This window comes from Kitasatospora sp. NPDC051705, from assembly GCF_044453265.1.
Lineage (GTDB): Bacteria > Actinomycetota > Actinomycetes > Streptomycetales > Streptomycetaceae > Kitasatospora.
The window spans coordinates 281399-336537 of record NZ_JBITCO010000004.1; the positions used below are offsets into that span (position 1 = coordinate 281399).

Annotated in this window: 57 protein-coding genes and 1 pseudogene (2 of these 58 running past the window's edge); 21 read left to right on the forward strand and 37 right to left on the reverse strand. The window is 73.2% G+C overall.

The annotated features are described in order from the left end of the window. On the forward strand, positions 1 to 574 hold the 3' portion of the coding sequence (locus tag ACIA8Q_RS07845) for a TerD family protein (protein ID WP_360215083.1). The gene continues 2 nt to the left of window position 1, outside the view; the window shows 574 of its 576 coding nt (coding positions 3–576); its start codon straddles the left edge of the window (only 1 of its three bases is visible, at position 1); it ends in the stop codon at positions 572 to 574. Between the two features lie 101 nt (positions 575 to 675). On the opposite strand, the gene ACIA8Q_RS07850 is transcribed toward ACIA8Q_RS07845, so the two are convergent. From ACIA8Q_RS07850 to ACIA8Q_RS07880, 7 genes are all read right to left on the reverse strand, one after another. Then, complete coding sequence (locus ACIA8Q_RS07850) at positions 676 to 1917, reverse strand: hypothetical protein (protein WP_396316899.1); 1242 nt, start codon at positions 1915 to 1917, stop codon at positions 676 to 678. A gap of 177 nt (positions 1918 to 2094) precedes the next feature. Beyond that, a complete protein-coding gene (locus ACIA8Q_RS07855) occupies positions 2095 to 2583 on the reverse strand; it encodes a DUF3180 domain-containing protein (protein ID WP_360215077.1) in 489 nt (162 codons plus the stop codon). Between the two features lie 174 nt (positions 2584 to 2757). Continuing rightward, on the reverse strand, positions 2758 to 3357 hold the full coding sequence (folK, locus tag ACIA8Q_RS07860) for a 2-amino-4-hydroxy-6-hydroxymethyldihydropteridine diphosphokinase (protein WP_360215074.1): 600 nt from the start codon (positions 3355 to 3357) through the stop codon (positions 2758 to 2760). Between the two features lie 58 nt (positions 3358 to 3415). Then, positions 3416 to 3775, reverse strand: a complete 360-nt coding sequence (gene folB / locus ACIA8Q_RS07865) for a dihydroneopterin aldolase (protein ID WP_360215118.1) — start codon at positions 3773 to 3775, stop codon at positions 3416 to 3418. 247 nt (positions 3776 to 4022) lie between these two features. Then, positions 4023 to 4520, reverse strand: coding sequence for a nuclear transport factor 2 family protein (locus ACIA8Q_RS07870; protein WP_280685470.1), 498 nt, complete (start codon positions 4518 to 4520; stop codon positions 4023 to 4025). Next, positions 4517 to 5404, reverse strand: coding sequence for a dihydropteroate synthase (gene folP, locus ACIA8Q_RS07875; RefSeq protein WP_387907474.1), 888 nt, complete (start codon positions 5402 to 5404; stop codon positions 4517 to 4519). Before folP ends, ACIA8Q_RS07870 begins: the two co-directional genes overlap by 4 nt. A gap of 78 nt (positions 5405 to 5482) precedes the next feature. Beyond that, positions 5483 to 7321, reverse strand: coding sequence for a phosphatidylglycerol lysyltransferase domain-containing protein (locus ACIA8Q_RS07880; RefSeq protein WP_360215068.1), 1839 nt, complete (start codon positions 7319 to 7321; stop codon positions 5483 to 5485). A 378-nt stretch (positions 7322 to 7699) separates the two neighbouring features. On the opposite strand from ACIA8Q_RS07880, the gene ACIA8Q_RS07885 reads away from it, so the two are divergent. Together ACIA8Q_RS07885 and ACIA8Q_RS07890 are read left to right on the forward strand one after the other, a co-directional pair. Beyond that, the gene (locus tag ACIA8Q_RS07885) at positions 7700 to 8854 is read left to right on the forward strand and encodes an alpha/beta hydrolase-fold protein (protein WP_360215065.1); all 1155 of its coding nucleotides are present in this window, start codon (positions 7700 to 7702) and stop codon (positions 8852 to 8854) included. Between the two features lie 115 nt (positions 8855 to 8969). Beyond that, positions 8970 to 9758 carry a ferritin-like domain-containing protein gene (locus tag ACIA8Q_RS07890; RefSeq protein WP_360215062.1) on the forward strand — a complete coding sequence of 263 codons (789 nt, stop codon included), beginning with the start codon at positions 8970 to 8972 and terminating at the stop codon, positions 9756 to 9758. A gap of 35 nt (positions 9759 to 9793) precedes the next feature. On the opposite strand, the gene folE is transcribed toward ACIA8Q_RS07890, so the two are convergent. The 6 genes from folE to dacB all read right to left on the reverse strand — a co-directional run bounded on the left by folE (position 9794) and on the right by dacB (position 17746). Continuing rightward, entirely contained in the window at positions 9794 to 10399 is a 606-nt protein-coding gene (folE, locus tag ACIA8Q_RS07895; RefSeq protein WP_360215059.1) for a GTP cyclohydrolase I FolE, read from the reverse strand. A gap of 108 nt (positions 10400 to 10507) precedes the next feature. Further along, the gene (gene ftsH / locus ACIA8Q_RS07900; protein ID WP_360215056.1) at positions 10508 to 12562 is read right to left on the reverse strand and encodes an ATP-dependent zinc metalloprotease FtsH; all 2055 of its coding nucleotides are present in this window, start codon (positions 12560 to 12562) and stop codon (positions 10508 to 10510) included. 226 nt (positions 12563 to 12788) lie between these two features. Continuing rightward, positions 12789 to 13343, reverse strand: a complete 555-nt coding sequence (hpt, locus tag ACIA8Q_RS07905; RefSeq protein ID WP_030059589.1) for a hypoxanthine phosphoribosyltransferase — start codon at positions 13341 to 13343, stop codon at positions 12789 to 12791. A 70-nt stretch (positions 13344 to 13413) separates the two neighbouring features. Beyond that, entirely contained in the window at positions 13414 to 14541 is a 1128-nt protein-coding gene (gene tilS / locus ACIA8Q_RS07910; RefSeq protein WP_396316900.1) for a tRNA lysidine(34) synthetase TilS, read from the reverse strand. A 300-nt stretch (positions 14542 to 14841) separates the two neighbouring features. Next, entirely contained in the window at positions 14842 to 16020 is a 1179-nt protein-coding gene (locus ACIA8Q_RS07915) for a zinc-dependent metalloprotease (RefSeq protein ID WP_387907468.1), read from the reverse strand. 70 nt (positions 16021 to 16090) lie between these two features. Next, positions 16091 to 17746, reverse strand: coding sequence for a D-alanyl-D-alanine carboxypeptidase/D-alanyl-D-alanine-endopeptidase (gene dacB / locus ACIA8Q_RS07920; RefSeq protein WP_396316901.1), 1656 nt, complete (start codon positions 17744 to 17746; stop codon positions 16091 to 16093). Between the two features lie 97 nt (positions 17747 to 17843). Between dacB and ACIA8Q_RS07925 the strand changes: the two genes are divergently transcribed. Together ACIA8Q_RS07925 and ACIA8Q_RS07930 are read left to right on the forward strand one after the other, a co-directional pair. Then, positions 17844 to 18335, forward strand: a complete 492-nt coding sequence (locus ACIA8Q_RS07925) for an inorganic diphosphatase (protein WP_030244505.1) — start codon at positions 17844 to 17846, stop codon at positions 18333 to 18335. A 202-nt stretch (positions 18336 to 18537) separates the two neighbouring features. Continuing rightward, complete coding sequence (locus ACIA8Q_RS07930; protein WP_387907463.1) at positions 18538 to 19206, forward strand: heme oxygenase (biliverdin-producing); 669 nt, start codon at positions 18538 to 18540, stop codon at positions 19204 to 19206. 87 nt (positions 19207 to 19293) lie between these two features. Here ACIA8Q_RS07930 and ACIA8Q_RS07935 read toward each other — a convergent pair whose 3' ends face one another. Further along, on the reverse strand, positions 19294 to 19461 hold the full coding sequence (locus ACIA8Q_RS07935) for a hypothetical protein (RefSeq protein ID WP_396316902.1): 168 nt from the start codon (positions 19459 to 19461) through the stop codon (positions 19294 to 19296). Here ACIA8Q_RS07935 and ACIA8Q_RS07940 point away from each other — a divergent pair. The 3 genes and pseudogenes from ACIA8Q_RS07940 to ACIA8Q_RS07950 all read left to right on the forward strand — a co-directional run. Next, a pseudogene (locus ACIA8Q_RS07940) lies at positions 19462 to 19845 on the forward strand (ABC transporter substrate-binding protein); the annotation flags it as partial. It lies immediately after the preceding gene. 56 nt (positions 19846 to 19901) lie between these two features. Continuing rightward, positions 19902 to 20912 carry a FecCD family ABC transporter permease gene (locus tag ACIA8Q_RS07945; protein ID WP_387907492.1) on the forward strand — a complete coding sequence of 337 codons (1011 nt, stop codon included), beginning with the start codon at positions 19902 to 19904 and terminating at the stop codon, positions 20910 to 20912. Next, entirely contained in the window at positions 20909 to 21724 is an 816-nt protein-coding gene (locus ACIA8Q_RS07950; protein ID WP_396316903.1) for a heme ABC transporter ATP-binding protein, read from the forward strand. Before ACIA8Q_RS07945 ends, ACIA8Q_RS07950 begins: the two co-directional genes overlap by 4 nt. 6 nt (positions 21725 to 21730) lie before the next feature. On the opposite strand, the gene ACIA8Q_RS07955 is transcribed toward ACIA8Q_RS07950, so the two are convergent. From ACIA8Q_RS07955 to ACIA8Q_RS07965, 3 genes are all read right to left on the reverse strand, one after another. Beyond that, entirely contained in the window at positions 21731 to 21940 is a 210-nt protein-coding gene (locus ACIA8Q_RS07955; RefSeq protein WP_360215035.1) for a dodecin, read from the reverse strand. A 209-nt stretch (positions 21941 to 22149) separates the two neighbouring features. Further along, positions 22150 to 23109 carry an asparaginase gene (locus ACIA8Q_RS07960; RefSeq protein ID WP_396316904.1) on the reverse strand — a complete coding sequence of 320 codons (960 nt, stop codon included), beginning with the start codon at positions 23107 to 23109 and terminating at the stop codon, positions 22150 to 22152. Between the two features lie 71 nt (positions 23110 to 23180). After that, entirely contained in the window at positions 23181 to 23807 is a 627-nt protein-coding gene (locus ACIA8Q_RS07965; RefSeq protein WP_360215029.1) for an ABC transporter substrate-binding protein, read from the reverse strand. Between the two features lie 519 nt (positions 23808 to 24326). On the opposite strand from ACIA8Q_RS07965, the gene dtd reads away from it, so the two are divergent. After that, positions 24327 to 24767 (forward strand): D-aminoacyl-tRNA deacylase, encoded by a 441-nt coding sequence (gene dtd / locus ACIA8Q_RS07970; RefSeq protein WP_360215026.1) that lies wholly within the window; start codon positions 24327 to 24329, stop codon positions 24765 to 24767. 41 nt (positions 24768 to 24808) lie between these two features. Here dtd and ACIA8Q_RS07975 read toward each other — a convergent pair whose 3' ends face one another. From ACIA8Q_RS07975 to ACIA8Q_RS07985, 3 genes are all read right to left on the reverse strand, one after another. After that, positions 24809 to 25771 (reverse strand): folate-binding protein, encoded by a 963-nt coding sequence (locus tag ACIA8Q_RS07975; RefSeq protein ID WP_360215023.1) that lies wholly within the window; start codon positions 25769 to 25771, stop codon positions 24809 to 24811. Between the two features lie 72 nt (positions 25772 to 25843). Then, positions 25844 to 26320: a Fur family transcriptional regulator gene (locus tag ACIA8Q_RS07980; protein ID WP_360215020.1), complete on the reverse strand. Its 477-nt coding sequence runs from the start codon at positions 26318 to 26320 to the stop codon at positions 25844 to 25846. 120 nt (positions 26321 to 26440) lie between these two features. Continuing rightward, positions 26441 to 27025: an FABP family protein gene (locus tag ACIA8Q_RS07985; RefSeq protein WP_360215017.1), complete on the reverse strand. Its 585-nt coding sequence runs from the start codon at positions 27023 to 27025 to the stop codon at positions 26441 to 26443. 350 nt (positions 27026 to 27375) lie between these two features. Here ACIA8Q_RS07985 and ACIA8Q_RS07990 point away from each other — a divergent pair, with 350 nt between their 5' ends. Further along, positions 27376 to 27738: a DsrE family protein gene (locus ACIA8Q_RS07990; RefSeq protein WP_360215014.1), complete on the forward strand. Its 363-nt coding sequence runs from the start codon at positions 27376 to 27378 to the stop codon at positions 27736 to 27738. A 27-nt stretch (positions 27739 to 27765) separates the two neighbouring features. Here ACIA8Q_RS07990 and ACIA8Q_RS07995 read toward each other — a convergent pair whose 3' ends face one another. From ACIA8Q_RS07995 to ACIA8Q_RS08025, 7 genes are all read right to left on the reverse strand, one after another. Next, positions 27766 to 28002, reverse strand: a complete 237-nt coding sequence (locus ACIA8Q_RS07995; protein ID WP_360215112.1) for a hypothetical protein — start codon at positions 28000 to 28002, stop codon at positions 27766 to 27768. 98 nt (positions 28003 to 28100) lie between these two features. After that, positions 28101 to 28391, reverse strand: a complete 291-nt coding sequence (locus ACIA8Q_RS08000; RefSeq protein ID WP_030059605.1) for a DUF1416 domain-containing protein — start codon at positions 28389 to 28391, stop codon at positions 28101 to 28103. Between the two features lie 38 nt (positions 28392 to 28429). Continuing rightward, on the reverse strand, positions 28430 to 29266 hold the full coding sequence (locus ACIA8Q_RS08005; protein WP_360215011.1) for a sulfurtransferase: 837 nt from the start codon (positions 29264 to 29266) through the stop codon (positions 28430 to 28432). Between the two features lie 231 nt (positions 29267 to 29497). Beyond that, positions 29498 to 29578: an Ms5788A family Cys-rich leader peptide gene (locus tag ACIA8Q_RS08010; protein ID WP_350517234.1), complete on the reverse strand. Its 81-nt coding sequence runs from the start codon at positions 29576 to 29578 to the stop codon at positions 29498 to 29500. Between the two features lie 303 nt (positions 29579 to 29881). Continuing rightward, entirely contained in the window at positions 29882 to 30604 is a 723-nt protein-coding gene (locus ACIA8Q_RS08015) for a DUF2993 domain-containing protein (protein ID WP_360215008.1), read from the reverse strand. 235 nt (positions 30605 to 30839) lie between these two features. Further along, positions 30840 to 32393: a hypothetical protein gene (locus ACIA8Q_RS08020; RefSeq protein ID WP_396316905.1), complete on the reverse strand. Its 1554-nt coding sequence runs from the start codon at positions 32391 to 32393 to the stop codon at positions 30840 to 30842. A 5-nt stretch (positions 32394 to 32398) separates the two neighbouring features. After that, positions 32399 to 32692, reverse strand: coding sequence for a MoaD/ThiS family protein (locus tag ACIA8Q_RS08025; protein ID WP_360215002.1), 294 nt, complete (start codon positions 32690 to 32692; stop codon positions 32399 to 32401). Between the two features lie 679 nt (positions 32693 to 33371). Between ACIA8Q_RS08025 and ACIA8Q_RS08030 the strand changes: the two genes are divergently transcribed. From ACIA8Q_RS08030 to ACIA8Q_RS08050, 5 genes are all read left to right on the forward strand, one after another. Beyond that, complete coding sequence (locus ACIA8Q_RS08030) at positions 33372 to 34103, forward strand: response regulator transcription factor (RefSeq protein WP_360214999.1); 732 nt, start codon at positions 33372 to 33374, stop codon at positions 34101 to 34103. Positions 34104 to 34228: 125 nt separating this feature from the next. Continuing rightward, entirely contained in the window at positions 34229 to 35290 is a 1062-nt protein-coding gene (locus ACIA8Q_RS08035) for a LacI family DNA-binding transcriptional regulator (RefSeq protein WP_360214996.1), read from the forward strand. 125 nt (positions 35291 to 35415) lie between these two features. Continuing rightward, positions 35416 to 36543, forward strand: coding sequence for a trypsin-like peptidase domain-containing protein (locus ACIA8Q_RS08040; protein WP_360214993.1), 1128 nt, complete (start codon positions 35416 to 35418; stop codon positions 36541 to 36543). Between the two features lie 63 nt (positions 36544 to 36606). Further along, complete coding sequence (locus tag ACIA8Q_RS08045) at positions 36607 to 37377, forward strand: response regulator transcription factor (RefSeq protein ID WP_360214990.1); 771 nt, start codon at positions 36607 to 36609, stop codon at positions 37375 to 37377. Beyond that, positions 37374 to 38879 (forward strand): HAMP domain-containing sensor histidine kinase, encoded by a 1506-nt coding sequence (locus ACIA8Q_RS08050; protein WP_360214987.1) that lies wholly within the window; start codon positions 37374 to 37376, stop codon positions 38877 to 38879. The genes ACIA8Q_RS08045 and ACIA8Q_RS08050 overlap by 4 nt, the downstream gene beginning before the upstream one ends. A 63-nt stretch (positions 38880 to 38942) precedes the next feature. On the opposite strand, the gene ACIA8Q_RS08055 is transcribed toward ACIA8Q_RS08050, so the two are convergent. The 6 genes from ACIA8Q_RS08055 to ACIA8Q_RS08080 form a co-directional block, all read right to left on the reverse strand. After that, positions 38943 to 40736, reverse strand: a complete 1794-nt coding sequence (locus tag ACIA8Q_RS08055; RefSeq protein ID WP_360214984.1) for a bifunctional metallophosphatase/5'-nucleotidase — start codon at positions 40734 to 40736, stop codon at positions 38943 to 38945. A 244-nt stretch (positions 40737 to 40980) separates the two neighbouring features. Continuing rightward, positions 40981 to 42330, reverse strand: coding sequence for an ATP-binding protein (locus ACIA8Q_RS08060; RefSeq protein ID WP_387907432.1), 1350 nt, complete (start codon positions 42328 to 42330; stop codon positions 40981 to 40983). 158 nt (positions 42331 to 42488) lie between these two features. Further along, a complete protein-coding gene (locus ACIA8Q_RS08065) occupies positions 42489 to 44063 on the reverse strand; it encodes an SCO6880 family protein (protein ID WP_360214978.1) in 1575 nt (524 codons plus the stop codon). A 7-nt stretch (positions 44064 to 44070) separates the two neighbouring features. Further along, complete coding sequence (locus ACIA8Q_RS08070) at positions 44071 to 45360, reverse strand: hypothetical protein (protein WP_396316906.1); 1290 nt, start codon at positions 45358 to 45360, stop codon at positions 44071 to 44073. After that, positions 45350 to 46165, reverse strand: a complete 816-nt coding sequence (locus ACIA8Q_RS08075; RefSeq protein WP_396316907.1) for a hypothetical protein — start codon at positions 46163 to 46165, stop codon at positions 45350 to 45352. The genes ACIA8Q_RS08070 and ACIA8Q_RS08075 overlap by 11 nt, the downstream gene beginning before the upstream one ends. A 248-nt stretch (positions 46166 to 46413) precedes the next feature. Further along, positions 46414 to 46764 carry a hypothetical protein gene (locus tag ACIA8Q_RS08080; RefSeq protein WP_360214969.1) on the reverse strand — a complete coding sequence of 117 codons (351 nt, stop codon included), beginning with the start codon at positions 46762 to 46764 and terminating at the stop codon, positions 46414 to 46416. Between the two features lie 239 nt (positions 46765 to 47003). Here ACIA8Q_RS08080 and ACIA8Q_RS08085 point away from each other — a divergent pair, with 239 nt between their 5' ends. Further along, positions 47004 to 48239: an NlpC/P60 family protein gene (locus tag ACIA8Q_RS08085; RefSeq protein ID WP_396316908.1), complete on the forward strand. Its 1236-nt coding sequence runs from the start codon at positions 47004 to 47006 to the stop codon at positions 48237 to 48239. Between the two features lie 184 nt (positions 48240 to 48423). Then, positions 48424 to 49140, forward strand: coding sequence for a phosphatase PAP2 family protein (locus tag ACIA8Q_RS08090; RefSeq protein ID WP_360214963.1), 717 nt, complete (start codon positions 48424 to 48426; stop codon positions 49138 to 49140). Between the two features lie 66 nt (positions 49141 to 49206). Here the strand turns inward: ACIA8Q_RS08090 and ACIA8Q_RS08095 are convergent, their stop codons facing one another. Continuing rightward, positions 49207 to 49395, reverse strand: coding sequence for a hypothetical protein (locus ACIA8Q_RS08095; protein WP_360214960.1), 189 nt, complete (start codon positions 49393 to 49395; stop codon positions 49207 to 49209). A 183-nt stretch (positions 49396 to 49578) separates the two neighbouring features. Here ACIA8Q_RS08095 and ACIA8Q_RS08100 point away from each other — a divergent pair, with 183 nt between their 5' ends. Then, positions 49579 to 50484 (forward strand): hypothetical protein, encoded by a 906-nt coding sequence (locus tag ACIA8Q_RS08100; RefSeq protein WP_360214957.1) that lies wholly within the window; start codon positions 49579 to 49581, stop codon positions 50482 to 50484. A 196-nt stretch (positions 50485 to 50680) separates the two neighbouring features. Beyond that, positions 50681 to 50878 (forward strand): hypothetical protein, encoded by a 198-nt coding sequence (locus ACIA8Q_RS08105; RefSeq protein WP_387907421.1) that lies wholly within the window; start codon positions 50681 to 50683, stop codon positions 50876 to 50878. A 78-nt stretch (positions 50879 to 50956) separates the two neighbouring features. Here ACIA8Q_RS08105 and ACIA8Q_RS08110 read toward each other — a convergent pair whose 3' ends face one another. Then, positions 50957 to 51337: a metal-sensitive transcriptional regulator gene (locus tag ACIA8Q_RS08110; RefSeq protein WP_360214954.1), complete on the reverse strand. Its 381-nt coding sequence runs from the start codon at positions 51335 to 51337 to the stop codon at positions 50957 to 50959. 378 nt (positions 51338 to 51715) lie between these two features. On the opposite strand from ACIA8Q_RS08110, the gene ACIA8Q_RS08115 reads away from it, so the two are divergent. Continuing rightward, positions 51716 to 52336 (forward strand): DUF47 family protein, encoded by a 621-nt coding sequence (locus tag ACIA8Q_RS08115; RefSeq protein WP_329489086.1) that lies wholly within the window; start codon positions 51716 to 51718, stop codon positions 52334 to 52336. A gap of 5 nt (positions 52337 to 52341) precedes the next feature. After that, the gene (locus ACIA8Q_RS08120; protein WP_360214951.1) at positions 52342 to 53337 is read left to right on the forward strand and encodes an inorganic phosphate transporter; all 996 of its coding nucleotides are present in this window, start codon (positions 52342 to 52344) and stop codon (positions 53335 to 53337) included. A 142-nt stretch (positions 53338 to 53479) separates the two neighbouring features. On the opposite strand, the gene pstB is transcribed toward ACIA8Q_RS08120, so the two are convergent. Both pstB and pstA read right to left on the reverse strand, forming a co-directional pair. After that, entirely contained in the window at positions 53480 to 54256 is a 777-nt protein-coding gene (gene pstB / locus ACIA8Q_RS08125; RefSeq protein WP_360214948.1) for a phosphate ABC transporter ATP-binding protein PstB, read from the reverse strand. Between the two features lie 68 nt (positions 54257 to 54324). Continuing rightward, on the reverse strand, positions 54325 to 55139 hold the 3' portion of the coding sequence (pstA, locus tag ACIA8Q_RS08130; protein ID WP_360214945.1) for a phosphate ABC transporter permease PstA. The gene runs 262 nt beyond the window's last position; only the last 815 of its 1077 coding nucleotides appear in the window; its start codon lies off the right edge, out of view; the stop codon is at positions 54325 to 54327.

The window sequence follows — 55139 nt, forward strand, 5'->3', positions numbered from 1 at the left end:
GCCAGTGAGCCTCTCCAAGGGTGGCAACGTCTCGCTGACCAAGGAGGCCCCCGGCCTGTCCGCGGTCAGCGTCGGCCTGGGCTGGGACGTCCGGACCACCACCGGCGCCGAGTTCGACCTCGACGCCAGCGCGATCGTCCTGAACGCGGACGGCAAGGTGCTGTCCAACGGGCACTTCGTCTTCTTCAACAACACCAGCACCCCCGACAACACCGTCGTGCACACCGGTGACAACCGCACCGGCGAGGGCGTCGGCGACGACGAGTCGATCAACGTGAACCTGGCCGGCCTGCCGGCCGAGGCCGTCAAGATCACCTTCCCGGTCACCATCTACGACGGGGTCGCCCGCGGCCAGAGCTTCGGCCAGGTCCGCAACGCCTACATCCGCGTGGTGAACGCCGCCGGCGGTGCCGAGATCGCCCGCTACGACCTCTCCGAGGACGCCGCCACCGAGACCGCGATGATCTTCGGCGAGCTGTACCGCAACGGCGGCGAGTGGAAGTTCCGTGCCGTCGGCCAGGGCTACGCCTCCGGCCTGGCGGGCATCGCCCAGGACTTCGGCGTCCAGCTCTGACGCCCCGCCGGGCCCGTCCCGGCACCCCCGGGAACGCCGCGGCGCGGGAAGTCGGTCGGACCGACTTCCCGCGCCGTCGCCGTTTCCAGCGGCCCCCGGGCTCAGCGCGAGGCGCGCAGCTCCGGGAGCTGGATCAGCTCGGTCTCCTCCTCCGGGGTCAGGTCGACCACCTCGGGCACCGCCCCGTCCCCGGCCGCACGGCCCGTCGGCTCGTCGCGACCCTCCGGCTCGCCGACGCCCTCCGGCGCGGGTGCCGCCTGGGCCTCCCGGACCTCCTGCGCCTCGGCCTGCGCCTGTGCGGCCACCGCCTCGTCGCCCACCACGTCCGCGAGGTCCGTGCGCTCCCCCAGCTCGGCGACGCTGCCCACCGCCGGCGCCGGGGCCGCCGCACGCACGGCCGGACCCGGAGCAGCACCAGTACCAGCACCGCGGCCGAAGAAGCTGAAGCCCTGTCCGCGCGCCCCGGACTGCGCCGGGCGCAGCCGCTGCCGTTCCACCGGGGCGGGCACCGCGACCGGAGCCGTCGGCGCCCCGCCGAGCTGCCCGACCGTGGCGGTCAGCGCCGGGCGCACCGGCGCGGGCCGCACTGGCGCCTGGGCGGCCGGAGCCGGCACCGCCGGGGCCTGGGCCGGGGTCGGCACCGCAGGGGCCACCGGAGCCGGCACCACGGGCGCCACCGGGGCCGGTACGACGGGCGCAGGGGCCACCGCGGCCGGAGCCTGCCGGACCGGGGCCTGCCTGGCCGGCGCCGCGGCCGCGCGCAGCGCGACCTCCGCGCCCGCGGTCCGCTCCCGCTGCGCCTCCCGCTCCGCCGCCCGCCGCGCCAGCAGCCGCAGCACGGAGCCGGCACGGACGAACGCGGCCGGGCTGGCCGGGTGCTTGGGGCGGCTCGCGGCGAGCGCCCGCTGGGCCGCCTCGGCCTCCTTGAGCGCCTGCTCGGCCACCGCCACGGCCCGCTCCCGCAGCAGCCGGGCGATCTCCGTCTCGGCCTTGGCGAGCCGGGACTTCTCCGCGGTGAGCCGCCGCCCGAACCGGGTGGCCCGCTCCTCGGCGACCTCGGCCGCGTACTCGGCCTCCGCGAGCTGCTCCTCGAAGCGCTCCTCGGCCCGCAGGCGCTGTGCGACGGCCATCTCGGCGGCGGCCCGGGCGGCCTTGTCACGCTGCTTCAGGAGCAGCGCGAAGCCGAGCGTCGCGATCACCGCCGCGACGCCCACCGAGCGCACCAGGATGGTGTCCTGACTGAAGAGCAGGGCGCCCAGCGCGGCCACGAGCAGCACGCCGGCGGCGGTGGGGGGGAAGATCCGGCCGAGGACGGAGGAATGACGGTGACGTCCGCGAGACATGCCAAGAAACTAGCGTGCGAATTGGGGCCGTGTCAGCCCAGGGTCCCCTTCCGCCCTTGACAGTGCGCAAGTTTTACCGCACGTACCCGGCGCTTCACTCAAGATCACCGGGAATGCCCCGTTCGGCGCTGCGGGGCCGGCCCGCGCGAGCGGACCGCTCAGCGGCGCCGGACCCGCTCAGCGGTGCGAGGCCGCCGGACCGCTCGGCCCGTCGTGGTCCTCCGGCAGCCGGCACACGTGCTGCAGCCAGAGCGCCGCCGCTATCACCGCGGCTCCCGCCAGCACCGCGAGCCCGGCCGTGACCGCCTGGTCCTTGCGGGCCGGCACGTCCAGCTCGCCGAGCAGGAAGATCCCGGCGCCCGCGTAGACGCCGGTGACCACCGCCGAGACCAGCGCGCTGGCCTGGCCGAGCACCACCGCCCGGGCCGCGAGCAGCGGGTCGACGCCCTTCGCGCCGGGCTGCCGCTCGCGCACCGCCTTCAGCCGGGAGCGCAGCGACAGCGCGGTGGCCAGCAGGATCACCGCCACCGCGGCCAGCACCACCGGCGCCGCGACCGGCACCGCCGGCAGCGTGTCCAGGGAGGCCCACAACTTGGCGCCGGCCCAGCACAGCGCCGTCGTGGCAGCGGTGATGCCGACCAGCAGACGGAGGCGAAGCAGCTTCACTCGGAGGAGGTCCTTCCCGGGGTTACCAGAGCCGGCCGGCCGCCCGGTGGTCCGGCACGGCGGCGCCAGGCCACCGTACCGGGCCCGGCCGGGCGGACCACCGCGCGAACGGCGGACACCTAGTCGTACGGCCGGGCCCCCGGTCTGGTTCCCCGGCCGCCCGGCCGGGGGCGGTCACTCCGGCAGCGTCAGCCGGATGTCCTCGCGGCGCCACACGCCCTGCGCGTCCGGGCCGCCGAGGGCCCGCAGCAGTTCGGCGACCTGCCCGTGCCCGGGCACCTCGGCCTCCGGCTGGGCGTCCAGCCAGGGGGCGAGCACGAAGGCCCGCTCGTGCGAGCGCGGGTGCGGCAGCAGCAGCTGCGGGTCGTCGCTGAGCACGCCCTCGTAGGCGAGGATGTCGACGTCCAGGGTGCGCGGGCCCCAGTGGACGGTCCGGACCCGGCCGAAGGCGTCCTCGATCGCGTTGCCGCGCTCCAGCAGGTCGCGCGGGGGCAGCGTGGTGCGCAGCACGACGACCGCGTTGTAGTAGTTGGGCTGTTCGTCGGGGCCGCCCATGGCCTCGGTCTCGTAGACGGCGGAGACCGACTTGATCTTGAGTCCGGGGGTGTCGGCCAGGGCGTCGACGGCCCCCTGGAGGGTGTCCAGGCGGTTGCCCAGGTTGCTGCCCAGTGCGATCACCGCGCACCGCTGGCTGTGCAGCGTGGTGTCGGCGGAGTCCACCCGGCTCTCCAGGTCGAACGTGGTCGGCGAGGCGGTCGGGTCGCTGGTGCTCATCGGGCGTCCTCTACTCGGGGAGGCTGGGCCTCTACAACTGCGGGGCGCGCAGCGGCGGTCATGCGCGGCTCCGGTGGATGGTCACGGTCACGTCGTCGAACGGCACGGTGATCGGGGCGTCGGGCTTGTGCACGGTCACCTCGACCTCCTCGACCGCTTCGTGCTTCAGGCACTGGTCGGCGATGCGCTGGGCGAGGGTCTCGATCAGGTCGACCGGCTCCCCGGCGATGATCGCGGTGACCTCCTCGGCCACGATGCCGTAGTGCGCCGTGCGGGTGAGGTCGTCGCCGGACGCGGCGGGGCGGGTGTCCAGGTACAGCACGAGGTCGACCACGAAGGTCTGGCCCTCGACGCGCTCGCGCTCGAAGACGCCGTGGTGGCCCCGGGCACGCAGACCCCGCAGGGTGACGCGGTCCAGCAAACGAATCACTGCTCCCAGTCGGACGGGCCCCACCCGGAGAATGACATGGACGGGCAGGGCGAAGGCGGGCAGCACGCCCGCCACTCCGTTTCGAATCTACCCGCGGGGGCGGACACCGCCTGACCGTCCTACCCGGCACGAACCGTCGCCACGCGCACCGGAATGGCGATTGACGTGAACGTTCGGTGACCACTCGGAAATTCCCGGGCGACCTCCCGGCGGCGGTTTTCGGGTAACTCCCGGATCAGTCCTCGTCGTCCTCGTCGCCGCTGGTCAGAACGGGTGAACCGTGGTGCGACCAGAGCTTCCACCCGGCCGGGGTGCGGCGGAAGAGATTCGTCGAGACGACCTTTCCGCCGACCAGCGGTCCGAGTTCGCCCTCCTCCTCCGCCTCGCCGCCGGAGAGGATGTTCTCGGTGCACGTGACAAGGGCCACATCACCGTGGACCTCCGCCTCGACGTCGGTCAGGAAGAACTGGATGTACTCCGTGTTCATCATGATCAACATGTACGAGCGGGTCACCTGTGCCCGCCCGCGCAGCACCGGCCAGCCGGGGTGCACACAGACCACCCCGCCCTTGTCGTCGGCGTCCGCGGCACCCAGCCAGGCGTCCTCGACCGCCTCCAGGTCCCCCTCCTCCAGCGCCTGGTAGAGCGCCCGGTTCGCCGCGAGCACGGCCTCCAGGTCCGCCTCGCGGGCCCGGCCGGCCGTCCCGCCGCTCAGCCTGCCGTCACCTGTCACAGACCCTCCCTCACCCCTCGTCGGGCCGCGTGCTGCCAGGCCGCGACCACCCGCACGGCGTCCGCCGTGCCGGACACGTCGTGCACCCGCACCGCCCAGGCGCCGGCCTGGGCCGAGAGCACCGACACCGCGGCGGTCGCGTCGTCGCGCTCCCGCGCCGGGCGCAGCTCCCCGGTTTGCGGGTCGGCGAGCAGCGTACCCAGGAACCGCTTGCGCGATGCGGCCACCAGGACGGGACGGCCGAGCGCGGTGAGCGCGTCCAGCCGGCCGAGCAGCGCCCAGTTGTGCTCGGCGGTCTTGGCGAAGCCGAGCCCCGGGTCGAGGATCAGCTGCTCCTCCTTGACCCCGGCCGCCAGCAGCGCCTCGACCCGGCCGGTGAGCTCGCCGACCACGTCGGTCACCACGTCGTCGTAGACCGCCAGCCGTTCCATGTCGGCGGACTGCCCGCGCCAGTGCATCACCACGAAGGGTGCGCCGGTCTCGGCGACCACCCGGGCCATCGCCGGGTCGGCCAGGCCGCCGGAGACGTCGTTGACGAGCGCGGCGCCGGCCGCGACGGCCTGCTCGGCGACGGAGGCGCGCATGGTGTCGACGGAGACCACCACCCCCGCCCCGGCCAGCTCGCGCACCACCGGCAGCACCCGGCGCAGCTCCTCCTCCTCGGGCACCCGCCGGGCGCCGGGGCGGGTGGACTCGCCCCCCACGTCCACCAGGTCGGCGCCGCGGGCGCGCAGGGCGAGCCCGTGCGCGATCGCCTTGGCGGGGTCGTGCCACAGGCCGCCGTCCGAGAAGGAGTCGAGCGTGACGTTGACCACGCCCATCACGGCGCAGCGGTCGAGCCGCGGCAGTCCGGCCGGCAGGGAGAAGGACGGCGAGTTGCTCATGTCCTCCATTATCGGACGGGGCCCCCGCCGAGGATCCTCGGCGGGGGCCCCGTCCACGCGGCGGCGCTCCGGGCGGCCTCAGGCGGCCTCGGTGACCTCGTGGGCGGCCGGGGCGGGCATCAGCCCCTCGCGCTGGCGCCGGCGGCCGAAGCGCGGCATGCCGAGCGTGATGAAGGCCTCGGCCTGCATCGCGGCGAAACCGATCCGCGGCAGGTCCCTGGTGCTCGGGAAGACCAGGAAGCGCGGCTCCCACTCGGGCTGGAACTTGGCGTTGAACTTGTACAGCGACTCGATCTGGAACCAGCGGGAGAGGAACACCAGCAGCCCGCGCCAGGCCCGCAGGACGGGGCCGGCGCCGATCCGCTCGCCGCGGGCCAGGGCCGAGCGGAACATCGCGAAGTTCAGCGACACCCGGCGCACGCCCATCGCGGGCACGGCCTGCAGGGCGGCGACGATCAGCAGCTCGTTCAGGCCCGGGTCGGCGGCGCGGTCGCGGCGCATCAGCTCCAGCGAGATGCCGTCCGGCCCCCAGGGCACGAAGTGCAGCACGGCCTTCAGGTCGTCGCCGCCCTCGCCCTCCTCCGGGGCCTTGTGCGCGGTGACCACCACGCAGTCCTCGTCCAGCGGGTCGCCGAAGCGGCCGAGGGCCATCGAGAAGCCGCGCTCGGTGTCGGTGCCGCGCCAGCGGGCGGCCGCGTCGGCGATCCGGTACCGCTCCGCCGGGGAGAGGTCGGAGACCCGGCGCACCTGGCAGGAGTAGCCGTTGCGCTCGATCCGCTTGACCATCTGGCGCACGTTGCGCATGGCCCGGCCGGAGAGCGAGAAGGAGGCGGTGTCGACGATCGCCTCGTCGCCCAGCTCCAGGGCGTCCAGGCCCGCCTCACGGGTCCAGACCTCGCCGCCGACCTCGCTGCAGCCCATCACGGCCGGCACCCAGGCGTGCTCGCGCGCCTCGGCCATGAACACCTTGATCGCGCCCGGCCAGGCCTCCACGTCGCCGACCGGGTCGCCGGAGGCCAGCATCACGCCGGAGACCACGCGGTAGGAGATCGCGGCCTTGCCGGTGGGCGAGAAGAGCACGCTCTTGTCGCGGCGCAGGGCGAAGTAGCCGAGCGAGTCGCGCTCGCCGTGCCGGGCGAGCAGCGCGCGGACCTTCTCCTCGTCCTCGGCGGTCAGCTCCGGCTTCGGCTTGCCAGGTCGCAGCGCCAGGTAGGCGGTGGTGAAGGCGGTCAGCAGACCGAGCCCGCCGAGCAGGTAGGCGACCAGGTCGGACATCCGGATGTTGTTGTAACGGATCGGCCCCTCGAAGCCGAACAGTCCGTACCCGACGTGCTCGAGCCGCTCGCCCAGACCGGGGTGGCCGATCTCGTACTTGGTCCGGGTGCTCACGATCAGCAGGCCCAGCAGCACGCTGACGGTGCCCATCACGACCAGGTTGACCAGCGCCCGCCAGCGGGTGCGCGGGTCGGCCTTGGCGTAGAACTCGCGCCGGTGCACGAGCAGCACGGCGAGGACCACCAGCGAGACGACCGCCGGGCCGACCTGGTGCCAGCGCACGATGTGCAGCGCCGCACCGACCGGCAGCAGCACGCACACCACCCGCCAGGCCCGCCGCTTGCGCCGGCGCAGCGCGTGCGCGAGCAGCACCAGCAGCAGGCCGACCATCATCGTGCCGACCGCGGCCAGCGTGGTGGTGCCGCCCGGCAGCTGCCCGGCGAAGCTGTGCATCCTGCTGTGGCGCAGCTTGGGGAACACCGCACTGGCGATGTCGAGCAGCCCGATCAGCAGACAGGCGTACCCGACCGCGCCGGGCAGCCAGGCCCTCGGCACGGCCGACGCCTGGTTGCGCAGCGTCTGCAGACCGCGGCGACGACGCGGCTGCTCGGGGCTCGGCTCAACGGACACGGGAACGCTCATGGAAGCTCAGCGTAGAGGCTGCGGGGCGCTGTCCCGTCACTCCGGGGGAGGACGCGTGATGGACCTTCATGCCATTTCCTTCATCGGGCAATGCGCATACCAAGGATCCGGAAACGGTCGGTAATCCGGTGCCGAGTGCGCGTTGCGGTTGAGCCGGGGGTGGGAGCCGGGGGCCCGTCGCCGCGTGGCGCGGCAGGGCCCTCCGGTACGCCGTACGTACGGTGGACGCCGCATTCTAGGGCGCCGGTTGCCTACGGACTCCCCCCGCCCTCCCGGCCCGCCCCGACGTCCGGACGGCGTAGCCGCGGTGGCCCGAGCTGACGGACCGCCAGACCATGAAGCCGTGCACCGACAGTGTCCCACCGGAAGGCCGACGGCATGGAACTGACCAGCGACGCGCTGGTGAACTCGCTGCTCGCCCTCGGCGCCGCGGCCCTCGTCACCACCCTGTGGCTCTGGCCCCGGCTCGCCCGCCAGCGCCCGCTGCCGGTCCTCGGCCGGCTTGGCCTGCTGACCGTCACTCAGGTCTCCGTGGTGGCCGTACTGGCGCTGGCGGTGAACAACTCCTTCGGGTTCTACACCTCCTGGGACGACCTGCTCAGCCCAGGCGGCACCAAGCTGGCGCTCACCAGCAACGAGAACCACAAGGGCGTCGCCCCGGCCTCGGACGAGCTGATCCAGCCGACCACCGAGGGCGGCCTGGAGACGGTCACCGACCTGCCCAAGGGCCCGCCCGAGGAGACCGGCAAGGTCGAGTCGGTCCGGGTCAACGGCAAGGAGACCGGCCTGTCCGACCAGATGTTCGTCTACCTGCCGCCCGAGTACTTCGACCCGAAGTTCGCGCTGGTCCGCTTCCCGGTCATGGTGGCCCTGGCCGGCTACCCCGGCACCACGCTCAACCTGCTCAAGGAGCTGCCGCTGGTGCACACCGTGACCGAGATGCAGAAGTCCGGCAAGATGCCGCCGACCATCGTGGTGATGGCCCGCCCGACCGTCGCGGCGCCGCGCGACACCGAGTGCGTGGACGTCCCCGGCGGCCCGCGCAGCGAGACCTGGTTCACCAAGGACGTGCCGGACGCGCTGCGCGCCACCTACCGCACCGGCCGCTCCGCGGCCTCCTGGTCCGTCTTCGGCTACTCGACCGGGGGCAGCTGCGCACTGCGGCTGGCGATGCGTTCCCCGAACGTCTACGGCAGCGCGGTCGGCCTGCACGGCGACTTCAAGGTGAAGGAGGACCAGTTCACCGGTGGCAGCCTGTTCGGCGGGGACAACGCCCTGGCCCAGCAGAGCGACCTCAACTGGCGGCTGCAGAACCTCCCGGCCCCGGCGCTGTCGCTGCTGGTGGTCTCCTCCCGCAAGGAGGGCGACTTCGCCCAGACCGTGCAGTTCGTCGAGCACGCCCAGCAGGTGGCCGCGGCCAACCCGCAGTTCCGGATCGACTCGCAGTACCTGGACGACGGCGGCCACAACTTCGACAGCTGGACCCGCGAGCTGCCGTCCTCGCTGGAGTGGATCGGCGAGCACCTCGGCTGACGCATGCGGGTGACTACCGGCCGGTCGCCCCGGCCGGCCGGCCGCCCGGGGGAACGTATCGCGGCCGCCCGTCCGACCCCCGGCGGGCGCCACCCGGATCCGCGCAGGAGGCGCCGTGCTGAGCACCCGATCGCTCTTCAACGAGATCTACCGGAACGACCAGGCGTACCAGCTGTTCTGCAGCATCGCGGCGGGCGGCGAGGACCAGGGCGGCTGGGAGAACGAGCGGATCACGGTCCTCACCCGGGATCCGGTCCTCGCCCCCAAGATCGCCCGGCACGGCGCCGACGAGCGCAAGCACGGCCGGATCTTCAGCCAGCTGCTGAAGAAGCGCGGCCTGCCCAAGGTGCCCGTCCCGGAGGAGGCCGACTACTGCATGCTGCTGGAGCGCAAGGGCGTCGGCCTCTCGCACGAGCGGCTGAACAGCGACCTCCCGCTGACCGACCGCGAGATCATCACCTACCTCGCGCACAGCCGGGTCACCGAGCAGCGCGCCGCCGAGCAGATGCGCCAGCTGGTCAGGGTCTACGGGGACAACCCGGACCTCGGCCGGGCGGTGCGGATGATCTCCGCCGACGAGGACGACCACCTCGCGTACTGCCACGAGGAGCTGCTGCGGCTGCGCGCCGAGGGCCACGGGCCGTACATCCGGCACACCCTGGAGACCAGCGCCCGCGGCGAGATCCGCACCCACCGGGACGTCGGCCTCGCGGTGACGTCCCGGATGGCGCGGATCCTGCGCTGGCCGCGCTGGCAGCTGGCCGTGGTCACCCTCGGGGTGCACGCCCTCTACCTGTACGACCGGGCCTTCGGCTGGCGGCGGATGGTCACCCTGCGGATGCCCGAGCGCCGCAACGCCCTGGGCACCCCGGCCCCGCCGCACGCGGAGCGCGAGGTGCTCTGAACCCCGCCGGGGCCGCCGGGACCCCGCCGGGGCCGCTAGCGGCCGATGATCAGGCTCATCGCCTCGGCGCGGGTGGCCGGGTCGCGCAGCTGGCCGCGGACGCAGGAGGTGATGGTCTTGGCGCCGGGCTTGCGGATGCCGCGCATCGACATGCACATGTGCTCGCACTCGACCACGACGATCGCCCCGCGCGGCTCCAGGATCCGCATCAGCGCGTCGGCCACCTGGCTGGTCAGCCGCTCCTGCACCTGCGGGCGGCGGGCGTAGACGTCGACCAGCCGGGCGAGCTTGGACAGACCGGTGATCTTGCCGCTGGGGGACGGGATGTACCCGACGTGGGCCACGCCGCGGAACGGCACCAGGTGGTGCTCGCAGACCGAGGTCAGCTCGATGTCCTTCACCAGGACCATCTCGTCGTGGCCGAGGTCGAAGGTGGTCGTGAGGACGTCCTCCGGCTCCTGCCACAGGCCCGCGAATATCTCCTTGTAGGCGCGCGCCACCCGGGCCGGGGTCTCCAGCAGGCCCTCGCGGTCCGGGTCCTCACCGACCGCGAGCAGCAGCTCCCGCACGGCGTTCTCGGCCCGCTTCTGGTCGAAGGTCCCGACGGCGGGCGGACCGTCGAGCGTCACCGGGTCGATCATGCGGGCCTCGCTTACTAGGGACGACTTTGCTGAGCAGCACGGATGCCGCGCCTCCAGGGTACAAACCCCGGTGACGCGGCATCCATTCCGTTCGCACGGTGGGCCGGATCAGCCCTCCGCGGGCGGCTCCGCGGTCGGCAGCGGCGGGAGCTTCACGACGTCCACCGGGGCGGTGTCGGTCGTGGCGGCGCCGTTGGTGAGCGCCAGCTCCTTCGGGGACTGCACCGGGGGCCGGGTGGACGGCGTGCGGCGGGAGGAACCCGTCCACGCCGGCCGGGCCGGGCGCTTGACCACGGGGGCGAAGATCTCGGCGATCTGCTCCTTGTTCAGGGTCTCCTTCTCGAGGAGCTCCAGAACCAGGTTGTCGAGCACGTCGCGGTTCTCGACCAGGATCTCCCAGGCCTCGTTGTGCGCGTTCTCGATGAGCTTCTTGACCTCTTCGTCCACCAGCCCGGCGACCTCTTCCGAGTAGTCGCGCTGGTGGCCCATCTCGCGGCCCAGGAACGGCTCCGAGTTGTCGGTGCCGAACTTGATCGCGCCCAGGCGCTCGGTCATGCCGTACTGGGTGACCATGGCCCGCGCGGTGGCGGTGGCCTTCTCGATGTCGTTCGAGGCGCCGGTGGTCGGGTCGTGGAAGACCAGCTCCTCCGCCGCGCGCCCGCCCAGCATGTAGGCCAGCTGGTCGAGCATCTCGTTGCGGGTGGTGGAGTACTTGTCCTCGTCCGGCAGCACCATGGTGTAGCCGAGGGCCCGGCCGCGGGACAGGATGGTGATCTTGTGCACCGGGTCCGCGTTCGGGGAGGCCGCCGCGACCAGGGCGTGACCGCCCTCGTGGTACGCGGTGATCTTCTTCTCCTTGTCGGACATGATCCGCGTGCGCTTCTGCGGACCGGCCACGACGCGGTCGATCGCCTCGTCCAGGATGCCGTTGTCGATCAGCTTCTTGTCCGAGCGGGCGGTCAGCAGAGCGGCCTCGTTGAGGACGTTCGACAGGTCCGCACCGGTGAAGCCGGGGGTGCGCTTGGCGACGGCCGACAGGTCGACGTCGGGCGCGATCGGCTTGCCCTTCTGGTGGACCTTCAGGATGTCCAGACGGCCCTGGAGGTCGGGGCGCTCCACCGCGATCTGGCGGTCGAAGCGGCCCGGGCGCAGCAGCGCCGGGTCCAGGATGTCGGGGCGGTTGGTCGCGGCGATCAGGATCACGCCGCCCTTGACGTCGAAGCCGTCCATCTCGACCAGCAGCTGGTTGAGGGTCTGCTCGCGCTCGTCGTGGCCGCCGCCGAGACCCGCACCGCGGTGCCGGCCGACGGCGTCGATCTCGTCGACGAAGACGATCGCCGGGGCGTTCGCCTTGGCCTGCTCGAAGAGGTCGCGGACGCGGCTGGCGCCGACACCGACGAACATCTCGACGAAGTCGGAGCCCGAGATGGAGTAGAACGGCACCCCGGCCTCGCCGGCGACGGCGCGCGCCAGCAGGGTCTTGCCGGTGCCGGGCGGGCCGTAGAGCAGCACGCCCTTGGGGATCTTGGCGCCGACGGCCTGGAACTTCGCCGGCTCCTGGAGGAACTCCTTGATCTCGTGGAGCTCCTCGACGGCCTCGTCGGCACCCGCGACGTCCGCGAAGGTCGTCTTCGGGGTGTCCTTGGTGAGCAGCTTGGCCTTGGACTTGCCGAACTGCATGACCCGGGAGCCGCCGCCCTGCATCTGGTTCATCAGGAACAGGAAGACCAGGACGATGATGACGATCGGGAGCATCGACAGCAGCAGGCTGACGAAGGTGCTCTGCTTCTCCGGGCTGACGGTGTAGCCCTCGGAGAGCGTGCTCGAGTCGTTGTCGTTGATCTGGGCCTGCAGCTTGTCGGCGATCGAGACACCCTGGTCGCCGATGTACGAGGCCTGGAACTTGCTGCCGGACGGCGGCTTGCCCGTCCCGGCGTTGGACAGCGTGGCGCCGTCCTTCAGCTGGATCTTGATCGTGTTCGAGTCACCGGTGGTGATCTGCGCGGACTTGACCTGCTTGGCGTCGATCGCTGCGACGACCTGACCGGTGTCCACCGTCTTGTAGCCGTTCGAGTCCGAAACGACCTGCATCAATACGATGACGGCGAGGACGGCCAGCACGATCCACATGATCGGCGCACGGAAGTATCGCTTGACGTCCATCCATGCGGGGCGTTGCCGCCCCGTCCCTCCTGCCACTCAACGGCGCCGGGGGGCTGTGGGCCGCGGCGCATCCGGTCGGTGCTCATGTGAAGAGCGGTTTTATTGGACCGTACCGCAGTCGCGCCCGCCGGTGGCGGGAGCGCAGCGACACAGCTTCGTTCTTTGTCCGCCCGGTCCAACGGGCGGGAACCACCTGCTGTTCCCACCCGTAGCCCGAACGGGGTTCTCAGCCCCCGTAGACGTGCGGGGCGAGGGTCCCGATGAAGGGCAGGTTACGCAGCTTCTCCGCGTAGTCCAGGCCGTAGCCGACCACGAACTCGTTCGGGATGTCGAAACCGACGTACTTCACGTCGATCTCGACCTTGGCCGCGTCCGGCTTGCGCAGCAGCGTGCAGACCTCGAGCGAGGCCGGGCCGCGCGAGCCCAGGTTGCCCAGCAGCCAGGACAGCGTCAGACCGGAGTCGATGATGTCCTCGACGATCAGGACGTCCCGGCCAGCGATGTCGGTGTCCAGGTCCTTCAGGATGCGCACCACGCCGGAGGACTTGGTGCCCATGCCGTAGGACGACACCGCCATCCAGTCCATGGTGACCTGCGAGTGCAGGGCGCGGGCGAGGTCGGCCATGACCATCACGGCCCCCTTGAGGACGCCGACGATCAGCAGGTCCTTGCCTGCATAGTCCCGGTCGATGCGCTCGGCCAGCTCCAGGAGCTTGGCGTCGATCTCGTCCTTGCTGATGAGCACCTTCGCGAGGTCAGCGCCCATGTCGTTCTGGTCCACCGGGGATACGTCCTCAAACGTTCGGGGTCTGTGTGGCCGGCGGCCGGCCACCCCGGGGCATGCCAGCCCGTCAGTCGCCCTGCCGCCGAAAGACCAGCGTGCCACACCTGCGGGTGGCCTCGACGCCCCCGGGTAGGTGCAACGGCCCCTGGCCGCGCCATCCGGTGACCAGCAGGTCGATCGTCTCGAGGTGCCGCGCGAACAGGTCGCCGGCCGGGCAGCCCGCCCGGAGCGCGGCCCGGCGCAGCACCCGGCGGCGGACGGCGGGCGGCAGTTCGGCGAGTTTCACGGCGTCCAGGGTGCCTTCCCCGGTCCGGAGGTCGCGTTCGGCCAGGGAGGCCCACTGGTCGAGGGCGTCCGCGTCGTCGCGGAACAGCCGCGCCGTCCGGGCCAGCGCCTCGACCACGCCGCCGCCCAGGTGCTTCTCCAGCACCGGCAGCACCTCGTGGCGGACCCGGGAGCGGGTGTAGGCGGGGTCACAGTTGTGCGGGTCGTCCCAGACCGGGATCGCCTGGGCGGAGCAGGCCTGCCGGGTCGCCGCCCGGTCGAGCTCCAGCAGCGGGCGGCGGTAGCGGCCCTTCTGCGCGGGCATGCCGGCCAGCGAGCGCGCGCCGGAGCCGCGGGCCAGGCCCAGCAGCACCGTCTCGGCCTGGTCGTCGCGGGTGTGGCCGAGCAGGACGGCGATCGCGCCGAGCCGCTCGGCGGCCTCGTCCAGGGCCGCGTAGCGGGCGTCCCGGGCGGCCGCCTCCGGGCCGCCGGCCCGGCCGACGTCGACCGGGATCGCCTCGACCGGGTCGAGGCCGAGCGATCGCAGCCGTTCGGCGACCTGGGCGGCCCGGTCGGCGGAGCCGGCCTGCAGACCGTGGTCGACGGTGACGGCGCCGACCCGCAGGCCGATCTTGGGGGCCTCGAAGGCGGCGGCGATGGCCAGCGCCATCGAGTCGGCGCCGCCGCTGACGGCGACCAGCACCAGCGGCGAGCCGGGGGCGGCCGGGGTCCGGGGCAGTCCGGAGGGGTGGCGGGCGGCGTTGCCGATCAGGGTGGTGCCGACGGCGGCGCCCACCAGCGGCGCGCCGGCGGGGCGCTCGCGGGGCTCGCGCACGGGCGCGGTGAAGGTGGTGCCGGCCTCGGCGGCGAGGTCGGTGAGCGTGCGGCGGACGGCCAGGCGTATCGCGGCGACGGCGGGGTGTGGTCCCACGGCGGACGGCTCCTCGGCGGAGGGGACAGGACGACGGTTCGCGCGGCCGGGCCGCGCCCCCGTGTGAGCACCCTGTTACCGGGCGCTCACAGATGGTGGCAGAAAGTGGCGGCCCGCTACGCCACCCGCGCCACCGGTACGACCACCGTCCCACGTTCGGGTGAATGGAGAAACGTATCTTCTCCCTCCCGTTGCCCGATTGGACCACTCGTACGAGCGGGTTTGACCGCCTCGCGCCCACCCTGCGCCACCCCGCGCCCGGCTAGCGGCGGGGTCCGTCGCCGCCGCGGCCGGCCGCCGTCAGCGCGCGACCCGGGCGACCCAGGCGGCCGGGTCGTGGATCTCCTCCTTGGTCGGGAGCGTGTTCGGGGACGTCCAGACCCGGTTGAAGCCCTCCATGCCGACCTGCTCCACCACCCCGCGCACGAACACCGCGCCGTCCTGGTACTGCCGCAGCTTGGCGTCCATCCCGAGCAGCCGGCGCAGCACCAGGTCCAGCCGGTTCGCCCCGCGGTCGCGGCGCTGCTGGAACTTCTCCCGGATCTCCGCCACCGTCGGCACCACCGCCGGGCCGACCCCGTCCATCACCACGTCGGCGTGGCCCTCCAGCAGCGACATCACCGCCGTCAGCCGGCCCAGGATCTCGCGCTGCGCGGGCGACTGGACGATCTCCATCAACCCGGCGGACGGCGCGCCCTCCCGGCCCCCGGCCCCCTGCGGGCCGCCGCCGCCCAGCGAGCCCGCCGCGTCCCGCAGCCGGTCCAGCAGCGCACCCGGGTCGACGTCCGTCTCGGCCAGGAAGGACTGCACCTCGGACTGGATGTGGTCGCGCAGCCACGGCACCGCGGTGAACTGGGTCCGGTGCGTCTCCTCGTGCAGGCACACCCAGAGCCGGAAGTCGGACGGGTCGACGTCCAGCTCCCGCTCCACGTGGACGATGTTCGGCGCCACCAGCAGCAGCCGGCCCGGCCCGGGGCCCTCCGGCCCCAGCCGCGGCTTGTCGAACAGCGCGGCGGGGCTGTCCGGCGCCTCCAGGGACGGCTCCGCCGGGGCGAAGGTCTCGTACTGGCCGAGCACCTTGGTGGAGAGGAACGCCAGCAGCGCGCCCACCTCGATCCCGGTGGCCTTCTCGCCCACCGTGCCGAACACGCCCGCCGTCGGACTGCTCGCCCGGCGCGCCTGGAGCTTGTCCACCAGCGGCTGGACCACCGTCCGGAAGCCCGCGACGTTCGCCCGCACCCAGCCCGGGCGGTCCACCACCAGCACCGGTGTCGCGGCGGCCGCCGCGAGGCTGCTCGACCGCATCCCGGTGAAGGCCCGGACGTGCTCCTCGGCCTCCAGCGCGTGCCGGCGCAGCTCGGCGACCACCGCCGCGGCCTCGGCCCGGCTCACCTCCGGCCCCGGCCGCACCAACCTGGTCGCGGTTGCGACCGCGAGATTCCAGTCGACCATGCCAGCACCGCCACTCGCGCTCGTCATGCCCTCACCGTACGTGCTCGCACCCGTCAACGGCAGCCACCCGCCGAACCCGGACCCGGCCCGGGGCCGGTCAGTGGCAGCCGCAGGCGGAGAGTCGGGCGGCGATGCGGTCCATGGCGGCGCGGGCGGTGTCGACGGGGGCGGTGGTGCGGGTCATCACGGCGAAGGCCAGCAGGCGGCCGTCGGCGTCCACCACCGTGCCGGCCAGGGTGTTGACGCCGCTGAGGGTGCCGGTCTTGGCTCGGATCAGACCGGCCGCGTCGGCGGAGCCCGAGCCGGAGCCGTAGCGCTTGCCGAGGGTGCCCGTGAAGCCCGCGATCGGCAGGCCGGTGAGGACCGGGCGCAGGGCCGGGTGCTGCTCGGAGGCCGCCAGCGCGAGCAGCCGGACCAGGACGGCCGGCGGGACGGTGTTGCCGGGGTGCAGGCCGCTGCCGTCGTTGAGCGCGACGCCCGTCATCGGCACGCCGAGCCTGGCGAGCTCCTGGGTGACGGCGGTGGCGGCGCCCTCGAAACCGGCGGGCTGGTGCGCGGCGACGGCGACCTGACGGGCCATCGCCTCGGCGAGCTGGTTGTCGGAGGTGGTGAGCAGCCGCTCGACCAGCCGGGCGACGGTCGGCGAGTCCACCCGGCCGAGGACGGCCGCACCGGGGGCGGCCGGGGCGGCGGCGGCCCTGGCCTTGCCCTCCACGGCCACGCCCTGGGCCCTGAGCAGCGCGGCGAAGGCCTCGGCCGCCTGCCCGGCGGGGTCGGCGACCCGGGCCGGCGCCTCCTCACGGCTCCTGGGGTCGACCTTGCCCTCGTCGAGCATCAACGGGACGACCAGGGCGATGTTCTGTCCGTCGTGGTTCTTGTGCTGCGGGCTGCCCGTGTACATCGACAGGTCGTAGTCCAGGTGCACGCTCGTGGTGCCGGCGGCCTTCAGGGCGGCGGCGGTCTGCCGGGCGAGGGCGTCGAGCGAGGCCGGCGCGGTGTCGGCGTCGGCGGCCTGGCCGCCGATCTGCACCTGGTCGGCGGGCAGCGCGGTGAGCGTCGGGTCCCCGCCGCCGACCAGGGTGACGGTGCCGGCGTCGGCGCCCCTGACCACCCTGGTGCTCAGCCGGGTGTCACCGGGGATCAGCGACAGCGCCGCGATCGAGGTGGCCAGCTTGGTGGTGGAGGCGGGCGTGGCGGGGACGTTCTCGCCGGAGCCGTAGAGGAGCCGGCCGTCGGCGGCGTCGGCCACCGCGAAGGTGACGGTGCCGAGGTTCCGGTCGGCGAGGGCGCCGGCGAGGGCCTGCTGGAGGCCCTGGGAGGTGGGGACGGCGGCGTCCGCACCGGCCTCCACGGAGGCCAGGACGGCGCCCTGGGCGGGAGCCGGGCGCGCGGCCGGGGCGGTGGCGCCGCCCGGGCTCGCGGTGGCGCTCGTGGCGCCGGGGGTGCCGGGCGTGCCTGGGGCTCCGGGGGCGCCGGTGGTGCCCGCGGGACCCCGCGCCCCCTGAGTGGCCGTCGTGGCGGGCGGATCGGCCGGACGGGTGGTCGGACCGTCACCCGGCCTGGACGTGGCGGGCCCCTTGCCGTGGTCGCCCTTGCGGCCGCCGTCCCGGTCGTCGTCCTCCCCCCGGTCGGAGCTGTGGCCGCTCGCCGACGGCGAGGGCTGCGCGTGCGCCCCACCCGAGGTCAGCACCGTTGCGACGACCAGCAGCGCCGCCCCGAACAGCCCCGCGGCCCTCCCCCTGCGGCGGTGCACCGCCCCGCCCCCTGCTCCCACCGACCGGCCCCTTTCCTGAGCACTCACTCCCGTAGGAGACACTTGGATTCTGTCAGTCCCTACCTTGGAGGAACCGTTGGAGTTCGACGTCCTTATCGAAATCCCGAAGGGCTCTCGTAACAAGTACGAGGTCGACCACGAGACCGGCCGTCTGCGGCTCGACCGGATGCTCTTCACCTCGACCCGCTACCCGGCCGACTACGGCTACGTCGAGGGCACGCTCGGCGAGGACGGCGACCCGCTGGACGCCCTGGTCATCCTGGACGAGCCGACCTTCCCGGGTTGCCTCATCAAGTGCCGCGCCATCGGCATGTTCCAGATGACCGACGAGGCCGGCGGCGACGACAAGCTGCTGTGCGTCCCGGCGACCGACCCGCGCTGGGAGCACCTGCGGGACATCCACCACGTGTCGGAGTTCGACCGCCTGGAGATCCAGCACTTCTTCGAGGTCTACAAGGACCTGGAGCCCGGCAAGTCCGTCGAGGGTGCCAACTGGGTCGGCCGCGCCGAGGCCGAGGCCGAGGTCACCGCTTCGATCAAGCGCCTGGCGGAGCAGGGCGGCCACTGAGCCGTCGTTCCGATCTCGTTCGATCAGGGCGTTCGAGACAGGTCGGGGCAGTCGGAGGCCGGGGTCCGCGGATTCGTCCGCAGGGCCCCGGCCTTCGCCGTGTCCGGGTGCGCCCGGTCTTGCCGACACCCCGTCGGCATCATGGCAGATTAGGTTAGGCTAACCAAAATAGTCGGGGCCTGATCCGATCCCTGGAGGCCGCATGCCCACGCCCGAGCCCGTCCCGTTCTCGACCGTGCTCCGCACCGCCAGCAGCGAGGAGCACGAGGCCGCGGAGCAGTCCTCGTTCATGAGCCGACTGCTCGGCGGGCAGCTCGGCGTCGAGGCCTACGCCGACCTCACCGGACAGCTCTGGTACGTCTACCGGGCCCTGGAGAGCCGCGCCGGACAGCTCGCCGAACACCCGCTGACCGGCCCCTTCATCGACCGGGCCCTGCTGCGCACCGCCGCCGTCGAACGCGACCTGGAGCACCTGCGCGGCCCCCGCTGGCGGGACGGGCTGGAGCCGCTGCCCGCCACCGCGGCGTACGCGGCGCGGGTCGCGGAACTGGCCGAGGACTGGCCCGCCGGCTACCTCGCGCACCACTACACCCGCTACCTGGGGGACCTGTCCGGCGGTCAGATCATCCGCGGCATCGCCGAGCGGACCTGGGGCTTCGAGCGCAAGGGCGACGGCGTGCGGTTCTACGTCTTCGAGGAGGTCGACAACCCGGCCGCCTTCAAGCGCGACTACCGGGCCCGGCTGGACGCGGCCGGCGCGGCGATGGACGAGGTCGAGCGCCGCCGGGTGGTCGAGGAGTGCAAGCGCGCCTTCGTGCTCAACGGCGCGGTCTTCCGGGACCTGGACACCCGCTACCCGCTGAGCGCCTGACCGCGCCACCGGCGCGACCGGCGCCACCGACGGAACGGCCCCGGCGAGCAGCTGCTCGCCGGGGCCGTCGCGCGTCCCGGGGGTGCGTCAGGACCGCGCGCCGCGGCGGCCGCGCACCAGGGCGGTGGCACTGCCGCCGACCAGCAGCAGACCGGCCGCGGTGGCCAGCAGCGGGACGACCGGGGTGTCCGCGCCGGTGGCGGCCAGCGTGGCGCCCGAGCCGCCGGAGGTCAGCGAGGCGCCGCCGGCCGGCACCCCAAGGTCGCCTTCCTCTACCTGCGCGGCAGCGCCTCCGTCTACCTGCTCGGCGGGCCCGCCTCCGGCGCCGGCTCGCTGATCGAGGCGGTCGGCGGCACGGACGCCGGCACCGCGGCCGGCCTCACCGGCGACTTCACCCCGCTCACCAGCGAGGCCCTGGTCAAGGCCGCGCCCGACGCGATCCTGGTGATGAGCAAGGGCCTGGAGTCGGTCGGCGGCGTCGACGGCCTGCTCAAGCTCCCCGGCGTCGCCCAGACCCCGGCCGGACTCGACCGCCGGATCGTCTCGATCGAGGACGGCCAACTGCTCAGCTACGGCCCGCGCACCCCCCGGGTGCTGCGCGAGATCACCGCCCAGCTCTACCCGGGCGACGCCAAGTGACCACCGCCGTACGGGAGACGGGCCTCCCGACACCCCGCACGCGCAACCGCGCGCCGCTGCTCGTGACCGCGCTCGCCGCTGCCCTGGTGCTCTGCGCCCTGCTCGCGGCCGGCGTCGGCGCCTACCGCATCCCGCTCGGCGACATCCTCGCCTCCGGCGCCCACCGGCTCGGGCTCGGCGGCCACGCGCTGGACCGGGTGCCCGAGTCGGTGCTGTGGAACGTCCGGCTGCCCCGGGTGGTGCTCGCCCTGCTGGTCGGCGCCTCGCTCGGCTGCGCCGGAGCGCTGATGCAGGGCGTGTTCGGCAACCCGCTCGCCGAACCCGCGGTGATCGGCGTCTCCTCGGGCGGCGCGGTCGGCGCGGTCGCCTGCATCGTGCTCGGCCTCGACGCCTTCGGGGCGTGGACGGCCAGTGCGGCGGCCTTCGCCGCCGGCCTGGTGACGGTCTTCGGGGTGTACCTGCTCGCCCGGTCCGGCGGGCGCACCGAGGTCGTCACGCTGATCCTCACCGGGGTCGCCGTCAACGCCTTCTGCGGCGCGCTGATCGGGCTCCTGCTGTTCACCGCCGACTCCGCCGCGATCAGCCAGGTCACCTTCTGGCAGCTCGGCTCGCTCTCCCAGGCCACCTGGGGCAAGGTCCTCGCCGTCCTGCCCTTCGCCGCGGCCGGGCTCGCCGTCGCGCCCCTGTACGCCCGCCGGCTGGACCTGCTGGCCCTCGGCGAGCGCCCGGCCCGCCACCTCGGGGTGGACGTCGAGCGGATGCGGCTGGTGCTGATCACCGTGGTCGCGCTGCTCACCGCCGCGGCCGTCGCGGTCAGCGGCATCATCGGCTTCGTCGGGCTGGTCGTCCCGCACCTGCTGCGGATGCTGGCCGGGCCGGGACACCGCTTCCTGCTGCCCGCCTCGGCCCTCGGCGGCGCCCTGGTGCTGGTGGCCGCCGACCTGGCCGCCCGGACCCTCGCCGCACCGGCCGAACTGCCGCTCGGCGTGCTCACCGCGCTGATCGGCAGCCCGTTCTTCTTCTGGCTGCTGCGCAGGACCAGGACCAGGCAGGGAGGCTGGGCGTGAGACTGCGCACCCACCGGAGGACGCCCGCACGACCGCCGCTCGGCACGGCACTGCTGACCGCCGAGGCCGTCCGGCTGCAGGCCGGCGGCCGCGACCTGCTGGCCGGCGCCGCGGTCCGGGTCGCGGCGGGCGAGGTGGGCGCCCTGCTCGGGCCGAACGGCGCCGGCAAGTCCACCCTGCTGTCCGTGCTGGCCGGGGACGTCCGGCCGGACGGCGGCGAGGTCCGGCTGCTCGACCGCCCGCTCGCCGACTACGGCGCCGCCGAACTCGCCCTGCACCGGGCGCTGCTGCCGCAGTCCGCCGAGCTGTCCTTCCCGTTCCCGGCCGGCGAGGTGGTCCGGATGGGCCGCGCCCCGTGGGCCGGCACGACGGCCGCCGCCGAGGACGGGGCGGTGGTCGCCGAGGCGATGGCGGCCACCGAGTCGACCGCCTTCGCCGGGCGCCCGTTCACCGCCCTGTCCGGCGGCGAGCGGGCCCGGGTGGCACTGGCCCGGGTGCTGGCCCAGCGCGCGCCGCTGCTCCTCCTGGACGAGCCGACCGCCGCCCTCGACCTGCGCCACCAGGAGCTGGTGCTGCGGATCGCCCGGGAGCGCGCCGCCGCCGGGGACGGCGTGGTCGTGGTGCTCCACGACCTGTCCCTGGCGGCGGCCCACGCGGACCGGGTGGTGCTGCTGGCGAACGGGGCGACGGTCGCGGACGGACCGGTCGCCGAGGTGCTGCGCGCACCGCTGCTCAGCGAGGTGTACGGCCATCCGGTCGAGGTGCTGGCGCACCCGCGCACCGGCGTGCCGCTGGTGCTCCCCGAGCGCTGACCGCGGTCAGTCCTCCAGCCGGAAGCCGAGCTTCAGACCGACCTGGAAGTGCTTCACCCGGCCGTCCTCCAGGTGCCCCCGGACCTGCGTCACCTCGAACCAGTCGAGGTTGCGCAGCGTCCGGGACGCCCGCTCCACCCCGTTGCGGATCGCGGCGTCGACGCTCTCGGTCGAGGACCCGACGATCTCGGTCACCCGGTACACGTGGTCAGTCATGACGGACTCCCTCAGCTGTGCGACGGCCCCCGGTCCACCGTGCACCGCACCCGGTCCGCCCGCACGCCGACGGCCGCCACCGGCGTCCGGCGGGCGTCCGGGCGGGCGTCCCGGGGGCGTCCGGGCGGGCGTCCTGCACCACCGGCCGACCGGGGCGGCGACGGGCGTGCCCCGGCGTCGCCCCGCAGACGCGGGTTTGAAGACAGACCCTAGAACGCCGCCCGCACTTCGCCGACCGGAACGCCGCCGCCCAGCAGCGGGGCCGCGCCGATCCGCTCGACGGCCTCGTCCGCGCCGGTCACCCCGAGACGGCGCAGCGCGGCCGCCAGCACCGGGCCGCGGGCCCGCTCGCCACCGTCGTCGATCTTGAAGGCGAGTGCCCGTCCGTCCGGCAGCGCCACCACCTGGACGGCCTCGGCGCCCATCTTGGAGAGCGCCCCGGGGACGGCCCGCATCAGCCAGGTGTCGGCCCGGCGGGTGCCGGCCACGTACTCGGGGTGGGCGCGCATCGCGTCGGCCACCCGGCGCTGTGCGGTGCCCTCGGCGGCCAGCAGCAGTCCGCGGTAGGCGCGGGCCAGGCCGGTCAGCGTGACGGCCAGCAGCGGGGCGCCGCAGCCGTCCACGCCGGCGTGCGCGGTGGTCTCGCCGGTGCCCTCCTCCAGGGCCTCGCGGGCCAGCCGCTGGATCGGGTGCCCGGGGTCGAGGTAGCCCTCGGTGTCCCAGCCGTTGGCGACGCAGGCGGCCAGCCAGCCGGCGTGCTTGCCGGAGCAGTCCATCAGGATCGGGGCGCGCAGGCCGCCGGATCCGAGAAGCAGTTCCGCCTCGGTCTCGTCCAGCGGCAGGTCGGCCGGGGTGCGCAGGGCGGACTCGTCCAGGCCCGCGGAGCCGAGGATGCTCCGGACCCCGTCCAGGTGAAACGATTCTGCAGAGTGGCTGGAGGCCGCCAGCGCCAGCAGCGCCCCCTCCAGCTCCAGCCCGGCCCGCAGCGTGGCCACGGCCTGGAACGGCTTGGCCGTCGACCGGGGGAAGACCGGCGCACCGGGGTCGCCGAGCGCGAACTCGACCGAGCCGTCGGCGGCGAGCAGCACCAGCGAGCCGTGGTGCCGGCCCTCGGTGAAGCCCGAGCGTATGACCTCGGCGAGCACGGGAGGGGTGGCGGACTGGGACATGGCGGAGGCCTTCCGGGGGCGGGGGTGGACCGGGTCGGGCCGGGCCCACCCGCCCCTGGCGCCTCACCCGGTCAGAGCGGCCCTCCTGCGAGCAGGTCGTCGACCCGTGCTTCCCCATCACGGTACCTGCGGGTGATCTCGGCATTGCAACCGTCGGCCGTCCGCAGCAGGCGGTTGCGGCGCCCGGACACCTCGCGCTCGTGCGCGCGCAGCCGCTCCAGCGCGGCCAGCAGGTCCTCGGCCGGGTGCGCGGCCAGGTCGGCCAGCTGGACGTCCCCCATCAGCGCGTCCGCCTCCAGCTGCGACTCGTGGGTGCGCGGCGGCCGGAGCGTGACGTGCCGGGCCGAGCGCCGCACGGTGGAGGGCGCGTCGGTCAGGATGGCCGGGAGGCGGTCCAGCAGGTCGCCGGGGAGGCCTCCGGCGCCCTCGGGACCCGCCGCGCGGACCGCACCGGGCCGGCGGTCGAGCTCGGCGCGCAGGATGTCCATCCGGCCGTGCAGCAGCCGCCGCAGGTAGGAGAGGTCGGCCTCCTGCTCCATCGTCTCCCGGCGCAGCACCCTCAGCTGGTCCAGGCCCAGCCGTTCCAGCTGCGGCTCCGGCACCACCCCCGGCACCCCTGGGCCCGCGCCGTCCCCGACCACCTCGACCACCTCGACCACCCGCCCGGACCGGTCCCACGCAGCGCTGCTCGCGTCCATCCACCATCACCTGCCGTCGTCCGATCCCGCCCGCTCGCGGCACCCCGTCCCTGCCGCCCGCCCGGCCCGTCCCTCGACGGGCTCGCGCGTCCCGTCCGTTGGCACGCCCGGCCACCCCCCGGGGGTTCCGGGTCCCGGCCGGAACCACCCGCCGGGGCGACACCGCCAGAACGCCTGACCCATCGGCTCGGCCACCCGGCCGAACCCGGCCCGGTGCGGCGGACCATGTGGCGCGCCGGGCCCTCCGTACGGTCCCCCAGCGTGCCACCCCGCCCGGCGCGGGCGCACCGCCCGTGCACCCGAACGGCCCCCTGGCGAACGGGGGTGGCTGATACGACCGGGACTTTCCGCAGGAAGCGCGGCGCCCGACCCCGCGCAGGCGTGCACCACCCAGCGCGCGCCACCCTCATGCACGCCCCTTCGCGGCGCCCGGCCCGGCGCCCTTCGCGGCGGCCCGGGAGCGACCGGGAGCGACCGGGGGCGGTCGGACGGCTCCGGGCGCTCCGGCACAATGGCGGCATGCGAGCAGTGGTGCAGCGAGTGACCGAGGCCCGGGTGACGGTGGCCGGAGAGACCGTCGGCGCGATCGAGGGGCCCGGACTCTGCGTCCTGGTCGGCGCGACCCACGACGACACCCCGGCCAAGGCCGCCCAGCTGGCCCGCAAGCTGTGGACGCTGCGGCTGCTCCCCGCGAACGAGGAGGGCGTCGAACAGAGCTGCTCCGACCTCGGCGCCCCGCTGCTGGTGATCAGCCAGTTCACCCTCTACGGTGACGCCCGCAAGGGCCGCCGGCCCACCTGGAACGCCGCCGCCCCCGGCCCCGTCGCCGAGCCGCTGGTGGACGAGGTGGTCGCCCGGCTGCGCGAGCTCGGCGCCAAGGTCGAGACCGGCCGGTTCGGCGCCGACATGCAGGTGGCGCTGGTGAACGACGGCCCGTTCACCGTCCTCGTCGAGGTCTGACCCGCCGCCCGGCAGCCAGCGGCCCCAAGCGGGCCCTGCGGCTACTGCGGGACGATCACGTCCTGCGTCGCCGGCACCGTCCCGGCCAGCAGCACCGCGTCCACCGGGACGTTCCGCTTGACGACCGCCAGCGCGATCGGCCCCAGCTCGTGGTGCCGCGCCGAGGAGGTGACGACGCCCAGCGCGCGCCCGTCCGGCTCGGTGGCCAGCCGCACCTCCGTCCCGTGCGGGGGCAGCGTCTCCTCGGTGCCGTCCAGGTGCAGGAAGACCAGCCGGCGCGGCGGGCGCCCCAGGTTGTGCACCCGGGCGACCGTCTCCTGCCCGCGGTAGCAGCCCTTCTGCAGGTGGACGGCGGTGCGCAGCCAGTCCACCTCGTGCGGGATGGTCCGGTGGTCGGTCTCGAAGCCCAGCCGCGGGCGGTGGCCCTCGATCCGCAGCGCCTCGTACGCCCAGACCCCCGCCGCCGGGCCGTACCCCGCGGTCAGCTTCTCCAGCTCGGCGCGCGGCACGAACAGGTCACGGCCGTAGGGGAGTTCGCGCACCGCGGCGGCGCCCTCGGCGGAGGCCACGGAGCCCTCCGGCAGGTGCACCACGGCGTACTCGGCGGTCGCGTCGGCGACCTCCACCCGGTAGAAGAACCGCATGCTCTCCAGGTAGCCCCGCAGCGCCGCCCCGGTCCCCGGCTCGACGTGCACCCAGGTGGTGGCGCCGTCGTCGACGAGGTAGAGCGCGTGCTCGACGTGCCCGTTCGGGGAGAGCACCAGCGCCTCCGTGGCCTGCTGCGGGGCCAGCTCGCTGACGTGCTGGGTAAGCAGCAGGTGCAGCCAGGAGAGCCGGTCGTCGCCGGTGACGGTGAGCACGTCCCGGTGCGAGAGGTCCACGAAGCCGGTGCCCTGCGCGAGGTTGCGCTGCTCGCGGAAGATGTCGCCGTAGTGGGCGGCGACGCCCTCGTCGGGTCCCTCGGCGGGAACGGCTCCGGGCAGGCTCAGCAGCGGGCTCTTCATACCGGCCAGCTTAGGGCCTGCCCATGCGGTCCCGGCCGGGCCCTCGGTCCCGGTCCCGCCCGTCCGCCGGTCCTAGGACCGGCCCGGGGAGCCGCCCTCGGCGAGCTTGGCGGTGCAGTCGGCGCAGCGGCCGAAGATGGCGAAGTGCTTGAGGTCGGTGTCGAAGCCGTGCTGCTCGCGCAGGCTCCGGATCAGCGGCTCGGCGATCTCGGTGCCGGTCTCGGTGACCCGGTCGCAGTCCCGGCAGACCAGGTGCAGGTGGTGGTGGCGGCCGGCCAGGTGGTAGGTCGGTGCGCCGTGCCCGAGGTGGGCGTGCGAGACCAGGCCGAGCTCCTCCAGCAGCTCCAGCGTCCGGTAGACGGTGGAGATGTTGATGCCGCTGGCGGTCCGCCGGACGTGGCCGAGGATGTCGTCGGGGGTGGCGTGGTCGAGGACGTCGACGGCCTCGAGCACGAGCTGCCGCTGCGGCGTCAGCCGGTAGCCGCGTTCGCGCAGGTCGGCCTTCCAGTCGCCGGAGAGCTGCCAGTCGGTGGTGCCGGTGTCCGCCACGGTGCTGTCCCTGCCAAGTCGGGGGTCCTGAGGCAAGTGTAGGGACCGGCCGCGGGGCCGGTCCCTACTCCTGCGAAGCCGTTCCCGGGCGGACCCGAGGTCCGCCCGGCCGCGCCGCGCCTACTTGAAGAAGGCGATGCCGTCGTCCGGCAGGTCGTTGATGTCCTTGATCAGCTGGGCCGGGCTGAGCACCTTCTTCAGCTGGGCGGACATGTACGGGCGCAGCGGCACGTTCGGGGCGGCCTTCTCGCCGACCCAGAGCAGCTCCTCGTTGACGAAGCCGTACAGCCGCTTGCCGCCCGAGTACTCCGGCGAGCCCTCGATGCGGGCCACCGCGTCGGTGGAGACGTCGATCTGCGGCTTGCCGTCGGCCAGCTCGCCGTACCAGATCTCGACGGTGCCGTCGTCCCGGACGGAGGAGATCTCGATCCCGCGGGCACCGCTGGTGCCGTCGGGGTTGCTGGTGATGCGCCAGAACGCGTGCTCGTTCTCCAGCGGGCGGACCTTCTCGCCCTCGTTGTTCAGCACCCAGGTGCGGGAGCGGAACTCGAGGAAGGCCCGGCCGTCGTGCCGGATCACGATCTCCTGGCCGAAGTTGCACTTCTCCGTGCCCGGGAAGTCATAGACGCCCGCGCCCTCCCAGGTGCCGAGGAGGAAGGCGAGCGGGACGACGTCCTTGTGGAGGTCAGAGGGGATCTCGATCATGTTCCTGGTCGCTGTCGTCGGTGTGGGACTGCCTCAACCGTACGGCAGGGGTCAGCGCTGGCCCTGGTAGAGCTTCATCACCGAGAAGATGGCGAACCAGGTGATCAGCACGGCCATGAGGGCCAGCAGACCGTCGAAGAACATTTCCAGACCGGACACGGGGGGCTCCCAGGCGGCGACAGTGTGGTGGATTTTGCTGCCGCTCACTCTATCCGCCGGTCATCGGCGGGTCGCGGTGAGCCCCACCACGTCGCCGTTTCGCGCCCCCGCGCTCCGGCGCCGCCCAAGGTTTGTCCAAGGGATCCCGGGATGACGGCGAGCGGGGGCCGCCGGACCTCTAAGGTGGCGCCATGTCGAAGAAACTCGTCATCAAGGTCACCGCCGGGGCGGATGCGCCGGAGCGGTGCTCGCAGGCGTTCACGGTGGCGGCGGTGGCCGTCGCCAGCGGGATCGAGGTCTCGCTCTGGCTGACCGGGGAGTCCTCCTGGTTCGCCCTCCCGGGGCGGGCGAAGGAGTTCGAGCTGCCGCACGCGGCGCCGCTGCCGGACCTGCTGGACTCGATCCTGGCGGCCGGTTCGGTGACGCTGTGCACCCAGTGCGCGGTGCGGCGCGGGATCGAGCAGAAGGACACCCTCGACGGCGTCCGGATCGCGGGCGCGCAGGTCTTCGTCAGCGAGATCATGGCCGACGGCGTCCAGGCGCTCGTCTACTGACGGCGTCCGCCGCCCGCCGGACGGGCGCTAGCCGCGTTCCTCGTGGTCGGGGCGGTCCCGGTCGTGGCCGGGGTCGTCCCACTTCGGGTCGTCCCAGCGCGGGTCGTTCCACCAGTCGTCGTCCGGGTCGCGCTTGTTGGCGAACACCGCGGCGGCCGGCGGGATGACCATGGCGACCACGCACATGCCGATCGCGGCCCCCACCGAGAAGAACCGCACCACGCCCCAGGCCAGCACGAAGAGGCCCAGGCACACGCCCATCATGGCGAAGTAGAACCGCCGCCGCCGTCTCGCCTGCACGTCTCCACGGTACGACCGGGGGGCCCGCCGCGGCAGGCCCCCCGCTGTGTCGTCCGTCCGCGTCAGACCGCGATCGCGACCTCGACGGCGGTGCCCTGGGAGGCCACCACCTGGCGGTCCACGGTCTGGCCCGGCACCAGCGCGCGCAGGGTCCACTTGCCCGGGCGGGCGAAGAACCGGAACTGTCCGGTCGCCGAGGTGGGCACCTCGGCCGTGAATTCGCCGCCCTCGTCCAGCAGCCGGACGTAGCCGTTGACCGGCTCACCGTCGCGGGTCACCGAACCCTGGATGATCGTCTCGTTCGCCACGTCAACTCCTGCCAGGTCCGGGCCGCCGGCCTTCGCACCGCACATGTCTGTGTTCCCTTCTGACTTACGGTCGAGCCGGAGGCTCAGTTGCTGCCGAGCTCGATCGGCACGCCGACCAGGCTGCCGTACTCGGTCCACGAACCGTCGTAGTTCTTGACGTTCTCCTGGCCGAGCAGCTCGTGCAGCACGAACCAGGTGAGCGCGGAGCGCTCACCGATGCGGCAGTAGGCGATGGTGTCCTTCGCCAGGTCGATGCCCTCGGCCTCGTACAGGGCCTTGAGCTCGTCGTCGCTCTTGAAGGTGCCGTCGTCGTTGGCGTTCTTGGCCCACGGGATGTTGCGGGCGCTCGGCACGTGGCCGGGGCGCTGCGACTGCTCCTGCGGGAGGTGGGCCGGGGCGAGCAGCTTGCCGGAGAACTCGTCGGGCGAGCGGACGTCGACCAGGTTCAGGGTGCCGATGGCGGCGATCACGTCGTCGCGGAAGGCGCGGATCGAGGAGTCGACGGCCTGGGCCCGGTACTCGGTGGCCGGGCGGGCCGGCACCTCGGAGACCAGGTCGCGGGAGTCCAGCTCCCACTTCTTGCGGCCGCCGTCCAGCAGGCGGACGTCGCCGTGGCCGTACAGCTTGAAGTACCAGTAGGCGTAGGAGGCGAACCAGTTGTTGTTGCCGCCGTAGAGCACGACGGTGTCGTCGTTGGCGATGCCCTTGGCGCTGAGCAGCGCCTCGAAGCCGGCCTGGTCGATGAAGTCGCGGCGGACCGGGTCCTGGAGGTCCTGCTTCCAGTCGATCCGGACGGCGTTGCGGATGTGGTTCTTGTCGTACGCGGAGGTGTCCTCGTCGACCTCGACGATGACGACCTTCGGGTCGTCCAGGCGGGCCTGGACCCAGTCGGCGTCGACCAGGACGTCGCTGCGGCTCATGGTGGTGTTCTCCATCCGAGGGCGGTTTGCGGAAGGTGCTGCTCAGGAGTGCTGCGGGGTGCCGGGACGACTACGGTCCGAATTCCTGTCCGAATGATGGGACGGGGAGGGCAGTCCGGGGCGACCGGGCGGGGAGGGGCACGGCGTGGCGGCGACGGCCGACCGGAGCGGCCGGGCTGGGTCACCGGAAGAATCGGCGGCGGGCATCAATTGCCCTGCCAAGACGCCGAGTTAGCGCATTCGACACAGACAGGCGGCCACGCGGCACAGGTCGACCGCCCGCCGCTTCGTGAGATCCGTCTGTCGCTTCATGTCGACGATGCTAGGGACACCGGAGGCCCGCTGTCATTAGCGTACCGAATAGTGAGACCAAATGGCCTGAATGCTGAGATTTGACCTCCGCGCGGCCTGCAGCGCACCGCCCGGGGCCGGGCCGGGCCCGCCACGACGGCACACAACGGGCGGAAACGACACCGCTCCGCGACCCGCGCTGGACGGCGCGTCTCGCGGAGCGGAACGGTACGGAAGGGAACGGTACGGCAGGGAACGGAACGAGGCGCAACGGTCCGGCGGCCCACGATCCGGTGCGAGGCCGGGCCGGGCCGAGCCGGGCGGTCAGCCCAGCAGCTGCACGTCCTTGCCCTCGAAGCTCAGCCGGAGCCCTTCCGGCAGCGGCGTCGCGCCGTCCTGGCCCGCCAGCTTCAGCCCGGCCGGGAGCGAGTCCAGGGTGAAGCTCATCGGCTCCAGCTTCTGGTTGGTGACCCCGGCGAACATCCCGGCCAGCGGACTGAGCTGGAACCCGTCCGCGGTGACGGTGTTCCCCGTGTTGTGCACCGAGCCCTCCCCGACCTCGACGGGCCCCAGCGAGGCCTTGATCTTGCCGGGCCCGGCGTACGCCAGGGTCAGCCGGGAGCCGCCGCCGATCGGCAGCTTCGCCCCGTGCATCAGCTGGGAAGCCGGCGGCAGCAGCTGCGCGAGGTCCGCGTAGGTGATCAGTCCGCTGCCGGTGCCGCTGTCCACGGTGGCGCTCTTCATGCTGTCGCCCACCTTCACGCCGGACAGCTTGGCCGTGAACGCGTGCAGCGCCACCCGGCGGCCGCCGTCCCCGACGGTCAGGCCGTCGGAGGAGATCCGGACGTCGTCCAGCTTCATCGACAGCGCCTGGGTGAGGAACGGGACGCCCTCGATCGAGACGTCCGGCCGCTGGCTCATCCGGCCGCTGCTCACCAGCTGGTCGGCGGCCTCGTCCTCGGCCACCCCGACCGCGATCCGGTCGGCGGCGACCAGCAGGCCCGAGACCACCACCAGGCCGATCGTCGCCTTCAGCCATCCGCGCATCGCTCTCCCCCGTCGTCGCCGGTCGCCGTGGTCGTTCGGTCGTCGTCCGCCGTCCTCCGGCGGCACCGTCCGGCGCCGCCTTCCCGGGCCGTCGTCCGGCGGCCCGTGCGGCCGTCCCTGCCGGGGCGGTCCCGCACGACCGTACGACGTCCCGCCCCGGAGCATGGTTCCGGGGCGGGACGGGAGGGCCCACGGGCGGGCGGGCCCAGGAGCCGGGCAACCGCGCGGGCGGGGGTCAGCCGGCCAGCAGGTCGGTGGCCATCCAGATCAGCGGCGAGGCCACCGTCAGCGGCAGCGCCACCCCCGCCGTCATGTGCACGAACCGGGACGGGAAGTCGTACGCCGCGACCCGGCGGCCGACCAGCGCACCCAGCCCGGCCAGCACCCCCAGCGCCGGCGGCGCGCCCACCAGCAGCCCCAGCAGCACGGCCGCCACCAGGCCCAGCACCGGGCCCAGCTGCTTCGGACCGGGCAGCGGCGCCGCGGCGAGCACGGTGGCCAGTGCGACCGCACCCACCCCGGCCGGCACCCAGTCGGCCAGCAGCAGCGTGGTGCACAGGGCCGTCACCACGGTGGCCGAGCCGAGCACCGTCAGCGCATAGAACCGCTCCTTCGGGTCCGAGGGGCGGAACGTCTGCAGCACCAGGACCAGCAGGAAGAACCCGCCGAGCGTCCCGACCACCGCCGCGACGCCGTTGTCGGCGTCCGCCAGCAGCACGGCCGCGTCCGCGGTGAACCCGGCCAGCGCGGCCAGCGCGATGCCCTGGCGGGCCGGCCACATGCCGTTCAGCCGGAACCAGCCGGCCGCCGTCAGCACCTGGAGCAGCACGACCACCAGGGCCAGCCCCACCTGGCCGAGCGCGGCCCCGCCCGCCAGCAGCGCGGCCGCGCCGGCGGTGATCAGCGCGGGCTGCAGGCCCGGGTCGATGATCGGCGAACCGGTCCGGCCCGCCGGGCCGGCGGCCGCCGGCGGCTGCACGGGCGGCGCGGGCTGCGCCGGCACGGCCGCGTACGGCGGCACGGCGGGGGCGCCGGCCGGCCCGCCGGGGGCGGCCGGGCGCTTGAGCGTCATGGTCGGCTGGTCCAGGCGCGGCGCCTGCTGCGGCTGCTGCGGCTGCGGCTGCGGCTGCGGCTGCGCGAGGGGCCGGGCGGGCGTCTGGGCGACCGGCGGCGCGCCGGCACCGCCCACCGGGGGCAGCAGCGTGGTCGCCGCCGCGTCGTCCATCGCCGGCACGGGCGGCAGCAGGGTGGTCGCCGCCGCGTCGTCCATCGGCGGGACCGGCGGCAGCAGGGTGGTCGCCGCCGCGTCGTCCATCGCGGGCACCGGCGGCAGCAGCGTCGTCGCCGCGTCGTCGACGGGCGGCACCTGGGCCTGCCCGTACCCCGGATGGCCGTAGGACGGCTGCGGCTGCGGGTAAGGCCGGGAGTGCGGGTACGCGTCGGGCTGCGGCTGCGGCTGCCGGTGCCGTCCCGCCGGGTACGGCTGCTGGGCCTGCGGGGCCTGCTGGAACGGCTGCTGCCCCGGCTGGGCCTGCGGGTACGGCCCCTGCGGGTACGGCTGCTGCCCGTACGGCTCCTGCTGCCCCTGCGGGTAGGGCTGCTGCTGGTACGGCTGCTGCCCGTACACCGCCCGGGGCTGCTGCCCCTGGGGGTACGGCTGCGGGTACGGCTGCTGCCCGTACTGCGGGTCGTGCTGCGGGTCGTGCTGCGGGTCGGCGGGCTGCGGCTGCCGGGGCTGCTGCGGCCACTCGCCGGGCGCGGCGTGGTTGGCGTCGTTCATGTCCGTCACGGCGCTCAGCCTCCCGCGAACGGCGGCAGCACCTCGACCGTGCCGCCCTCGGTGAGGGCCACGGTCGTGTGGTCCCGGCCGCCGACCTGCGCGCCGTCGACCAGGTACGAGCAGTGCCCGAGCAGCTGGACGAGCTTCGGCCGGTCCGCGTGCCGCTCCCTGACGGCCGCCAGGGCCTCCGCCAGGGTCGCCGCGTCGTACGGCTCCTCGGCCAGTCCGGCCTCGGACTTCGCGGCCGCCCAGTAACGGATCGTCCCGCGCACCCGGGCGCCGCTCGCGGGCTCGGTGGTCGCACCCATCGGGGCCACCCCTTCTCGTCGTCCTCGCCCGGCCCCGGTGCCCCGGTCCGGCCCACCACCGGAACCGCCGCCCGATCACCCGAAAGGTGGACCCGCGCGGCACCGCCGATGTGCGTCCCATGATGGCGTGTCCGCCGCCGCGACCGGCAATCGCCCTGGCCCCGCGGCCGCGGAGGACCGCTCGAAGCTGTGTCCAGGCTCACCCGGCGCGCGCCCGAAATCGCCCAACCGCCGGATTCGAGCCCTCCCGGTGCGGGAGGCCTTCGGCTATCCTCGACGTCCAAGAGGGATCCGGGCAGAGTCGCCCCCGGGTCCTTTTGTGCTTTCAGGACGCCAGTACGGACGTTCGTGCGATTCGTCGGTCCACCCCCGGCGCATCGCGGGACCGCCCCGCCTCACCCGGCACAACGACGTGCCCGGGCCGGCCGGGGCGTCGCCACCCGGCACCCGGGCCGCCGCCCGGAGCCGGACCAGACCGGAGGGTTCGCGGGATGAGCAGGGCAGAAACGGTGCGCCAGGGGTTGCGGGACCCCCGGCCCGCGCGCCACGTCCTGCGCTCCGGCCGATCCCCCGGTGCGTCCCCGGCGCCCGACCTCCCCCTCACTTCAGCACGTGCGCCATCCGGCTGTGGCGGCAGCCGCAACGCGACCGCGACGACCCGGAAAGGGGACTACCGGGTATGAGTTCTCTCCTCCTCCTCACCAACGCACTGCAGCCCTCCGCGGAGGTGCTGCCGGCCCTCGGCCTGCTGCTGCACAACGTCCGGGTGGCGCCCGCCGAGGGGTCCGCCCTCGTGGACACCCCCAGCGCGGACGTCATCCTGGTCGACGGCAGGCGCGACCTGCCGCAGATCCGCAGCCTCTGCCAGCTGCTGCGTTCGACCGGCATCGGCTGCCCGCTGATCCTGGTGCTCACCGAGGGCGGCCTGGCCGCCGTCACCGCCGAGTGGGGCGTCGACGACGTCCTGCTGGACACCGCCGGACCGGCCGAGGTCGAGGCCCGGCTGCGACTGGCCCTCGGCCGGCTCCAGGTCACCACCGACGACAGCCCGATGGAGATCCGCAACGGCGACCTCTCGGTCGACGAGGCCACCTACTCCGCCAAGCTCAAGGGCCGGGCGCTCGACCTCACCTTCAAGGAGTTCGAGCTGCTCAAGTACCTCGCCCAGCACCCGGGCCGGGTCTTCACCCGGGCGCAGCTGCTGCAGGAGGTCTGGGGCTACGACTACTTCGGCGGCACCCGGACGGTGGACGTGCACGTCCGGCGGCTGCGCGCCAAGCTCGGCGTCGAGCACGAGCAGCTGATCGGCACCGTGCGCAACGTCGGTTACCGCTTCGTCGTCCCGGAGAAGCCCGAGAAGGGAGAGCGCCCGGAGCTCGCCCAGCGCCCCGCGGCGCAGCTGGAGTCCTGACCGGCCGGCCGGGCGGGCCGCCCCCGCCCGGCTTGTCCGGTTCGCCCCCCGGGCACCCGTCGTCCACCCGCAGGCAGCCCCAGGTCCCACTGCCGACGCGGACGCCACCCGCGTAGACTCCCCCCGTGGCCAAAGTGACGCGCGACGATGTAGCCCGGCTGGCTGGTACCTCGACCGCGGTCGTCAGCTACGTCATCAACAACGGGCCGCGCCCGGTCGCGCCCGCGACCCGGGAGAAGGTCCTCGCGGCGATCGAGCAGCTCGGCTACCGGCCGAACAGCGTCGCCCAGGCGATGGCCTCCCGCCGGACCAACCTCATCGGCATGGTCGTCCCGGACGCCCGCCAGCCCTTCTTCGCCGAGATGGCGCACGCCGTGGAACGGGCCGCCTCCGAACGCGGCAAGCTCGTCCTGATCGGCAACTCCGACTACGTGGACGACCGCGAGGTGCACTACGTCCGCGCCTTCCTCGGGATGCGCGTCTCCGGCCTGATCCTGGTCAGCCAGGGCCCCTCGCAGCGCGCCGCCGAGGAGTTCGCCGCGATGGAGGGCGCCAAGGTGGTGCTGCTGCACCGCCGGCCCGAGGCCATCGACGACGTCGCCGTGGTCACCGACGACGTGGGCGGCGCCGAGGCCGTCGTCCGCCACCTGCTGGAGGAGCACGGGCACCCGTACGTGGCCTGCTTCGGCGGCCCGGTGGAGTCCCCCGCCCCCGGCGACCCGGTCATCGACCACGTCGAGGGCTGGCAGCGCGCCATGGACGCGCACGGCCTGCCCACCGAACCCCACCTGATCGACGCGCCGTTCCACCGCTACGGCGCCTACGAGGTCGCGCTCGGCGTGCTGCGCTCCCCGGACCGGCCGCGGGCGATCTTCTGCTCCACCGACGACCAGGCGATCGGCGTGCTGCGGGCCGCCCGCGAGGTCGGCCTCAAGGTCCCCGAGGACCTCGCGGTGGCCGGCTTCGACGACGTGCCCGAGGCCGCGCTCGCCGACCCGCCGCTCACCACCGTCGCCTCCGACCGGGACGCGATGGCCCGGGCCGCCGTCGACCTGGTGCTCGACGACTCGCTGATGGTGCCCGGCTCGGACACCGAGCGGGTCCGCAAGTTCCCGTCCCGCCTGGTGATCCGCCGGTCCTGCGGCTGCAACGGCGCCGCACCGGCCGCGGCCGCCGAAGCGGAGTAGCGGGCTCCGCTCCACCGGCCGCCGGACACCACCTGACCAGGCTTTATGAGAACCCAACGGGCTTCTCGGGCCCTTCTGATCCGGTTCTCATCCGATCCTCATGCACCGGGCGGAGCTTGGTCGGCATGAGCGAACAGCAGCGGCACCACAGCGAGCAGTACGGCCCGTACGAGCCCCGCGTGGTCGAGGGCACCGTCCTCGGCAGCAGCACCGACGCGACCGCCTACGGTTACCGCGAGGACCACTCCACGAGCGGCTTCGACACCCCCACGCCGCCCCCGCCGATGCCCCCCGAGCCGCCCACCGCGGGCCGGCCGGGCGAGCCCGGCGACCACGGCGGGCACGGCCGCCGGGCCCGCCGCGGCCTGCTCCGCGGTCGGGTCGTCCTGGTCACCGCCGTCGCCGCGGTCGCCGCCGTCCTCGGCGGTGTCACCGGCGGGGTCGTCGCCACCGACCAGCACACCTCCGGCGCCCGCACCGGCACCGTCGTCAGCCCCGTCGCGGCCCGCTCCGACGGCAGCGCCGACGTCCCGGCCATCGCCGCCGCCGTCTCGCCCAGCGTCGTCCAGATCACCGTCAAGGGCGCCGGCGGCACCGCCACCGGCACCGGCGTCGTCCTCGACGGCAGCGGCCGGATCCTCACCAACTACCACGTCATCGACACCGCCGCCGACGGCGGACCGATCACCGTGACCTTCAAGGACGGCTCCACCGCCCAGGCCACCGTCACCGGCACCGACAAGTCCCTCGACGTCGCCGTGATCACCGCCACCGGCGCCAAGAACCTGACCCCCGCCACCCTCGGCGACTCCTCCGCCGTGGCCGTCGGCGACCCGGTCGTCGCCATCGGCAACCCCGACGGCCTCACCGGCACCGTCACCTCCGGCATCATCAGCGCCGAGAACCGCGACGTCACCGTCCAGCTCGACGAGGGCAGCACCAGCAGCAACGGCGGCTTCGGCTTCCCCTCCCTGCCCGGCCTGCGCGGCAGCCTCCCGCAGCAGAACAGCGGCAGCACCACCACCTACAAGGCCTTCCAGACCGACGCCGCCCTCAACCCCGGCAACTCCGGCGGCCCGCTGATCAACGCCAACGGCCAGGTCATCGCCATCAACTCGGCCATGTACGCCCCCAGCGGCACCAGTTCGACCGCAGGCGGCGGCACCGCCGGCAGCGTCGGCCTCGGCTTCTCCATCCCCATCAACGACATCAAGCAGGTCCTGCCGAAGCTCGAAGCCGGCCAGAACCTGTAGGACCCTGTACGACGGACCACCGCTCCAGCAGGCCCTCCACCCGACGAGAAAGGGCAGCCGCCCATGACCCCGTCCGCCGACGACCGCACCCCCGCCGAGGCCGGCCACCCCTCCGCCCGGCTCCTCGTGGTCGACGACGAACCCGCCCTCCGGGACGCCCTGGAGAGCAGCCTCGCCTTCGAGGGCTACGAGGTCGCCACCGCCACCGACGGCTACGAGGCGCTGGAGTCCGTCGAACGGGACAAGCCCGACCTGGTCCTGCTGGACATCATGATGCCGCGCATGGACGGCCTCACCGCCGTCCGCCGGATGCGCTCCCGCGGCGACACCGTCCCGGTCCTGATGCTCACCGCCCGCGACGCCGTCGGGGACCGCGTCACCGGCCTGGACGTCGGCGCCGACGACTACCTCGCCAAGCCCTTCGAGCTCGACGAACTGCTCGCCCGCGTCCGCGCCCTGCTCCGCCGCAACGCCCTCGCCACCGAGGCCGCCGCCCGCGCCGCCGCCGAGGACGAGAGCGAGGTGCTGGCCTTCGCCGACCTGCGGATGAACACCGCCACCCGCGAGGTCACCCGGGCCGGCCGGCCCGTCGAACTCACCCGCACCGAGTTCATGCTGCTGGAGATGTTCCTCTCCCACCCCCGCCAGGTCCTCACCCGCGAACAGATCCTCAAGGCGGTCTGGGGCTTCGACTTCGAGCCCTCCTCCAACTCCCTGGACGTCTACGTGATGTACCTGCGCCGCAAGACCGAGCAGGGCGGCATGCCGCGCCTCATCCAGACCGTACGAGGCGTCGGCTACGCCCTGCGCCCGGCCGCCGGCGCCACGGCGTGAGCACCGTTCCTCCCCCTCCGCTGGTCCCGCCGCGCTCCTCCCGGCACCGGCGCCTCGCCCTCTGGCTGCGCTCCCGCTCGCTGCGCAGCCGCCTCATCTTCCTCAGCGCCGCGGCGGTGGCCGTCGCCATCGCGCTGTCGGCGCTGGCGTGCTGGTTCATCGTGGAGAAGCAGCTCTACGGGCTGGTCCGCAGCGACCTCCAGAACATCCGGATCCAACTGCCCCCGATCAGCAGCAACGACTGCGCCTCCACCCCGCAGACGGCCCTGCGGAACGTCCAGAGCAACGGCCGGCAGCCCCCGGTCGGCGCCCCCGTCCCGCGGGACACCCAGTACGTCCTGCTGAGCCCGACCAGCACGCCGCTGGTGTGCCTGCCGATGAGCGCGAGCAGGGCGATCATGGTCGAGTCGAGCGACAGCAACGCCCTGCACCTGAAGCCCGGACAGTCGATCATCCGCGACGGCCACTACACCAACGGCACCCCGGCCATGGTCCGGATCAGCGCCGCCGGTTCCGAGGTCAGCGGGTACCCGACCGCGCTGGTCATGGTCGCCACCTCCACCCAGCCCGTCGAGGACTCGCTCCAGAAGCTCGCCTTCATCCTCGGCGGGGTGGCGCTCGGCGGCATCGCGCTCGCCGCCATCGCCGGCCGGCTGGTCGCCCGCTCCGCCCTCAAGCCGGTCGACCAGCTCACCGACGCCGTCGAGCACATCGCCCGCACCGAGGAGGTCGGCACCACCATCCCGGTGCACGGGGACGACGAGATCGCCCGCCTGTCGACCTCCTTCAACTCCATGAGCACCGCCCTCGCCAACTCCCGCGAGCGGCAGACCCGGCTGATCGCGGACGCCGGCCACGAGCTCCGGACGCCGCTGACCTCGCTGCGCACCAACGTGGACCTGCTGATCCGCAGCAACGACACCGGCCGCCCGCTGCCCCCGGCGACCAAGACCAAGCTGCTGGGCAACATGAAGGCGCAGATGCAGGAGCTCACCGTGCTGATCGGCGACCTGCTGCAGCTGTCCCGCCCGGACTCCCCCAAACCGGTCCACAACCCGACGGTGGTCGCCCTGCACGAGATCGCGGGCCGGGCCGTCGAACGGGCGAAGCTGCGCGGGCCGGGGCTGGTCTTCGAGACGGCCACCGACCCCTGGTTCGTGCACGGCGACGCCGCCGCCCTGGAACGGGCGGTGATCAACCTGCTGGACAACGCCGTCAAGTACAGCCCGCCGGGCGGCACCATCGAGGTCCGGCTCCGGCAGGGCGTGCTGACCGTCCGGGACCACGGTCCGGGCATCCCCCCGGACGAACTGCAGTACGTGTTCGACCGGTTCTGGCGCTCGCCGTCCTCCCGGCAGCTGCCCGGTTCCGGCCTGGGGCTGTCGATCGTGGCGCAGAGCGTGCGGGAGGCCGGCGGCGAGGTGTCGCTCGGCGCGGCCGGGGACGGCGGTCCCGGCGCCCTGGCGACCGTCCGGCTGCCGGGCGGGCCGGCCCCCGAGTAGGCGGGAAAGCAGGACGGGCGGGGCGCCCCGACAGCGCCCCGCCCGTCCTGTGCCGGCTCACGGTCAGTCGATGTCGCTGCCCGGGCCGATGACCTTGATCCGGTCCTGCGCCGGGGCCTTCAGCGGCGAGGCCGCCGAGCTGTGGGCACCCAGGTAGGCGGTGAAGACGTCCAGGTCGGAGGCGCCGACGAGCTTGTCGGTGCCGGCCGCGAAGGCCGGGAAGCCGTCGCCGCCGCCGGCCAGGAACTCGTTGGCCGCGACGCGGTACTTGGCGGCCGGGTCGATCGGCGCGCCGTTCAGCCGGATCGTGTCGACGAGGACCCGGTCGGCACCGGTCTTGCGCATGTCCAGGGTGTACTTCAGGCCCGCGGACCCCTGCAGGATCTTCGGCGCGGCCAGGTTGGCACCGCTGACCTGCTGCTGGAGCAGCTGCACGAGCTGGGCCCCGGTCAGCGTCTTGACCTGCATCATGTTGGTGAACGGCTGGACGGTGAACGCCTCGCCGTAGGTCACCACCCCGTCGCCCTCGGCGCCGGTGGCCTTGTAGACCAGGTCGGAGCGGATGCCGCCGGGGTTCATGAAGGCGAGCTGCGCCCCGCCCTTGTCGGCGGCGGCGAGGCCCTCCTGCTGCGCGTCGGCGATCAGGTCACCGAGCGGCTTCTCCAGGTCGCTGTTGCCGCGGCCGTTGATGTCCGAGCCGATGTAACCGATCGGACGGTTGGCGATCGGGGCAGCGAGCTTGGAGTAGTGGTCGATCAGCGCCGTCATGTCGGGCGCCTTCTCGACGGTGCGGCGCACCACGTGGTTCTCGGCCTTGACCGAGGGGCGCACGATCTCGCCGGTGGTCTTGTCGAGCTTGAGGTCGATCTCGGTGTACAGGCGGCCGAAGGAGGCGGCGCTGGTGACCGAGCGCGGCACGCCGTTGGGGTCGGGGATGGTGCAGGCGTACGCGTTGTGCGTGTGGCCGGTGACGATGGCGCCGATCGACGGGTCGAGCTTCTTGGATATGTCGACGATCGGGCCGGAGATGCCCTGGCCGGCCGGGCCGCAGTCGTAGTTGTAGACGCTGCTCGCCGGGTAGCCGCCCTCGTGGATCAGCGCGACGATCGAGTTGACGCCCTTCGCCTTGAGCTCGGCGGCGTACTTGTTGATCGTGGTGACCTCGTTGGCGAACTTCAGGCCCTTGACGCCCTCGGCGGTCACGATGTTCGGCGTGCCCTCCAGGGTGACGCCGATGAAGCCGACCTTCACGCCCTGGGACTTGGTCACCCAGTACGGGGCCAGCAGCGGCTTGCCGGTCTTCTCGTCGGTGACGTTGGCCGACAGGTAGTTGAAGTTGGCGCCCTTGAAGGTGCGGCCCGGCTCGTAGCAGCCGTCGGTCGGGTGGCAGCCGCCCTCCTGCATCCGCAGGAGCTCCGCCGCGCCCTCGTCGAACTCGTGGTTGCCCACCGAGGTGACGTCCAGGCCGAGCTTGTCCATCGCCTCGATGGTCGGCTCGTCGTGGAAGAGCGCCGAGGTCAGCGGGCTGGCGCCGACGATGTCGCCGGCCGCGACGGTGATCGAGTCGTCGGCCGGGATCCGGGCCTGGCGCAGCGCCGTGGCCAGGTACTCGATGCCGCCGGCCGGGGTCGCGACCTCCTTGCCGGTGGCCGGGTCGATCTCCTTGATCGTGCCGGACGAGCCGGCCGGGGGCTCCAGGTTGCCGTGGAAGTCGTTGATCGCCAGCAGCTGGAGGTTGACGGTCTTGTGACGCTTGGCGTCGGCGGCCTGAGCGGCCGTCGGCACGGCCACCGTGCCGAACAGACCAGCGGCGGCGACGACGGCGAGCGCCGCACGGCGGGATCTGACGGTGAGCATGAGAGGGTCCCCTGCACCTTGGAGGAGGAGCGCCGGTTGTGGACTGGACCGGGCGTTCGGGCGATGTGTTGCGCCTGTGAAGCCTAGGGTCAACGCGCGTAGCTGTCAGGACGTTGAACGTAACGAGAGGATTACCTCCTGACGAACCGTCGCCGTCCGGGCGACGCCGGCGCCCGGGAACCGGCCTCCGCGCCCGCCCCCGCGGGCCGCCCGGGCCAGCCGCCGGCCACCCCCGCGAAGCGGCTCAGACCCCCGGCTCGGCCGCCAACTGCCGCTCCGCGCGGTCACGTTCGGCCACCGCGTCCTCGGTCATCGCGCGGTCGGTGTAGACCAGCGGCCGCTCGGCCTCGGTGATGATGTGCTTGACCACCTGCACGTTGCCGTTGACGTCCCAGACCGCGATGCCCGGCGAAAGTGTGGGGATGATCTCCACCGCCCAGCGCGGCAGACCGAGCACCCGGCCGGTCGCCCGCGCCTCCTCGGCCTTCTGCATGTAGATCGTCCGGGTGGAGGCCATCTTCAGGATCGCCGACGCCTCCTTGGCCGCCGCGCCGTCCACCACGTCCGAGAGGTGGTGCACCACCGCGACGAAGGAGAGGCCGAGCCGGCGCCCGAACTTCAGCAGCCGCTGGAACAGCTGGGCCACGAACGGGCTGTTGATGATGTGCCAGGCCTCCTCGACCAGGAAGATGCGCTTCTTCCGGTCCGGACGGATCCAGGTGTGCTCCAGCCACACGCCGACGATCGCCATCAGGATCGGCATCGCGATGGAGTTGCGGTCGATGTGCGAGAGGTCGAAGACGATCAGCGGCGCGTCCAGGTCGATGCCCTCGGTGGTCGGGCCGTCGAACATGCCGCGCAGGTCGCCGTCGACCAGCCGGTCGAGCACCAGCGCCACGTCCAGGCCCCAGGACTGCACCTCGTCCACCGCCACGCCGAGCGATTCCACCGAGGACAGTTCGGGGCTGCGCAGGGTGTCGATGATGTCGTCGAGCACCGGCTGGCGGTCCGTCACCGAGGCCACCACGTGGGCGTGCGCGGCCTTCAGGGCGAACCCGGCCCGCTCCTCCAGACCTCGCCCCATCGCCACCTCGACGATGGTGCGCAGCAGCGACAGCTGGCCGGTCTGGGTGATCGCCGGGTCCAGCGGGTTGAGCTTCACGCCGCCGTCCCGGGCGGCCATCGGGTCCAGCCGGATCGACTTTATGCCCAGCGCGTTGGCGATCAGGTTCCACTCGCCGACGCCGTCCTCGCCCTGCGCATCCAGCACCACGACCTGCCGGTCGCGGAACCGCAGCTGCCGCAGCACGTACGTCTTCTCCAGCGCCGACTTGCCGTTCCCGGACTCGCCGAGCACCAGCCAGTGCGGGGCCGGCAGCTGCTGACCGTACAGCTGGAAGGGGTCGTAGACGTAGCCCTTGCCGCTGTACACCTCGCGCCCGATGATCACCCCCGAGTCGCCCAGACCCGGTGCGGCGGTGGGCAGGTAGACCGCCTGCGCCTGCCCGGTGGAGGTGCGCACCGGCAGCCGGGTGGTCTCCACCTTGCCGAACATCAGGCTGGTGAACGCCTCGGTGAGGTTGCCGAGCGCCATGGGCGGCCTCCTGGTCTGGTCGGCGGGCGGTGGTGGTGGTCGGACGCCGCCGGGGCGGGTCGGTGGGGCGGCTGGACGGGTTGGCCGGTGTGGCGGTGGGCCGGTGTGGCGGTGGGCGATCGGACTGCGGGCGGTTCGGCGGCGGGGTCGCCGAACGGTCAGCGGCGGATGCCGGTGGCGAACGGCAGGGTGTTGACGAACGCCCGGTGGTGCTCCCGGTCGCACCACTCCAGCTTGAGGTAGCTCTTCCCGGCCGAGGCCCGGATCGTCCGCTTGTCCCGGGCCAGCGCGTCGGGATTGCGCGAGGACACCGTGATGTAGCCGACCAGGTTCACGCCGGCCGCGCCGGAGGCCAGGTCGTCACCGCGCTGGTCCACCCGCCCGGTGTGCGCCAGGTCGCGCGGGTCGACCGTGCGGTTCATCTTGGCCGCGCGGCTCGCCTCCGCCTCGTCGTTGGTCTTCTCGGTCAGCATCCGCTCGATCGCGACGTCCGTCGGCTCCAGGTCCATCGTCACCGCGACCGTCCGGATCACGTCCGGGGTGTGCACCAGCAGCGGCGCCAGGAAGTTGACCCCCACCGGGGTCAGCGGCCACTCCTTGACCCACGCCGTGGCGTGGCACCACGGCTCCCGGGTCGCCGACTCACGGGTCTTCGCCTGCAGGAACTGCGGGTGGGTCGCGTCCAGCTCGGCCGGCCAGGCGTTGCGCCGGGACATCGCCTGGATGTGGTCGATCGGGTGGTCCGGGTCGTACATCGAGTGCAGCAGCGAGGACAGCCGGGCCTGGCCCAGCGGCTGGCGCACCCGGATGTCCGCCTCCGCCAGCCGGGCGCAGATGTCGGTCAGCTCGCGCGCCATCACGGCCGCCAGCCCCTCGTCGTCCCGGGCCCGCCGGCCGGTGGCCGTCCGGCCCATCGCGTGCGCCTCCGCGGCCAGGTCGCGGGTGTAGTGCATGCAGGCCACCAGGTACGCCCGGTGCTGCTCCGAGGAGGTCGACACCATCGACTGCAACTGGTCGTACGAGTCCTGCAGCCAGCGCGGCGCGTCGTGGTCACCGCGCCGCTCCACGTCCTTGGCGTGCGCGTCCGGATCCGCCGGCAGCGTCCGGGCCAGGATCTGCAGCCGGGTCACGAAGCCGTCCCCGTTGGCGACGTGCTTCAGCAGCGTCCCGAACCGGTCGACCAGCGCCTCCTGGTCCTCCGAGTCGCGCAGCCCGACGCCCGGGCCCTCGATCTCGATCGCGGCCGTCACCGTCCGCCGCTCCAGGTGCATCAGCACCCCGACCTCGTCCGGCCCGAACGGCGCGGTCAGCCAGCGCAGCCGCCCCACCCCCGGCGGCGGACCGACCTCCACCTCCCGGCCGTCCATCCGGGTGCCGGCGTCCATCACGTCCGAGCGCCACAGCGCCCGCCCGCTGCGGACCGTCCGGCGGTAGGTGCGGTTGATCTCCACCCACTTGTAGAACGTCCGCTTGCGGTACGGCACGTACACCGCCGCGATCGCCAGCGCGGGCAGACCCACCAGACCGCCGATCCGCAGCGGCAGGACCGGCATCAGCAGGCCCCAGAGCATGCCGAGGAAGGCCCCGAAGATGATCAGCACGATCTCGCCGGACTCCCGGTTCCGGCCGATCGGTGCGTTCGGGCGGGCCTTGCCGATCAGGTAGGTGCGGCGCTGGTGCACGTACGGCTGGGCGTACTGGGCCCCGTACTGGCCGAGCGGTTCGCTGCTCACTTAACCGTCACCCTCCCTTCGCTGGATTGCTGTCGCGGATCGGAACCGGGGCCTGCGGAGGCCCCGCCTGCGGCGGCGGGGTGGGCGTCCGGCCGGCGTGCGCCGCGATGCCCGGCGCCACCGAGCCGCCGCCCGCTCCCCCACCGCCCCCGCCGACCGCCTGCGGACCGCGGTCGCCGTGGGTGGTGATGCCCTGCTTCATCAGGTTCGCGGTGCCGTTGATCATCGCCGAACCCGCCGACACCGCGCTCGCCCGGGCGTGCCGCATGTTCATGATCTCGTCGCCGAAGCCGGGCACGAAGCGGTACACCGCGGCGCTCGCGAAGATCGACAGGAAGAGGATCGCCAGCCCCGACAGCACCCGCGCGAAGTCGTCGGTGGCCCCGGCCCCGGTCGCCACCGCACCTGCCAGGCCCAGGATGACCACGATGATCGGCTTCGCCAGGTCCACCGCCACCATCACCCCCGCCCACCGGCGCACGTGCTTCCAGAGCTGCTTGTCCACCAGGCCCGCGTACACCGCCGTACCCAGCAACGCGCCCACGTACAGCATCGCCGCCCGGATCAGCAGCTCGATCCAGAGCACCGCCGCCGCCAGCACCGCCACCAGCGACACGATCACCAGGATCAGCGGACCGCCGCCCACGTCCCCCTTCTCCAGGGTGTCCGCGAACCCGCCCAGGTACGTCCCGGTGTCCGACTTCGTCCCCACCGCGATCGCCTTGGTCAGCCCGTCCGTCACGCTCACCACGGTGTAGAGGATCAACGGCGTGAACGCCGACGCCACCACGGTCAGCCACAGGAAGCCGATCGCCTCCGAGAACGCCGTCGCCAACGGCGCCCCCCGCACCGCCCGCTTCGTCACCGCCAGCAGCCACAGCACCAGGGTGACCACCGTCGACACGGCGAACACCACCGCGTACTGCTGCAGGAACGACGCGTTGGTGAAGTCCACCTGCGTCGTCCCGTCGATCGCACCCGACAGCTTCCGCACCACCCACGCCGCCGCCTGGGCACACCCCTTGGCCAACGACCCCAGCGGATCCGTCACATTGCCGACGGTCCCGCTCCCGGGGATGACGATCGCGCCGTTGGGTGCGCAGCCGGCGTCACTGCCGGGGATCGGGAGGTCGACCTTCTGGCACGTTGGCGTGGCGGACGGTGTCGCCGTTGGTGAAGGCTCCGCGAACACGCGCTGGGCCGCCAGGAGCGCCGCCACCTGCAGGGTGGCCACTGCGCCCGCCAGCACCCCCGCGCGGCGTGCGGTGGTGCGGTGCGAGGTCTGGTCAACGGGCATAGCGGAACCCCCCGAACTGCTGGACGGCGCCGGTGATCTCCTCGGCGGTTGCGGCCTGCTGGTCTCCGGGCATCGGCGCCGGGCCCTGCTTGCTGGTGAAGTCGGTGAGCTTCCAGTCGCTGCCCGTCCAGTGGAGCGACAGCGTGAGCGTGAACCAGTTCGTCGTCACCGGCTGGACGGAGCGTTCGCCCGCGAGGCCGGTGAGGCCGGTGCACCAGACCTCGACCTTGGCGTCGCCGTCGTTGTAGCCGGTGGACTTCGTGCCGACCGGGACGGTGCGGCTGACGAAGGTGAGGCCCTTGGGGGCGCGTCCCTGGGCGTCGAGTCCGTAGCGGGCGGCGGTGTCACCGCCGAACCCCTGGTCCAGGCGGGTCTGCAGGGCCGGGGCCGCGCCGGGGTCGGCGATGGTGGCGATGATGGTGTGCCGGCTGTCGGTGCGGAACATGTCCGCGGAGCCCACGGCGACCGCGTAGTTGGCGGCGGCGGACTGCGCGCCCGCGTCGGTGTGCGGGTAGCCGGAGCCGATGCCGTTGGTGGTGGTGCCGACGGGCTGGTCGCCGCTGGGAGCGGGGCCGGCGCCGGCGGGCGCGGTGGGGGCGGCGCGGTCGGCGGAGGGGCCGGTGGTGCGGGGGTCGGGCTTGTCGCGGTTGGCGATGGAGATGGCCACGACGAGGAGGGTGACCACGGCGAGGACGGTCATCAGGGTGCGGATCGGGCGCGCCTGACGCTGGCTCGGCTGGGAGGAGGGCTGTTCGCCGACCGGCAGCCGCGTACGGGTGTGCGGCTGGTCGTCGGACAACGGCACGGCGGCCCTCCTGGTGCGGGGAGCCGGGTGGCTCCGGGGCCCCTCCGCCCGTGGGCGGGCGCGGACGGAGGGCGGGAACGGGGGTGGACGGCTCGCGGGCTGCCCGGGGCGGTCGGGGGACGGGGCCTGGCCTCGGACGGCCCCGTCGGGCCTTGTGGGGCCCGGGCGGGCCCGGTGGGGCCTGGGGTTCAACCTGGGTTCGACCTGTGGGTTCGACCTGGCTACTGCGTGCTACTGCTGTCCGATCGTCAGATCGCCATGCCGTAGACAATGGTGAACAGAGTGCCGAGTGATCCAATGATGAACACGCCGGTCAGGCCCGCCACGATCAGCCCCTTGCCCTGTTCGGCGCCGAAGCTGTCGCGCATCGCGGTCGCACCGATCCGCTGCTTGGCGGCTCCCCAGACGGCGATGCCGAGGCAGATCAGGATGGCGACGGCCATGATGACCTCGACCATCACGCGGGCCTCCGACCCGAGGGTCGCGAACGGGCCCCAGTCCGGGGCGATCCCGCCGATGATGGTGTCGATATTCGGCTTCTTTGGAGGGTCCTCGGCCAGGTGGCCGATCGCGTAGGTGTGCACGCTGCTCAGGTTCATTTCCATCTCACCGCCCGATCAGGCAAATTCAAGGGCCCTGACCCCGCCCGCGCGAAGGGTCGGTACCCATTCTTGGCCAGATCTGATGTCGACTTGGCTACTTCTCGCGGATTGGTCGTGAGGCATCGGACACGTACGCGAGGATGTCCACCGTACGAAGGATAGCGCTCACTCTTTGTATCTCTGATGATTGCGGTGAGCAACGCCTTCCGGAACACTTCGACTGACGATTCGTCGGGATGGTGCTGATGGTACTCCGGAAGGCCGGTACGGCCGCCGCCGCTGCGGGAGTTGTCGCCGTCGGTTTCGTCGGCCTGGTGACGATGGGGACGTATGCGGCGAGCGGGACGCCGCAGGCGTCGGCCAATCGCGCGGCGCTCTCCCCGGGAACGGTCCCGGCGGCCTACCAGGCGTCGATCCAGCAGTGGGGCGCGCTCTGTCCGGAGATCTCCCCGCCGATGCTCGCGGCGCAGCTGTACCAGGAAAGCGGATTCGATCCGAAGGCCCAATCGGGCGTCGGGGCGCAGGGAATGGCGCAGTTCATGCCGGCGACCTGGGCGTCGTACGGGACGGACGCCAACGGGGACGGGAAGAAGGACGTCTGGGACCCGTTCGACGCGATCGCCTCGGCGGCGACCTTCGACTGCGCGCTGGCGAGGGACGTCGCGAAGGTGCCGGGCGACCGGCAGGCGAACATGCTGGCCGCCTACAACGCCGGCCCGTACGCGGTGACCAGGTACAACGGGGTGCCGCCGTACAAGGAGACCCAGGGCTACGTGCGGAACATCCAGGCGATGGCCCGCAGCTTCACGGCGCCCACGGCGCCGGTGGAGGTGTCCGCGCAGTCGGCGGGGGCGATCTACTTCGCGCAGAGCAAGCTCGGCACGCCGTACCTGTGGGGCGGTGAGGGCCTGCCCTCGCAGAACGGGCGGTTCGACTGCTCCGGGCTGACCCAGGCGGCGTACGCCAGCGTGGGCATCACGCTGCCGCGGGTGGCGAACGACCAGTGGTACGCCGGCCCGCACCCGTCGCGCGATCAGCTGCGGCCGGGGGACCTGGTGTTCTGGGCGACGGACCTGAACGATCCGCGGAGCATCCACCACGTCGGGATCTACGTCGGGGGCGGGTACATGATCAACGCGCCCCACACCGGCGCGGTGATCCGCTACGACAAGATCGACACCCGGGAGTACATCGGGGCGACCCGGGTCACCTCGGACGGCGCGCAGGCGCTGCCGACCCGGAACGCGGACGGTTCGGTGAGCGCCCCGAGCCGTCCGGGCGCGCAGGACCCGACCACGCCGCCGGCCGCCCCGGCCGCCGCCCCGGGCGGCGGCACCGCTCCGGCCACCCCCGCCCCGGCCGGCCCCGCCACGGCCCCGGCCGCCCGGCCCGCGGCGGCCGCGCCGCCCGCCCCGACGGGCCCGGGTGCCACCGGCGCCACCGGGACGGCCCGGCCGGCGGCGAGGGGTTGAGCGCTCCCGGCGGGGGACGTGTGAGTGCCCTGTGGACGCTGAGTCAAGTTTCCATAACCGCGCGTTTCCGTGGAACGCTGTGCACCGGCGATGACGTTGGTTCCGGTGGCCCACCGTCAGCTTCCCGCCCCGGGAGGGCCCCGGGCGGAACGACCAGGTGCAGCGGACCAGAAGGAGGTGCGGCGTGTCGACGCCGCTTGCCGACACGACCAACCCCGACCTCGGCCTGCTCTACGCCGTCAACGGCCTGGCCAAGCGCTCACCGCAGTGGCTGGACCACCTGGTCTCGTGGATCGGCGAGTACGGCATCCTGATCGGCCTGGCGATGCTCGGCCTGGTGGCCTGGCTGCAGGCCAGACGCCGCCCGGACGCGCCGGTGGCGGTGGCCGGGCTGCTCTGGGTGCCGCTCTCGGTCGCCATCGCCGAGCTGGCGAACCTGCCGATCGCCGCGATCGTCGACCGGCCGCGCCCGTTCGTGGACCACCCCGGGCTGCTGGTGCTGGTGGACGGCAAGGCCGGCACGCACTCCTTCGTGAGCGACCACTCGACCATGACGATGGGCGTGGCGGTGGCGCTGTTCCTGGTGAACCGCCGACTCGGCTGGATCGCCGGGGGCCTGGCCCTGCTGCAGGGCTTCTGCCGGATGTTCATGGGCGTCCACTACCCGACCGACGTGATCGGCGGCTTCGCACTGGCCGCCGCGGTGGTGCTGCTGCTGGCGCCGATCGCGATGGCCGTGCTGGTACCGCTCTGCCACGCGCTGAGCCGCACGGCCGTCGCCCCGCTGATCCGGGCGGCGGAGCGCGGCGGCGCCGCCGCACCGCGCGGGCGGCGGCGCGGGCGCGAGCGGGGGGCGGTGCGCAGCGAGGAGCAGCCGCCGGAGTCCGACCTGGCGGCCTGAGCCGGCGGTCCGTTCCGGCGCCGCTGGTGCCGGTGGCCGGCCCGAGGGGGGCCGCGGAACCCGTCGTCAGCCCGGCGGGGCGCCGGTCGCGGCGAGGTGCCCGTCCGCCTCGCGGCGGGCCAGGTCGCGCGAGCGGCGGGCCGGGGAGTACCAGCCGCAGCTGCAGGTGGCGAAGGCGAAGGAGCCGCGTTCGCTGACGGCGACGCGGTGTTCGGGCATCCGGGTGCCGGGGGCGGCCGGCAGCTCACTGTGCACGGGATTCACCGTAACGCGCCGGACGCCCGGCGCGCGACGCCGTCCAGGAGCCGCTCGGACGGGAGGGGCCGGTGGGTCCCGCGTAACCCTTTGCGACCCAACTCGTTTGCCCGACAAGAGCTCTGCCCACCCGGTGGTGTCCGGCAGGGCAGTCGGGCCCGAGGGGGTTGCGCGAGGATGAAGATGACCGACCAGCAGCGCGCCGGGCGGCCGGGTCGCCGCCGTCAGGTACCGCACCTGCACTCGGCGGCCGGGGCCGCCCTGCTCGCCGTCGCCCTGGCCGGCCTGACCGCCGGGTGCTCGGCGGGCGGTTCCGCCGCCGACTCCGCGGACCAGCGGTCGGCCGCCCCCGACCAGCTCGCCGCGGACCCGCTGACGGCGGTGCGCAACGCGGCGGACATCACCGGCCGCACCGGCTCCGCGCACACCGCGACCGAGCTGGTCACCGAGTCGTCCGAGAAGAAGGCGGTCTTCTCGGGGACGGGCGGCTACGACTACGTGAAGCGGATCGGGCGGCTGGAGGTCCAGGTGCCCCCGGGCGCGGCGACCACCGGGAAGATCGTCGAGGTGGTCCTGCCCGGCACGGTCTACCTGCAGAACAGCGGCGCGAAGGTGCCCGAGGGCAAGTGGGTCAAGCTGGACGTGCGCCAGCTGCCGGACGGCAACCTGGTCAGCAGCGGGGCGACCGACCCGGCCTCGGCCGCGGGCGCGCTGCGCGGGGCGCAGAAGGCCGACGCGGTGGGCACCGAGACGGTCGACGGGGTGGCGCTGCACCACTACCGCGGCACCCTCGACCTCGCCAAGGCGGCGGACGCGACCGGTGGCCGGGGCGGGGACGGCCTGCGGATGGGGGGCCAGACCTTCACGGTGAAGGAGGTCCCGTACGACGTCTGGCTGGACGACCAGGGCCGGCTGCACAAGGTGGTCGAGGTGTTCACCTTCGCCGGGGTGGCCGGTTCGAAGGAGGCCAAGGACCAGGTGAAGGTGACCTCGACCACCTCGCTGACGGACTTCGGCAAGCCGGTGGAGGCGGCCGAGCCGCCGTCCTCGGACATCTACGCGATGAAGCCCTCGGAGAGCCCGAAGTAGGCCGTCCGGCCACTGCTCCGGCGCCGGGGCGAGACGGGGCGCCGCCGGTGCGGGTGGCCGTCCGGGGAGCGGCGGTCACCCGTTTCGGCGGCGCCGAGATGGCCCGTCCGTGCCATGTGGACGGGCCCCGAAGTGCCTAGGCTGGACGTCGGGTGGCTGCCGCCCGGGCTGGCGAGGCACTGAAGGGGTGGTGCAGGTGGTGTCGTCCACGGGCGGCCGCAGCGGCGGCCACGACGACGCGGCCCTCGACGAGATCGAGCTGGCCGGCGAGCTGATGATCGCCGCGACGGCCAGCGCCGGCGACCGGCTGCCGACCGAGCGGATCGACGAGGTGCTGCTCGACCGGGCCGAGCCCGGGCCGGCCGACGAGCCGACGGAGTCCGGCACCCGGTGACGGCCGTCGGCGCCCGGTAGCCGTCACCGGGTCGACAGGGGGCGGCGGGGGCGCCGGGTCGGCGCCGGCCGCGGGGGCTCAGCTGCGCAGCAGGCGGGCGATCGCGGCCGTGGCCTCCGCCACCTTGGCGTCGAGCTCGGCCCCGCCCTCCTCGGCGGCGGAGGCGACGCAGTGCCGCAGGTGCTCCTCCAGCAGGGAGAGCGCGAAGGACTGCAGGGCCTTGGTGCTGGCCGAGACCTGGGTGAGCACGTCGATGCAGTAGACGTCCTCGTCGACCATCCGCTGGAGGCCGCGGATCTGGCCCTCGATCCGGCGCAGCCGCTTCAGGTGGGCGTCCTTCTGCGCGCTGTAGCCGTGCGGGCCGTGGTGGGCGGCCGCGGCGGGTGCCGGGTCGGTCCCGGGCGCGCCGCCGGGCTCGGGCGCGTGGTCCGGCGCGGTGCGCGCTTGCGTCGTGGTCATCGGCCCGCCTTCGTCTGGGTGCCTGGTGGCTGCGTCGGCCACCAGTGTCCAACACCGGGGGCGTCCGTGGTGTTCCGACGGCCGACGCGGCATGTGCCGTCCGTCCGGGGGCGGCTCCGGGCGCTCCCGGAGGGGCCGGGGGCGGGGTTGAGCCGTCTGAGCGTCGCCCCGGTCCTCCGTCCGCACGACGGGGACGATCCGGGCGGGGTTCCGTCAGACTGGGCCTCAGGTCCGCACCCGAGCGGGCGGTCCGGGGCGGCCGGTGCCACGCCGAACGGAAGGGGAGGTTCCGCCTCCGGGGGCACCACCCCGTTTGCGTGAATGCGCTCGGTTGCACCTAGCATCGTTCAGTCCCTACCCCGCACATCGGAGATTTCCGTGCGTTTTAGCCTGACCCCGAAGGAGACGAGCTTCTACGACATGTTCGCCGCGGCCGCGGAGAACCTCGTCGTCGGATCGAAGCTCCTGCTGGAACTGCTGGGATCAGACGTGTCGGCCCGCGCGGAGATCGTCGAGCGCATGCGCGCCGCCGAGCACGCCGGGGACGACACCACCCATGCGGTCTTCCACCAGCTGAACTCGTCCTTCATCACGCCCTTCGACCGCGAGGACATCTACAGCCTCGCCTCGTCGCTGGACGACATCATGGACTTCATGGAGGAGGCCGTCGACCTGGTCGTCCTCTACGACATCCAGACCCTGCCGAAGGGGATCGAGCAGCAGATCGAGGTGCTGGCGCGGGCCGCGGAGCTGACCGCCGAGGCGATGCCGAACCTGCGCACCATGTCGAACCTGACCGAGTACTGGATCGAGGTCAACCGGCTCGAGAACCAGGCCGACCAGATCCACCGCAAGCTGCTCGCCCACCTGTTCTCCGGCCAGTACGACGCCATCGAGGTGCTCAAGCTCAAGCAGGTCGTGGACGTCCTTGAGGAGGCGGCGGACGCTTTCGAGCACGTCGCCAACACGGTGGAGACCATCGCCGTCAAGGAGTCCTGACCCTCGTGGACACGGCTGCACTCATCGCCGTCATCGGCGTTGCGTTCTTCTTCACCTACACCAACGGCTTCCACGACTCGGCGAACGCCATCGCCACCTCGGTCTCGACCCGGGCGCTGACCCCCAGGGCCGCGCTCGCGATGGCCGCCGTGATGAACCTCGCCGGCGCCTTCCTCGGCAGCGGCGTGGCGCACACCGTCTCCAGCGGGATCATCGAGACGCCGAGCGGCAACCAGGGCATGGCGATCCTGTTCGCCGCCCTGATCGGCGCGATCGCCTGGAACCTGGTCACCTGGTACTTCGGCCTGCCGTCCTCCTCCTCGCACGCCCTGTTCGGCGGCCTGGTGGGCGCGGCGCTGGCCGGCGGCACCGAGGTGATCTGGAGCGGAGTGATCGACAAGATCGTCATTCCGATGATCGTCTCGCCGGTGGTCGGCCTGATCGGCGGCTTCCTGGTGATGCTGGCGATCCTGTGGATCTTCCGCCGGGCCAACCCGCACCGTGCCAAGCGCAACTTCCGGGTCGCGCAGACCGCCTCGGCCGCCGCGATGGCGCTGGCGCACGGTCTGCAGGACGCCCAGAAGACCATGGGCATCGTGGTGATGGCGCTCACCATCTCCGGCCGCCAGACCACCGGTGACATCCCGGTCTGGGTGAAGATCTCCTGCGCGACGATGCTCTCGCTGGGGACCTACGCGGGTGGCTGGCGGATCATGCGGACGCTGGGCCGCAAGATCATCGAGCTGGACCCGCCGCAGGGCTTCGCCGCCGAGGCCACCGCCTCGACGGTCATGTACATCACCTCGTTCGTCTTCAAGGCGCCGATCTCCACCACCCACGTGATCACCTCGGCGATCATGGGCGCCGGGGCCACCAAGCGGATCCGCGCGGTGCGCTGGGGCGTCGCCAAGAACATCGTGCTCGGCTGGTTCATCACCATGCCGGCGGCGGGCGCCGTCGCGGCGCTGATCTACTGGTTCGTCCACCTCTTCTGGGGCTGAGCGCCCCGGACGTGACAGGGCCCGCCCCCACATCTCGGGGGCGGGCCCTTCTTCATGCTCCACGGCGGCACCGCCATGCAGCACCGCGGAGCAGTCTCGGTCCCGTCGTGCGCGCCGGGCGGCGCGGGACGGGCGGTCCGGTCTAGCCGAAGCGGCCGGAGATGTAGTCCTCGGTCGCCTGGACCGAGGGGTTGGAGAAGATCCGCTGGGTGTCGTCCAGCTCGATCAGCTTGCCCGGCTGGCCGACGCCGGCCAGGTTGAAGAAGGCGGTGCGGTCGCTGACGCGGGCCGCCTGCTGCATGTTGTGGGTCACGATGACGATGGTGAACTGCGACTTCAGCTCGCCGATCAGGTCCTCGATGGCGAGGGTCGAGATCGGGTCGAGCGCGGAGCAGGGCTCGTCCATCAGCAGGACCTGCGGCTCGACCGCGATGGCGCGGGCGATGCAGAGACGCTGCTGCTGACCGCCGGAGAGGCCGGCCCCGGGCTTGTTCAGCCGGGTGTGGACCTCGTTCCAGAGGTTGGCGCCCTTCAGCGAGCGCTCCACCACGTCGTCCAGGACGGACTTCTTGCGCACGCCGGCGAGCTTGAGGCCGGCGATCACGTTGTCGTAGATCGACATGGTCGGGAACGGGTTCGGGCGCTGGAAGACCATGCCGACCGAGCGGCGGACGGCCACCGGGTCGACGCTGGCGCCGTACAGGTTCTCGTCGTCCAGCAGCACCTTGCCCTCGACCCGGGCGCCGGGGATCACCTCGTGCATCCGGTTGAGGGTGCGCAGGAAGGTGGACTTGCCGCAGCCGGAGGGGCCGATGAAGGCCGTCACCGAGCGGGGCTCGATGCTCATCGAGATGTCCTCGATGGCCTTGGTGGTGCCGTAGTAGGCGGACAGTCCGCTGACGTCGATGCGCTTGGCCATGATCGTTACTTCTCTCGCCCGCGGCCTGGGGGCCGCTAATGAATGCTGTGTCGTACGTCAGTCGGTCGTCAGTGTCCGCCCTTGGGCGAGCGCCAGCGTGCGATGCCCCGGGCGATGAGGTTGAGCCCCATCACGAAGGCGATCAGCACCAGCGCGGCACCCCAGGCACGGGCGTAGCCGTAGTCGTTGTTGACCAGCGAGTACTGCTGCCAGATGTACATCGGCAGGGACTGCTGCGGCCCGTCGAACGGGTTGCTGTTGATGTAGTCGGCGCCGAAGACCAGCATCATCACCGGGGCGGTCTCGCCCGTGATGCGGGCGACCGCGAGCATCACACCGGTGGTGATGCCGCCGATCGCGGTGGGGAGGACGATCCGCAGGATGGTCTTCCACTTCGGCACGCCGAGCGCGTACGAGGCCTCGCGCAGCTCGTTCGGGACGAGCTTGAGCATCTCCTCGGTGGACCGGACCACGACCGGCATCATCAGGATCGCCAGCGCGAGGCTGCCCGAGAAGCCGGAGTAGTTGAAGCCCAGGGCGAGGTTCCACAGCGACAGGATGAACAGACCGGCGACGATCGACGGGACACCCGTCATGACGTCGACGAAGAAGGTGACCGCCTTGGCGAGCTTGCCGCGGCCGTACTCGACCAGGTAGACGGCGGTCAGCAGACCGACCGGAGCGGCGATGGCGGTGGCCAGCGCGACCTGCTGCAGGGTGCCGATCAGCGCGTGGTAGATGCCGCCGCCGGGGCCGGACTGGATGACGCCCTTCATCGAGTGGCTCAGGAAGTTCCCGTTGACCACCGCGATGCCCTGCTGGACGGTGTACACCGTCAGCGCGACCAGCGGGACGACGGCCAGGATGAAGGCGACCCAGACCA

What these genes read in the sequence shown, in the direction of transcription:
- ACIA8Q_RS07850 (WP_396316899.1), bottom strand. Translation starts at nt 1,917, where the DNA reads ATGTCTCGCGGACGTCACCGTCATTCCTCCGTCCTCGGCCGGATCTTC.
- folK (WP_360215074.1), bottom strand. Translation starts at nt 3,357, where the DNA reads ATGAGCACCAGCGACCCGACCGCCTCGCCGACCACGTTCGACCTGGAG.
- folP (WP_387907474.1), bottom strand. Translation starts at nt 5,404, where the DNA reads ATGAGCAACTCGCCGTCCTTCTCCCTGCCGGCCGGACTGCCGCGGCTC.
- ACIA8Q_RS07880 (WP_360215068.1), bottom strand. Translation starts at nt 7,321, where the DNA reads ATGAGCGTTCCCGTGTCCGTTGAGCCGAGCCCCGAGCAGCCGCGTCGT.
- ACIA8Q_RS07885 (WP_360215065.1), top strand. Translation starts at nt 7,700, where the DNA reads ATGGAACTGACCAGCGACGCGCTGGTGAACTCGCTGCTCGCCCTCGGC.
- folE (WP_360215059.1), bottom strand. Translation starts at nt 10,399, where the DNA reads ATGATCGACCCGGTGACGCTCGACGGTCCGCCCGCCGTCGGGACCTTC.
- ftsH (WP_360215056.1), bottom strand. Translation starts at nt 12,562, where the DNA reads ATGGACGTCAAGCGATACTTCCGTGCGCCGATCATGTGGATCGTGCTG.
- ACIA8Q_RS07915 (WP_387907468.1), bottom strand. Translation starts at nt 16,020, where the DNA reads ATGACGAGCGCGAGTGGCGGTGCTGGCATGGTCGACTGGAATCTCGCG.
- ACIA8Q_RS07930 (WP_387907463.1), top strand. Translation starts at nt 18,538, where the DNA reads ATGCCCACGCCCGAGCCCGTCCCGTTCTCGACCGTGCTCCGCACCGCC.
- ACIA8Q_RS07955 (WP_360215035.1), bottom strand. Translation starts at nt 21,940, where the DNA reads ATGACTGACCACGTGTACCGGGTGACCGAGATCGTCGGGTCCTCGACC.
- ACIA8Q_RS07960 (WP_396316904.1), bottom strand. Translation starts at nt 23,109, where the DNA reads ATGTCCCAGTCCGCCACCCCTCCCGTGCTCGCCGAGGTCATACGCTCG.
- ACIA8Q_RS07965 (WP_360215029.1), bottom strand. Translation starts at nt 23,807, where the DNA reads ATGGACGCGAGCAGCGCTGCGTGGGACCGGTCCGGGCGGGTGGTCGAG.
- dtd (WP_360215026.1), top strand. Translation starts at nt 24,327, where the DNA reads ATGCGAGCAGTGGTGCAGCGAGTGACCGAGGCCCGGGTGACGGTGGCC.
- ACIA8Q_RS07975 (WP_360215023.1), bottom strand. Translation starts at nt 25,771, where the DNA reads ATGAAGAGCCCGCTGCTGAGCCTGCCCGGAGCCGTTCCCGCCGAGGGA.
- ACIA8Q_RS07985 (WP_360215017.1), bottom strand. Translation starts at nt 27,025, where the DNA reads ATGATCGAGATCCCCTCTGACCTCCACAAGGACGTCGTCCCGCTCGCC.
- ACIA8Q_RS07990 (WP_360215014.1), top strand. Translation starts at nt 27,376, where the DNA reads ATGTCGAAGAAACTCGTCATCAAGGTCACCGCCGGGGCGGATGCGCCG.
- ACIA8Q_RS07995 (WP_360215112.1), bottom strand. Translation starts at nt 28,002, where the DNA reads ATGATGGGCGTGTGCCTGGGCCTCTTCGTGCTGGCCTGGGGCGTGGTG.
- ACIA8Q_RS08000 (WP_030059605.1), bottom strand. Translation starts at nt 28,391, where the DNA reads ATGTGCGGTGCGAAGGCCGGCGGCCCGGACCTGGCAGGAGTTGACGTG.
- ACIA8Q_RS08005 (WP_360215011.1), bottom strand. Translation starts at nt 29,266, where the DNA reads ATGAGCCGCAGCGACGTCCTGGTCGACGCCGACTGGGTCCAGGCCCGC.
- ACIA8Q_RS08010 (WP_350517234.1), bottom strand. Translation starts at nt 29,578, where the DNA reads ATGAAGCGACAGACGGATCTCACGAAGCGGCGGGCGGTCGACCTGTGC.
- ACIA8Q_RS08015 (WP_360215008.1), bottom strand. Translation starts at nt 30,604, where the DNA reads ATGCGCGGATGGCTGAAGGCGACGATCGGCCTGGTGGTGGTCTCGGGC.
- ACIA8Q_RS08025 (WP_360215002.1), bottom strand. Translation starts at nt 32,692, where the DNA reads ATGGGTGCGACCACCGAGCCCGCGAGCGGCGCCCGGGTGCGCGGGACG.
- ACIA8Q_RS08030 (WP_360214999.1), top strand. Translation starts at nt 33,372, where the DNA reads ATGAGTTCTCTCCTCCTCCTCACCAACGCACTGCAGCCCTCCGCGGAG.
- ACIA8Q_RS08040 (WP_360214993.1), top strand. Translation starts at nt 35,416, where the DNA reads ATGAGCGAACAGCAGCGGCACCACAGCGAGCAGTACGGCCCGTACGAG.
- ACIA8Q_RS08045 (WP_360214990.1), top strand. Translation starts at nt 36,607, where the DNA reads ATGACCCCGTCCGCCGACGACCGCACCCCCGCCGAGGCCGGCCACCCC.
- ACIA8Q_RS08055 (WP_360214984.1), bottom strand. Translation starts at nt 40,736, where the DNA reads ATGCTCACCGTCAGATCCCGCCGTGCGGCGCTCGCCGTCGTCGCCGCC.
- ACIA8Q_RS08060 (WP_387907432.1), bottom strand. Translation starts at nt 42,330, where the DNA reads ATGGCGCTCGGCAACCTCACCGAGGCGTTCACCAGCCTGATGTTCGGC.
- ACIA8Q_RS08070 (WP_396316906.1), bottom strand. Translation starts at nt 45,360, where the DNA reads ATGCCCGTTGACCAGACCTCGCACCGCACCACCGCACGCCGCGCGGGG.
- ACIA8Q_RS08080 (WP_360214969.1), bottom strand. Translation starts at nt 46,764, where the DNA reads ATGAACCTGAGCAGCGTGCACACCTACGCGATCGGCCACCTGGCCGAG.
- ACIA8Q_RS08085 (WP_396316908.1), top strand. Translation starts at nt 47,004, where the DNA reads ATGGTGCTGATGGTACTCCGGAAGGCCGGTACGGCCGCCGCCGCTGCG.
- ACIA8Q_RS08100 (WP_360214957.1), top strand. Translation starts at nt 49,579, where the DNA reads ATGACCGACCAGCAGCGCGCCGGGCGGCCGGGTCGCCGCCGTCAGGTA.
- ACIA8Q_RS08110 (WP_360214954.1), bottom strand. Translation starts at nt 51,337, where the DNA reads ATGACCACGACGCAAGCGCGCACCGCGCCGGACCACGCGCCCGAGCCC.
- pstB (WP_360214948.1), bottom strand. Translation starts at nt 54,256, where the DNA reads ATGGCCAAGCGCATCGACGTCAGCGGACTGTCCGCCTACTACGGCACC.